Source organism: Kineothrix sp. MSJ-39 (assembly GCF_018917935.1).
Lineage (GTDB): Bacteria > Bacillota > Clostridia > Lachnospirales > Lachnospiraceae > CAG-194.
In genome coordinates, this window is record NZ_JAHLPN010000006.1 from 57,672 (window position 1) to 115,342 (window position 57,671).

Here is a 57,671-nt window from a genome sequence, read left to right on the forward strand (position 1 = left end):
ATCAGATCCTCAACACCGATTCCCGTATTGTCAAATTTTTTTGCAATATATACTACCAGTCTGAGATTATGCTCGATCAGCACCTGTTTTGCGTCTTTTTCCATATCCGTTGCAAGCTGGCTGATCCTTTCATTTTCTTCCTCCTGCGAAAGTGGCGGTGGCAGCACATCTGTCCCACCGATATAATGCACCTCTCCCTGTCTGGAGAACCAGAAGCTGCTTTCTCTCTGCAAAAGTCTGAACTGTAATCCCGGTACTACCACTTTTAAAATCATGTTTTCCTCCTGTCTCATGCTCTTATTCCAGAAATGCCGGATGCAAAATCACCTGGTATTCCGCCTTTGGACTTAGTTTTCCGTGATATATGCCAAGCATGACCTTTCTGTATCTTTTTTTCTGTTCTGCCTGCCCGATCCAGCATTCCTCCGCCAATATGCCACGCAGCATTCCATTGGTTTTTCCGATCGACCGAAACGGGATCAAAAAGCATCTGTCATTTGGAAGTGATATTTCATGTTCTGTAAAAAGCGTCTGCTCCACGATCATGACCGGTTTCCCGGTCGTTGGCTCCCTGAGCGCATTGCCTGTATCCAATAGTCCCATGCATTTTATCTGCTTTCCGTCCCAAAGGATCGTAACAGGCAAAAGCAGCTCCTCTTTCTGCTTCTGTCTTTGGATCTGCTTCCATAAAGAACGAAAAAACAACCAGCCAAAAAGACCTGTTCCAAAAAGGAAATACAACCTGTGTTGTCCCCGGCTTCCCAAAAATCTCCCCAGAAAGCGTAGCATGCCTTCCAGCACAAATGCGCTTGCGTACAAAAACAAAAGTGCCGTCAGATATTCCAGCCGTTTTAACGGATAACTCAGAAGCAGCATGCACCAACCGGCAAGCAGATTGCACACCTGCAACGGAAATACCGATGGATGCCATACACACAAAATCGCTGCCGAGATACCTCCCACAAAAGCCGCAGTGAGCAGACGCAGCGGGCGAACAGATTTATGTAACAGCTTCCCGGTCATGAGCAGCAGAATGAAATCCATCAGAAAATTTTCCATAAACACGAGGTCCAGATAAATTTCCAATGTTTTCACCTCCCAGAAAACAGTATAAAAAAAACGACGTGATTTTTTTGTCAAAATCACGTCGCATTATTTAAAAATTCATCGACAAGAACAGTCTATTTATTTCGCTGTAAGAAATCCGGGATCTTTAAGGAGGTTGCTTCTACATGACTCTTTACCGGCTCCGGTCTCTGAATACCGGCAAGTGGGGATTTAATTGCAGAAGACGGGATCGCACCTGTTCCAACCATTGCACTGTTGTCAAACTTCGGCGTAGAAATTGGTCTGACAGTCTGTGCGGCATTATGTACACGCTCTGCACTCTTCTTGCCAAGTGCTGCATTCTTTTCATCAATGCCTGTTGCAATGACTGTGATCATACACAGATCGTTCATTTCAGGATCATATTTTGCACCAAAGATGATGTTGACATCTTCTCCGACAAGATCCTGTACATAATCTGCTGCTTCCTGTGCTTCGATCAGGGAAATATCTCCTGTGATATTTAAGATGATATCTGTCGCACCGGAAATTGTTGTCTCTAACAGTGGTGATGCAACTGCCGCCTTTACAGCATCCATTGCCTTATCATCACCTGTACCTGTACCGATACCTACATGGGCAATGCCCTTATCCCTCATAACTGTCTGTACATCAGCGAAATCAAGATTGATATCAGATGGTGTATTGATCAGATCTGTCACACCCTGTACGGACTGCTGCAGCACTTCGTCGGCTTTCTTCAATGCATCCGGGAGGGTTGTCCGACGGTCAACGATCTCTAATAATTTATCATTCGGGATCACGATCAGCGTATCCACATTTTCTTTGAGACGTTCCAGACCGCTCAATGCGTTGTTCATACGTGTCTTTGCTTCAAAACGGAAAGGCTTCGTTACGACACCGACCGTTAAAATTCCCATTTCCTTTGCTACCTTGGCTACTACCGGAGCTGCACCTGTACCGGTTCCGCCACCCATACCACAGGTAACAAATACCATATCAGAACCCTTTAATGAGGAAGTGATCTCCTCGATGCTCTCCTCGGCTGCTTTCTCACCGATCTCCGGCTTTGCACCTGCACCGAGTCCTTTTGTAAGCTTTTCACCGATCTGTAACTGCTTCGGTGCCTTACATAACTGAAGTGCCTGCTTATCGGTATTGACTCCGATAAACTCCACTCCTTTGATTTGTTCATCTACCATTCTATTTACAGCGTTATTACCAGCTCCGCCAACACCTACTACAATAATACGTGCGGCAAGATCTGTTTCATTCGACTTAATTTCTAGCAAGACAGTTCCTCCTTCACAATCCCTTTCAATTCCATATAACCTATCATATAATTTTTTAGGGAATTTATCAACCAGTTTTTCAATTATTTTTTGCAATCAGACTGCCATTTTTCACCTTTTATTCGGGTTGAAAAGTAATCTTTGTTGTGGATGCATCATAATTTTCCATATGGAGCACACCACTCTTTCCGTCAAGCTCCGGCAGAATGCTTGCAAGCTGCATTACTTTTTCATCAATATTATCATCTGTACCCAGACTGACTCTGGCTTTATCAAAGTAAGCCGTCACTTCCCCGGACGGACTGAAATATATCTTATCGGCTGAGATCTCATATTTCCCAAACAGCTGTGTTACCTTCAGTATTTCCTTAAAGATTTCCGGATTATCCACAGGCAACTGTTCATGCATCACAATATGATCAAAGTGCAGCCCTTTTATCTCTGGTACTCCCTCTGTCAGCTTTGTGTCACTTTCCACGACAATACCGTCTTTATCAAAAAACAGATAACTGCCCAGATAATTGACACAGCCTGCCAGCGTTTTCTCATAAACATCAATATGGATCGTGTTCCTGTTCACAATAGAAACGTCCATAGCTTCCACAAATGGGATATCCTTGATCTCTTTCTTCCGATACAGCAGGGAAAGGTAGAGCGAATTATTGCGGATACCGCCCGGCAGAACCATTTCCTTGATCTGTTCATCTGTATAATGTTCATTTCCGTCCACTGTCACATCAGTTACAACAAACTGTGTTGTGATCACACCATATGCCACTGCCGCCAGCAGAATCAATATGATTACCAAAATCAGCAAAAACCGTTTTCTGCTGAAACCGTGTTCTTTCATTCCCTTTTTTCCTCCACATCTGCCCCCAGCAGACGTAAATCTCTGCAAATATCTTCATAGCCGCGTCTGATATAGTCGCAGCCTCTGATCTCACTTTCTCCTTCTGCCATCAGTGCAGCAATGACAAGTGCTGCGCCGCCCCGCAGCTCACACGCTGTCAGTCTGGCAGGATACAGCTTCGACACACCGTAGATCCGAAGTTTTCTGTTATTCTCCACTTTCAGATCCGCACCCATTTTCTGCAGTTCCCGTACGATTTTAAAGCGGTCTTCAAAGATCGTTTCCTCAATCGCACTGCTTCCTTCCGCCCGCGTCAGCACTGCTGTCAGCATCGACTGCAGATCTGTCGGAAAGCCCGGATACACTGCTGTACGCAGATATGGCACCGGCTTTCCCGCACGCACCGCATCCAGTACGATCGCATTTTCTTCATATCTTACCATAGCCCCCATCTTCCGCAGTACATCCAGAAGACTGGTAAGCTGTCTGACCGGTGCATTTTTGACAGTCACAATGCCTCTTGTTGCCGCACCTGCCAACAGATACGTTCCTGCCACGATACGATCCGGCATTACCGTAAAAGTGACCGGATGGAGTTTCCCGACACCTCTGACCATCAGGCAGTTCGTACCGATCCCCGTGATCTTTGCACCTGCCTCGTTCAGGAAATGGCAGAGCTGCGTGATCTCCGGCTCCTGTGCCGCATTGTACAAAGTCGTGGTACCTTCGGCTAACACCGCTGCCATGAGCACATTTTCCGTCGCGCCAACACTTGGAAACGGCAGACAGATCTCAGCCCCCTTCAATCCTTCCGTTTCTGCCCGGATCCGTTTCTCGTCCTTCTGAAAACGAACACCCATACAGGTAAGTGCAGTCTCATGGATATCAACAGGACGCTTTCCGATCATACAGCCGCCCGGCCGCTCCATACTGACACTGCCGCATCTGCCGAGCAGCGGTCCAAGCAGCATCACGGAAGAACGCATGGCTCTTACCTGTTTTGCCGGACAATCTGATGTATGTAAGGAAGAGGCATCTATGATCACCGTAGAAGCTTCTCTTTTTACCTGACATCCCAGCGCTTTTAACAGTCCAAACATTTCATCCATATCCGTTATCTGCGGACAATTATGAAGAACCGTCTGTCCTTTTATCAGTACTGTTGCTGTCACAAGCACAAGTGCTCCGTTTTTAGAACCCTGTACTGCTGCTTCTCCCTCCAGTGGCTTACCACCATGTATGTGAATGCAGTCCATGTGGCACCTGCTTTCTATCTGCATACTTATATACAGCATATGCTGATCTGCCACAATCGTGCCTGTCAGCCTACATCTCTTAAACGGATACTTTTCGAAACATTCAGCACGAGCCCGACCTCACTCATCAGAAACAAGATCGAAGTACCTCCGTAACTGATGAAAGGAAGGGTAATACCGGTATTGGGGATCGAGTTCGTTACAACCGCGATATTCAGCACTACCTGAATTGCAAAATGCCCCATAACGCCAACAACCAAAAGTGCGCCAAACAGATCCGGTGCGTTGTTGGCGATCACCATCATACGCCATAACAGCATGACAAAGAGCAGGATCACACAAAATGCACCGAACAGACCAAGTTCTTCACAGATAATGGAAAATACCATATCATTCTGCGCCTCAGGCAGAAAACCAAGCTTCTGCATACTCTGTCCGAGTCCTTTGCCCCACAGCCCACCGGAACCGATCGCATATAATGCCTGCAGCGTCTGAAAGCCTTTATCATCTGAATAAGCCTCTGGATTCAGCCATGCCAGGATTCGTGTACCTCGGAAACCACCGGTTGATGTATCGCCACCCTTCGCCGCATTGACGATCACCAGAACTGCCAGTGCCGCAACGCCTACAACAGCCAGAGCAATCAAAATATATCTCTTATAATGCGGATCTGCCACAAAAAGCATGACAGCCGCAATACCTGCAATGATGATAGCGGAACTCATGTTTTTCGTAATAAGAAGGATCATTGCCGCAGGGATCATCGCCGCTCCCATAACAATAGCTATCCCCTTCAGGGTTCTGACCTGTTTTCCCATAATGCAGATCACACTGGCAAGTAACAGGATCAGCGTGATCTTTACAACCTCTGCAGGCTGCAGGGAAATACCCGCGATCTTGATCCAGCGTCTTGCACCGTTTGCTTCATATCCGAGCGGTGTCTTAACCAGTACAACCAGTACAAGCGATACCAGATATGCAGGCAATGCAAAACGCCGCCACACATGATAGTCAACGACGCTGATAAACAGCATCATGACAAGTCCCAGAACAGTTGCCATTGCCTGTTTTCTCAGATAATACGCACCATTGCCAAAATCCAGCGTTGCCTCATAGGAACTGGTGGAATATAACATGATCAGTCCAAAGAAAACCAGAAACAATACGACAAACAAAAGCGTATAATCATAAAAATATTCTCTTTTTTCTCTCCGTCTGCGTCTTTTCTGCAAAAACGACTCCCTCCCGGATCAGGCAGCCCTACAGGGCATTTACCATATCCTTAAACATTTTTCCGCGTACTTCGTAATTCGGGAACATGCCCCAGCTCGCACACGCCGGAGATAACAGCACTGCTTCTCCTTCTTTTGCATGCTCTGCGCAATAGTCAACTGCCTGCTGCAGATCATCCACAAAAATATAATCCGTAAAACCATGCTTTTTCGCACAGTCCGCAATCTTTTCTCTTGTCTGTCCCAATAAAACGAGTTTTCTGACTTTTCCGTTAAAACATTCAATCCATTCATCATACTCGCTCTGCTTATCATAACCGCCACCGATCAGATAAGTCGGTTTTACCATCGCACCGATACCTTTGATCGCCGCATCGGGATTGGTACCTTTTGAATCGTTATAATAATCGACACCGCGCACTGTTTTGACATATTCGATACGATGCTCTACTGCTTTGAAATCCCTGACAACACCAAGGATCACTTCCATATCTACACCGTATGCATCTGCCATTGCAATGGCCGCCATGACATTTTCCACGTTATGCATGCCAAGGAGACGCATTTCATGAATATTCATCAGCTTCTGCTTCTTGCCCTGCACTGCCTTGTAGATGCATTCATCTGCATAGAAATAGCCGTCCGCCAGCTCTCTCTGGGAAGAAAACAGAATAACTGTCGCCGGACATGTTTTCAGAAAAGCATCTGTGTACGGATCCTCTGCATTTAACACGCAGTAGTCTTCCTTTGTCTGGTTCTTTGTAATATCCTGCTTTGCCTTCACATAGTTTTCCATCGTATGATGTCTGTTCAGATGATCCGGTGTGATATTTAAGATCGCACTGACTCGTGGACGGAAGGTATGTATCGTTTCCAGCTGAAAAGATGAAATTTCTGCAACAGTAACAGAATCTGCATCCGCCTTTTCTGCTTCCAGTGTATATGGATTTCCGATATTGCCGACCACGAATGTTTTCCTGCCGGTTGCTTTCATAATCTCACCAAGCAGTGTTGTTGTCGTTGTCTTACCGTTCGTACCGGTGATGGCAAGCACTGCGCCCTTTTCCTGTTCAAAGGCAAGCTCGATCTCTCCTGAAATCGGAAGTCCTCTGTCTCTTAGATCATTTACAAATTCTGTATCTGTCGGAACGCCCGGGCTTAATACAACACCGGAAAGTGCCTTTTTTTCTTCCTCTGTCAGATCGCCGAGTACGATCTCGACCTGCTTTTTTTCATCCTCGGAAAGAGAAAGCTTTCCAAGTATCTCATCCTTATCAAGTTCCGCATTGCTGTCAAACAGTACCGACCGTTTTCCTGTCTTTACCAGAAGTTGCGTTGCAGCAATCCCGCTCTTTCCTGTACCTACTACAAGTACTTTTTCTTTTTCCATGTTATCTCATTCCTTTCAGTAGATGATGTTACATTGCCAATAAACCGACCAGACACAGGATGGCAGTAATAATGGAGAACACTGCTACAACCTTCGTTTCCCGCCAGCCACACATTTCAAAATGGTGATGGATCGGTGCCATTTTAAAAATACGTTTTCCATGTGTCAATTTAAAGTAAGATACCTGAAGCATAACAGATACCACTTCTGCCAGATAAATAAAACCTACGATCAGGATAAACAGCGGCATCTGCATCATATATGCGCAGGCTGCCACAAAGCCGCCGAGTGCCAGAGAGCCTGTATCTCCCATAAATACACTTGCCGGATAACCGTTAAACAACAAAAATCCCAAAAGTGCGCCAAGTGTTGCACAGGTGATCGGTTCGATCCCGCAGCCAAGTCCCAGTGCTACAACGGTAAAGAAGGTCGCAACCAGACTTGTCACACTTGTTGCCAGACCGTCCAGTCCGTCTGTAAAATTCGTACCGTTGACGGTTCCGATCACAACGATAAACAACAGAATCACATTGCCTACGGTACCAAAATCGAGATATTTACCCGGTGCAAACGGAATCCGCATAGCAAGGCTGATAGAAGATTTTGTTGTGATATAGTAGGCAAAGATTGCTGTTACGACGATCTGCAATGCCATTTTCTGCCATGCACGGAGTCCCATGGAACGCTTCAGTACAACTTTAATGTAATCGTCCGCTAACCCGATCAGTCCAAAGCCGAGTGTCAGAAACAGGATCGGAATGATCTGCGGATTGCTTTTGACATAAAACATGGAAGTTACCGTGATCGAGATCAATATGATAATACCGCCCATTGTCGGTGTTCCGTTTTTCTGCAGATGTGTCTTCGGGCCTTCATCCCGGACTGTCTGCCCCACCTTCAGTTTTCTTAAAAACGGGATCACAACTGGTCCCAGTAAAGCACTGATGCAAAATGCGATAATAGCCGGTATTACAATAGTATAGTTCATGATGATTCCCTTTCTGTATTTTCCCTGCCTTTCTCTATATTCAGGTAAGGCAGTATATTTTCATAAAGCTTTCTGCAGACTGGTGCTGCAATGGTTCCGCCATAGTATACACCCTTTGGGGCCTGTATGACAACCAGAGTTATGATCTGCGGATCAGATGCCGGTGCAAACCCGATAAAAGAAGAAATATAACGTCCGGTTCCACGTGGCAGTGTCTGGCTTGTCGCGGTTTTGCCGCCTATCTCATAGCCTTCCACCTGGCCATTTCTGCCGCCACCTTCCGATACGACTTTTTCCAGTATTTCCCGCATTGTCTGCGAAGTTTCCTGCGAAACAATCCCTTTCTGCACGGGATATTGCAGTTCTTCTTTCTTTCCGTTTTCATCAATGATCGTTTTTCCAAAATGTGGTGTGATCCTGTTTCCGCCATTGATAATAGAAGAAAAAGTTGTCAGAAGCTGCATCGGTGTAATCTGGAATGACTGCCCGAAGGACATCGTTGCCAGCTCTACCAGACCGATATCTTCTTTTTTATGCATGATCGTTCCCGCCTCACCGGGCAGGTCAACACCGGTCTTTTGCAGCAGTCCGAATTTTTTAAAATAATCATAATATTTCTCAGGACCAAGCCGCAGGCCAACCGCCACAAAAACAGGGTTACAGGAATTCATGGTCGCCTGCACAAAATTTTCGCTTCCATGTCCTGTTACCTTATGGCAACGGATCCTGCGATCCTCTACAACACAAAAACCGGGGCAGTGAAACGTATCTGCCGGCGTGACCACGCCTTCCTCCAGTCCTGCCGCAGCAGTGATGACCTTAAAAGTCGATCCCGGTTCATACGTATCATTGATACAGTTATTACGCCACATCCGGTTTCTCTCATCCTGCAGATTGTCTGTCAGCTTTTCGCCCCGCAGGCTGATAAATTCATCTGTCAGATCATAGGGCGCATTGAGGTCAAATTCCGGTACATTGACACAGGCATAGATTTCTCCGTTCTGTGGATTCATACAGAGAATGGAAACGCCCTCCGCCTCTTTTGCAAGCATTGCCTGCGTTGCCAGCATTGTGGCATATGTCTGGATATTGCGATCCAGTGTCAGCTGCAAAGTATGCCCTTTCACAGGCTCCTTCCTGCTTTCTCCCTGTGCATCTATTTCCACGCCTCTGGCATCCGTGATCGTATAGATGGTCCCATCCTGCCCACGCAGTGCATCATCATACTTCACTTCCAGACCGATGATTCCCTGATTATCAGCACCGGTAAATCCCAGTACCTTGCTGGCTAATGTTTCATACGGATAATACCGTTTATAATCTTCATCCACCTTTACCCCGCCAAGATCCGCTTTTCGGATCCGGTCTCCGGTTTCTTTTTCCACATTACTTTTGATCCTTTCGATGGAGGAAACCTTCTCTACTCTTTTTCGGACTGTTTCTTCATCTAAGGACAATTCTCTGCAAAGCAGCTCGATCACAGCCTCCGGATCTTTGATCTGTGAATGGATCACCGATACGGTACAGACTGTTTTGTTAGCAGCAAGCACTGTTCCGTTCCTGTCCCAGATCTCACCTCTTGCCGCTTTGATACTGCGTTCTCTCTCATGCAGCGTCAGCGCCTTCTGTGTATAGTAAGCAGACTGAAACACCATCAGATAAACCAGTCTGCCCGCCAGAAGCAGCATACAAAAGCATACTCCCAGAAATAAAATGAGCACCTTTTTTCTGTGAAAAGTTTTATATCCGCGCATACAGGCTCCAAAGCTGTCTCTTACCATAGCTTATTAGCCGCATCTGTCAGATATGCATAACGACTTAAAATCCTGCGCCTGCGCTGATTTCCGTTGTATCGTCACCTGTTTCATCCTGTGGTTTGTTTTCCACACCGGTCAGGCCATCCAAATCGGAACTCTTTGGATCCACCGGTTCAAACGTATTCGGATCAAGCTGTTGGCCCGAATTCGGATCGATGACATTTCCCGTCTGCGGATCTACCTGATAGGTTACCTCTGGATCTCCACCTTCTGCACTTTCTCCATCCGTCTGTCCATCCGTATTCTCACCATCCCCGTTATTTTCGCCATCAGTACTTTCTTCTGCATCAGTACTCGGTAAGATATGCAGTTTCTGAAGCTGTTCTATATCTTCCTCGGAAAGTTCCTCTGTACGAAATACATTCAAATACGGTAAGATCTCTGTAAAAATGTTTTTAGCAACTTCCTGTGCATAAGTCGAATGTGGCTGTGATTCCACATTCGGTTCGTCAATGACAACATATACGACAACCTGCGGATCATCCACCGGTGCAAATCCCATGAAGGAAACAACATAGTTTCCGTCACCACGCGGCTGTTTTTCCGCAGTTCCTGTTTTGCCACCGATCAGATACCCTGCAGGTACAGCTGTTTTACCTGTACCAAAAGTGCATACATTTGCCAGATAAGTTTTCATTGTGTCGGATGTTGTAGAAGAAATAACCTGCTTCAGCATACGCGGTTCCACTTTTTCTACCGTTGTACCATCTGCGCTCTTGATCTCCGTCACAACATGTGGCTGATAATATTTACCACCATTGATAACAGCAGAAAAGGCTGCCGCCATCTGGATCATCGTAACATTATAGCCCTGTCCGAAGGTTGAAATCGCAAGGTCGGAAGCCACCATATCATCTACATTATAAACAAGTGTGTTGGTTCTTGCCTCACCGGACAGATCTATGTTGGTTTTCAGCCCGATATTAAAATTATACAGATACTTCATCAGTGTTTCTTTGCCCATCTGCTCGCCGATGTGCATTAAGGCTACGTTACAGGACTGCTCGAGCGCCTGGGAGACAGTGACAACACCATGTCCGATGTGCTTATGACATTTGATCGGATGACCGCTGACCTCCAGCACACCGTTACATACATACGTCTCGTTTCCGGTCAGCTTTCCGGAATCAAGTCCCGCTGCGATCGTCATTGCCTTTGCAACTGATCCCGGTTCATACGTATCGGAAATACAATAATTTCTCCAAAGTCTGTTCAGCGCATCATACATGGCTTCATCATCCATCTGCGCGATCTCTTCTTCTGAATAAAACGGAGTCAGATCTTTTGGATTGTTCAGATCAAAATTCGGGTAATCGGACATTGCCAGAATTTCTCCGGTCTGCGGGTTCATAACAATGACGCCCATATTGGAACAGCCGTCATCATCCGGTCTGTACTCTCCTTTATGTTCTTCATTGAACTGCTTCATGTACTTTTCGACAATATTCTGGATATTCGTATCCAAAGAAGTAACCAGCGTGCAGCCATCCTGTGCAGCGATCGTTGTACGTTCCAGTGTGGAATCTTCTGTCAGATACCCATACTCTCTGCCGTTTGTTCCATTCAGCGTTGTATTGTAATATTCTTCCAGTCCGTATGTTCCGTTATTATCGGAGCCTGTAAAACCGATCACGGAAGATGCCAGTGTATTATATGGATATTTTCGTTTGTACTCTTCCTCAAACCAGACACCGACAATGGCACTGTTTTCCTGCTTTGCTTCCTGGAACGGTGCTACTGTTTCATATTCCAGTTGTTTTGCAGCAACATAATACTGGCTGTTTGCATTCTGGGAAATATAATTGCTGATCGCATTGATATCCAGATCAAAATACTGATCCAGTGCCTGTAAGGTTTCAGTCAATGCATTTTCCTTTTTACTGTTGTTGATCGCTTTGGCATCAATGATCAGATTGTAGACTTTCTCACTGTATGCCAGCTTTGTCCCGTTTGCATCCACGATCTCTCCACGTTTGTAAGGAAGTGTTTTGGAATCATATTCCTGCTGGGAAAGGATCTGTTTCTTATATCTTTCCCCATCCACCTTATTAATATAAATCAGTTTTACGCTTAAACCTATGAAAGCCAGTAATATTATCAGGAATAATACTACCAGCTTTTTCTGCATCCTTATTTGAAATCGATTTGCGTTTGCTTTTCTTCTTCTGTTTCTGCGCACTTTTCTATTCTGATAAGATCTCTGTTCCAACTCCTGCACCTCTCCACTGTTTATGGCATTGTCTTGTACTGGCGTACATAATCATCCGCAACACCCGGAACTTCTACAACCTGTCCCTTCTCTGCATACTGCATACCCAGATCTTCGATCGCTCTTGTTTTGATCTCTTCCATATCTACACTGCTCATGATGCGGCTGTATTCTTCATCATTATCCAGCTTCATGGTATTCAGCTCGCTTTCCAGTGCGGAAATAGCGGTAACAGCTGATGTATTTGCTGTCTGCAATGCCAGATAATTATACAGGATAATGGCAGCTACGCACATGGAAACACATAAAAATGCCACGTATCCCAGACTCATATGCGTTGCACGTTCTCTGTTTTTACGTGTCTGCTCACTCAGTCTCTTTGCCGGTTTCTTTTCAATTTCTCTAACGACATCATATTTTCTGACCACATTGCCATCTACGTAGTAATCGCCGTGTGATCTTCTTTCGTATGATGCATATCTTCTTCTATTATAATTTGTAGCCATGTTACTACCCCTCGCTTCTTTCAAATATTCTAAGTTTTGCGCTTTTTGATCTGCTGTTCTCTGCAAGTTCCTTTTCGCCCGGTAAGATCGGTTTTCTTGTGATCACCCTGCCAAGCGGTTTTCTGCCACAGGTACATACAGGGAAAGATGGCGGACAAATGCAGGGATTTTCATTCTTGCGAAATGCCAGCTTTACGATCCGATCCTCTAAAGAGTGGAACGTAATGATGCAGATCCTGCCTCCCGGATTTAAAATTTTGATCATATCGTCCAGGCTGTCTCTGAGTACATCCAGTTCTCTGTTTAAGGCAATGCGGATCGCCTGATAAGTACGTTTGGAAGGATGTCCTCCCGTCTCGCGCATTTTTGCCGGTATTGCAGCCTTTATGATCTCATTCAGTTCATAAGTTGTTTCTATCGGTTTCTCTTCTCTTGCCAGAACGATATGTTTGGCAATATTCTTAGCAAATTTATCTTCTCCATAATCCCGGATAATGTGAAACAGCTCCGTTTCCGAATAGCCGTTTACAATATCCCTTGCTGTCAACGTCTGTCTTTCATCCATACGCATGTCCAGCTTTGTATCGTATTTATAAGAGAATCCTCGTTCTACGGTATCGAGCTGATAAGATGACACACCCAGATCCAGTAAGATCCCGTCTACACCTGTGTAGCCGTTATCCTTTATGATCTGGCACATATTTTCGTAATTGCTTCTGACGATCGTGACATGCTCCGCAAAAGGCTGCAGACGTTCTGTCGCAGCCGCAATGGCTGCAGCATCCTGATCGATCCCGATCAGATGTCCCTGTCCGCTCAGCCGGCTGGCGATCACACTGGAGTGACCGGCTCCGCCGAGCGTCCCATCCACATAAATACCTTCCGGTTTTATGGCAAGTCCTTCAATTGTCTCCTCTAATAATACCGATTTATGTGAAAATTCCATTCTGCCTCTTACCAATCCTAAATACTCAGTCCCAGATCCGCCATCCGCTCTGCGATATCATCCATATCATCAAAGTTTCCTTCGCCATCCCATGCCTGCTTGCTCCAGATTTCAATTCTGCTGCCGACGCCGAGGAACACCACATCCTTTTCCAGTCCTGCAAATTCACGCAGTACATTCGGGATCAGGATCCTGCCCTGCTTGTCTACTTCTACCTGCGTCGCTCCGGCAAGGAAGAAACGGGCGAATTTACGAGTATCTCTGTGGCTCATTGGGAGTTCTTTCAGCTTTTCTTCAAAAGATTTCCATTCTGTCATATCGTACACAAAAAGACATCCATCCAGTCCCTTGGTCACCACAAAGCTGTCGCCAAGTGATTCCCTGAACTTAGAAGGAACAATCAGACGGCCTTTTGTATCGATTGTATGACTGTACTCTCCCATGAACATAATCGTTACCCTTTTTGGTCTCGGTTTTGGGTTATTCCCTCCACTTCATACCACTTCACTCCACTTTCTACCACTTATGCTCTAATTTTAGACTACTTTTTCTCATTTGACAAGTGTGTATCTTAAGATTTTCTTTTCTATTTGTTAAAAATTTATACAAAAAAAATCCATAACATTCAGTAAATATTACCGAATGCTATGGATTTCCATTTTATTCCAGTTTTCTATTTTTCGTCTTGTTTTTCGTCGTTTTCGACTTTATTTTGCACATTTTCTGCCTTTTGCGGAAATTCCTGCAGTCCTTTTTTCCTGCGGTAGATCCTTACGATCACATCCGTCAGGATCGCTGCAATGAACAGCACCATACCCAGAAGCTGAGATACCGCAATCCCGGTGGAGCCGATCTTGAGCTGGTCGATACGGATGCCCTCCACAAAGAACCGGATAATGCCATATCCGCCCAGATAGCCAAGCGCAACCTCTCCGTTAAACTTCTTATGCTTCGTATAAAGAAGCAGCACGATCAGAAGAAGGAGATTCAGCACACTTTCATATAAAAATGTCGGATGTACCTGAATGTAATTGATCCCGTCTGTAATATGCGCCGCAATATCCGGTGTGATATCCGCGCTTCTGACCGCTTCGATCGGAAGCTGCATCGCAAACAGAGAATCCGTATAATGTCCGAATACTTCTCTGTTCGTGAAATTGCCCCAGCGTCCCATGATCTGTCCGACCAGAAGTCCCAGCACTGCAATATCCGAAATCTGGAAGAAATTCTGTTTTCGGATCTTACAGAAAATGAAAAGCGTCAGAAAGCCGCCGATCACTGCACCGTAAATGGCGATACCGCCCTGTCTGATGTTCAGAAGCTCATTCAGATGATTCTTATAATAATCCCAACTGAATACCACATAATAGATCCTCGCACCTAAAACCGAGAAAATAATCGCCGGAACCGCGAAGTCCCACAAAAGATCTTTGGGAAGCCCCTGCTTATTTGCCACATGGTTTGCCAGTGTAAACCCGAGCAGCACACCAAGCGCAATGATCACGCCATAGAGCGCGATCGTAAAGCCAAAGACCGTAAAGCTTTTCGGGAAGTGTTCCAGATAGATACCCAGATGCGGAAACGCAATGTCCCATTTATCCATCATAGCCTGCACCTCTTATCTTATACATTGAAGCGGAACAGAATAACATCGCCGTCCTGCACCACGTATTCTTTTCCTTCCATACCAACAAGCCCCTTTTCTCTGGCTGCTGCAAGAGAACCGTGTTCCATCAGATCCTTGTAGTTGACAACTTCTGCCTTGATAAAGCCTCTCTCAAAATCTGTATGGATCTTACCTGCTGCCTGCGGTGCTTTTGTACCTTTCTTGATCGTCCAAGCACGACATTCATCCTCTCCTGCTGTCAGGAAACTGATCAGACCGAGTAAGCTGTAGCTTGCTGCGACCAGCTTATCCAGACCACTGGAGGAAACGCCGAGATCGTCAAGATATTCCTGCTTTTCTTCGTCGGAAAGCTCTGATAATTCCTGCTCGATCTGTGCACAGATCACGAATACCTCTGCGCCTTCTTCTTTTGCCATCTCACGTACCTTTGCCACGTGTGGATTAGAAGCACCGTCATCTGCCAGATCATCCTCTGCCACATTAGCCGCATAAATGGTAGGCTTTGCAGTCAGCAGATTGTAGCCCTTGAACCAGAGCTGTGCATCGTCATCATCCGGTACTTCAAACGATCTTGCCATCTTACCTGCTTCCAGATGTGCCTTGATGCTTTCTACAAGTTCCAGTTCCTTGGCAAGTGTCTTGTCCATTCTTGCCTGTTTTGAGATCTTGGCGATTCGTCTGTCAAGAATCTCAATATCAGAAAAGATCAGTTCTAAATTGATCGTCTCGATATCACGCGCCGGATCAATGTTTCCGTCTACGTGGATGATATTCGTATCTTCAAAGCAGCGTACCACATGTACGATCGCATCTACTTCACGGATATTGGCAAGGAACTGGTTGCCAAGACCTTCTCCCTTGCTGGCACCCTTTACAAGTCCTGCAATATCAACGAATTCGATCGTTGCAGGGGTTACCTTTTTTGTATGATAAAGCTCACCGAGCTTTACGATTCTTTCATCCGGAACAGATACAATACCGATATTCGGATCGATCGTTGCAAACGGATAGTTTGCGGATAATGCACCTGCTTTTGTCAATGAGTTAAATAATGTACTTTTTCCTACGTTCGGCAAACCGACTATGCCCAGCTTCATATTGTTTCTCTCCTTTTGGGGCATGCTACTGCCTGTCCCACTGTCTTATTTTCGTGCCGGCCGACTATTTTATTGTCCCATAGCGACCACTACATTCAGTAATACTACCATATAAACCGTAAAAACTCAACAAGGGAAGCATCGCTTCCCTTGTTCATTATCCCAGCAGAACCGTTCCGATCGATACGCCGACCTTCTGATAAGGGATCAGCATTGCCTGCAGGGCATGATAAATATCCGATTTGCCCGGCCATACCGTTTCTTTCAACTGATTGTGCTCATCAAGCTGGTGGAACCAGGAACCGCAGCTGTGATCCAGAACCGTTTCGTCCAGATACTGCATAAACATGGCATAATCATCTGCGTACTTTTTATTTCCCGTCACACGGTATAATGTAGCTGAAGTATTGATGGCTTCTGCCAGTGTCCAGTGCATTCTGTCATGCACGACCGGTTTTCCTTCCCAGTCCGTCGTATAAACGATGCCCGGCGCACCGTCTGCATTCCATGCATCTGCAATGGCACGGTTATATAAACCCTCTGCCGCTTCCATGTACGGCTTTGCAGCTGCGTCTTTTTCCCCATATGTGGAAACTGCCCACTGTGTGATAAGACGTGCCCACTCAATACCATGTCCGGGGGTTGCGCCGTATGGCTTGAACTGGTCATCCGGCTTTTCCTTATTCTTGTCAAGATCCGGTTTCCAGTCATCTGTAAAATGCTCCGGAATCCTGTCATGGTTATCTTTCGCCCAGCCAATGACATGATCAATGATCTTGCCTGCCCTGCTGCGGTAGTTTTCATCGTCCAGTGCATCCGCCACGGCTAAAAATGCCTCTACCGTATGCATATTGGCATTGATGCCCCTATATGGATCAAGCTCTGTAAATTCCGTATTCCAGGTGTCCACAGACAACCCTTCCTTCTCATTCCAGAACCGTTTATCATACAGCACAAGTGCTTCCTCCAGAAGCTGTTTTGCGCCCGGTCTTTTTGCCTGCATGGCACTGGATGCTGCCAGAAGTACAAATGCATGCGCATAGCACTGCTTGGAAGGAACGATCTCACCATCCTTTGTCAGTCCAGCATACCAGCCTCCGTTTTTATCATCATGCAGCTCGCCTTTCAGCCCTTTGAGCGCTGCATCTACAAGCTGTTCACTGCCGGTATGACCCAGCATGACACCAAGGCTGTACACATGCGCCATACGACAGGTGATCCATGTTTCTCTGTTTCTGTCCTTCCACGGCGTTCCATCATCGCCCAGATAATAAGATCCACCGCCCGGTGACGGAAATCTATGCCCGAATGCAAGAAGTGTCTCGGCATTTTCCCGCAGAAACTGTTTGTTTTCTTCTGTATCGATCTGATATTTTTTATTTACTTCATTTGCCATATGCATCTTCCTTTTCCTGTATTACCGGATATCGTATACACTTCTTACCTGCACACCATCCGCTTTTCCTTTTAAGATCTTCACGCGCTTCTCGCCGCCGTTCAGATCAAAGAAATTATCTGATAAAATAAGATCATCATTTTCATTCCGGATCTCAATACTCTTTGCATAAGCACTTGCCGAAACAACGATCTCATCTCCTTCTATTCTAGCACGCAGCTGTGGATCTGCAAAGCGGAAATGCTTTGGTGGGCAGAACAGAACCGTACCTTCTGAGATAGCTCCGGCCTGCTTTTGATCTGCTTCTCCAAGGTTATCTTCAAACAACTGATAGCTTACATAATTTGCATACAGCTCTGCCTGTTCAAGATCCACACGGTCAAGCCACACAGCCGACAACGGTGGAACCGTCACTTTGCATTCCTGTTCAAAGAGAACTTTTGCATCCGGATTTCTGAGCTGCCATTTCACAACTACCTGTTTTTCCTGCATGGTTTCATTTGTCACATTTAACCGGATCGATTTTCTCACCGGGAACGGCTCAGCATTCACATTCATCGTCTGATTCAACAGACCTTCTTCTTCACGGGAAAGAAGCACCGGTGCAAAAAAACGTTTTGCATAATAATGAAGAGCCTTCCATCTGCCGTAATAATCGATGGATGACCAGGATGCCACCGGCCAGCAGTCGTTCAGCTGCCAGTACACAGTACCCATACAGCGTCCTCTGTTGCGTCTGAAGTGCTCCACGCCATAACGAATTGCTTCTGCCTGCAACAACTGGGAGGCATAGATCAGTGTATCAAGACTGTTCGGATACAGGAATGTCTGCTCCATGTAATTCATGATCTTTCCGTTAGCTGCTGCATTTCTCTGGTGCTTCTCCATCACATAAGAAAATACATTTCGATCCTGTGGCAGTGTAAAGGTTTCAACTGTCTTCATAGATGGGAATGACTGGAAACCAAATTCTGAAAGATAGCGGAAATAGAATTTTCTGTATTCCGTGAATGGTTTGTTTCCATGCCATACTTCCCAGTAATGCACATCGCCGCGGTCCGGATCATTCGGGAAATCAAATCCGCCGCCTGTCGACGGACTCGCCGGCCAGTAAAAGCGATCCGGATCTTCTTTTTTCAAAAGCTTCGGGAACAGATATTCATAGATCTTTACATAGTCGCTCTTGATCTCATTTTCAGCTCCCCATTCTCCCTGATCTACGAACATTTCCATTTCATTATTGCCACACCAGAGTCCCAGACTTGCATGATGTGCCAGTCTGCGGATCTGATCTTTCAGTTCCGCCATGATATTTTCTTCAAAGTCCTCTGTCAGGCGGTAGTTAGCACAAGCAAACATGAAATCCTGCCAGACTACAAGTCCAAGTTCATCACAAATATCAAAGAAACTGTCATCCGGATATAAGCCGCCGCCCCAGACACGGATACAATTAAAGTTAGCTGCCTTACACTGCAGCAGCAGGTCTCTTGTACGTGCACTGTTCATACGGTGCAGGATATTATCCTCCGGGATATAATCAGCTCCCATCGCAAAGATGGGAACGCCGTTTACCACGTGGGCAAATGCATTTCCGTATGCATCCTTTTCCGTATTCATTGTCATGGTACGCAGACCGATCTTTTTTTCTGTCCGGTCATAAATCCGTTTTTCATCCGCGCTTGTGAGCTCCGTGATCACAGTATAAAGCGGCTGGCTTCCAAAGCCGTTCGGCCACCAGAGCTGTGGTTTTTCAATCACCAGCGGCATTGCAGCCTCTACCCTGTCATAGATTTTTTCTCCCTGTGGATCCATTACGGTAATACTTAATCTGTATGTTTTTTTGTCTTCTGCAGAAAACTCCCGCTCCTTGGCATAGTCTGTTTCGCTGATCACCTTCGCAGTCTTTGAAAATGAAGATGCCTCGGCTATTTTGGTTTCCAGACAGAGCTTCACTTCTGACAGGTCAGATTCCCAGTTTTGTCTGATATAAACTCTCGTCAGTCTTGCTTTTTCCACAAATAAGAGTTCTACCGGCTTCCAGATTCCGGCATCAGGTAATCTGGGGCCCCAGTCCCAGCCAAACATATAATGTCCTTTCCTGATCTTCGGGAATCCTCTCATCGCATCTTCTGTTCCCAGGATCGCCGGATCTTTTTCAAACTGATCTGCAATATACAAAACCGGAGAATGGAAATAGATAACAAGTTCATTATCTTTTTCCTTTAACAGCTGTTTCACAGAAAAATCCCATGTACGGTGCATATTATCCACCTGTTTTAAAAAGGTACCGTTTAATGTGATGTCTGCGATCGTATCCAGTCCGTGAAATCTGAGCAATGCCTCATCGGCCTCAGCAATCTGCGCTTTGTCAACATCAAAAAATTTGCGATACTCAAAATCCTGTTTCATGATCTCAAGTGCTCTGTCTTCATTGTCCCGGAAATAAGGATCTTCCATCCGTCCCTGATCCAGCAGATCCTGATAAACAGAACCAGGTACTGTTGCAGGGAAGAAGCTGTCCTCTCCTGCAATTCTCATTTTCCAGTTTTCATTGAGTTCTATCTTCTGCAATCTTTTCTCCTTCCGCTGTTCTGTCTATTTTGATTTATGCACGCAGAGTCGAGATACGCTCTGATTAGCGGTCGTCAAATGCACCGCATAAATGCGTGCATTTTCCTCATCGCGATAACAAAAAGGAAACCACCATAAAATCAGCTTCCGCATTCTCACAGTCTTGCAGTATCAGGGTAATAGTATGCTCCATCTTCTGCCCGTGTGTAAGAACCGGTGTCAGTGCCAGCTGATCTCCCCAGGTTTCGTCAAAAGTACCGTCCAGAACAAGCTCTGTTTCCACACCATCCAGAATCACTTTTGCTTTTGGCGCTTTTTTCAACGACCTGCGATACTGGACCGCCAGCTCTGTACATTCTGCCGAAAAGGTGATCCGTGCATCATTTTCTTTTGCCGTCCATCCCTTTGCAAAACAGTCCGTGATGCCCAATGGGATACGCTGATCTTTTTCAAACTTTTCCATCTGTGGCTGGCAGTTCTGATTATTATATCTGCCTGCGTGCTCATACCGGTTTTCGGTCAGCGGTGCTGTGATTTTTTCGGATGCGGCGGTCATATTCTCCCCACACACATCTTTCTTCCTATTTTCTTCCGCTTCCGCCATATAAACTTCCAGCTTTTCTATAATGAGATCTGCCACCAGCTTATGCCCATAATCATTTGGATGCAGCCCGTCGGTCGTGATCTCATTCATCTCCAGTTCTCCGTCCAGAAGTTTCTGATAAATCGGACGCATGCTGACTACCGGCAGCTCGTAGTGTCTGCAGATTTTCGCATGGACTCTCTCCGCATTCATACCGTTTTGATAATAGATATGATAAACAGGGACAAGTGCAGCTGCCTTTTCGGAAAGCAGGATCTGTCTGACAACACCTTCATACGTTTCTGCAAAGAAATCCGTTGCATCATCATTGACAGAAAAATCAAGAAAAACGAGATCCGGTTCATAGGTAAGCAGATCTTCTTTCACTCTTGCTGCGCCAAAATGAGATGTTGTGCCACCGATCCCGGCATTTACATATGTAAGATCCGCATCCGGAAATTTTTGTTGCAGCCACTCATATACTCTGTATGCATAGGAGTATTCCGGTTTGGAAGAATGACAACCCTGTGTAATGGATCCACCGATAAAACCGACCGTCAGCGGCTCTCCCCTTTTGGCTTTTTCAAATACTGCCTGTAATCTTGTCAGATCCCGCTCCATATTTTTCTCCTTTTCTATGCCAGTCTCTGCATCATCTCTATACACATTCTGCCATTGTGATACGGGCATTTCCATGGATGAACCAGTGCCTGTCCTGCCTTAACTGTATTATCCGGTTCAATATTCTCTATCCATTCGCCGGTCTTCTTATCTATTACATAACTTCTTATATAATCCCAGATTTTCTCAGACATACTGAGATAGTCCGTCTTTTCCGGCTGAAGCTGATATGCATTATAGAAACCTGTAACAGCTTCTGCCTGCACCCACCATATCTTCTTTGCGCTCACTACTCCATTTTCGCATTCATTATTCATAGCAAAATTAACGGTATCTACTCCATTACGATATGCACCATCTGCAAGTCCTTTGATAACCGGAAGCATTTCTTCATAATATGCCTTATCTCCAAGCACATCACATGCTCTTTCGATCAGCCATGATGCTTCTATATCATGACCATAGGATTCCAGCGAAATAAGAGAATTGTAATCTTTGTCAAAAAATACCCTGCAGATTTCCTTATCAGCATCATATACCTTGCTCTTAAATATTCTGAGGATCTCCCGGATAGAATCTCCCACTTCAAAAAAGCCATCTGCTCTGTAAAGCACCGTATATGCTTCCATAATATGTAACAATGTATTCATTGTTCTCTCAGCCATAACACCATTCTCTGACAGCTTCTCATTTGATACAGGTGCAAATTCACGGTCAAATGCCTCAAAGTATCCCGCAGCATCCCGGCATTTTTCCTCAATTGTACGGTACAGGCTATAAGCAAGATGCAACGCTTCTTTCTTACCGCTCGCAATATAGTATTCAGACAATGCATAGATTGCAAATGCCTGATTATATGTGTGCTTTGTTGTATCTTCCGGCGTTCCGTCTGCCTGAACTGACCAGTATACACCGCCATACCGGCTGTCAAAGAAGGCATCCTGAAGGAATAAAAATGCATGTTCCGCTTTTTCAAGAAGTTCCTGCTTTTTCAGAAGCTGATATGCAGCTGAATAAAACCATAAGATACGGCTGTTCAGAATGCATCCCTTCACAGCGTCCTTCTCCGGATTTCCGTCTGCATCCGCATACCCGTAAAATCCACCGTTTTCTTTATCAACCATCTTATTCCAGAAAGGAATAATATTCTTTACCAAATGTTCCTCAAAAGTTTTTCTTTCCATTTTAATACGTATCCTCCTCGTTTTTCTTTCATTTTACGTTCCACATCCAGTACATTCTATTATAATGCAAATCAAAAATTGTACAAACCTATTATCAATCTGTTGACACGACAGCACAAGCTGATAAAATATCACTAAAATAAAGCTTTATCACCTGTATGGGGAGGTAACATCCTATGGAAATGTTTGAATATATTGATTTTATGAATCAGCCCTATGATATTTTTTATACAGATAATGTGAATTCACCTCTGCACTGGCATTATTACAGTGAAATTCTCTTTATAATCAGCGGTTCTGTCCGGATCATATGCAACAACCGGGAAGCCACTCTCCAGACAGGCGATCTGTGTTATTTCTATCCGCTACAGCTGCACAGCGTGCTTCCGGACATGACATGCACTTCCCCTGTAAACTATGCAGTTATCAAATTTAATATCCAGACGCTGAATATCCCCCAGTCTTATCTCCAGACAATGTATTATTTATTTGTTCACCGTACCTCAGAGGAAGACTTCTGTATCATTGCACATGATAACAATACTTTTTCTTCTATCGTGAATTCGATTGTTGCTGAATATGAAAGTTCTGCCCAGATGCATATGCTTGCCGTTCAGGCTGATATCTGTCGTCTTCTGATCGCTTTGGCACGCAAAACAGAAACAAAAAAACGGCAATCATGCCAGGGATCTGAACATAATATGTCGTTTTATCATATTTTAGAGTATATAGATTCACATTCTGCCGAGCCTCTGGAAGTACAGGATCTTGCCCGGCTCTGTCATATGAGCTATTCTCATTTTGCAAAGCTTTTCCGTGAAAATTACGGGAGATCCTGTAAGGAGTATATCAAGTATATCCGGCTCAACAAGGCTCTGGATCTGCTGGTCAATTCAGATCTTGACATCGATTATATTGCCCAGGAGACCGGGTTCTATGACAGTAGTCATTTTATACGCCAGTACAAGAACTGGCGTGGTATCACACCGAAGCAGGAGCGGAAATTCATTGTCTCCTGATCACTTTCAAAACAGCTGTCACAGCTCCGTATAAAACACCTGCGATCGCCCAGATCACCCAGTAATATCTGGGCTGTGCATTTCCATACGGTCCAAAGCAGGCAAATAGGAAAACCGCTGTGACAAGCAGCCAGTAACAGGTACTGACTGCACTAAAAAAAACACTTCTTTTCTTATTTTCTCTTGTATATTCTTCTTCCTCCAGCAGCTTCTGCATGGAATCATTGATCGTTCCGGCATACACGAAAAGCAGACATGCGATTGCTATCACAAACAGCATAAAACAAACTGCCGCACAATAAACGATATCTCCGGCATCCAGTCCCATTGCCACAAAGAGTGGCATGACCGAAAAAATACATAAGACCGTTCCGATGATCTTATTTTTTGTATAAACCGGCTGAAATTCCTTTTTGCGTTCCCTTACAAGACCGGATACACCATATTCCGTTTCGATTGGTTCTTTTTCCAAAAATGCATACTCTTTTTCTTTGTCACTACATGACGTATAAATCGCAACGCCAATCGTAACAAATAAAATGAGAACACACAGCCCGATCGCAGCAGCGACATTTTCAGTGATTCCAAAGATTGCATATTCACTGATGGATGACAGCAAAATCAGTGCAATAGGCGAACTCACCCATAAAAAAGTTGCCAGCGCCTTCTTTGGGGCATTTTCTTTTTCCAGCTTCATATATGTGGAAGCATCTTCCATAGTTACCTGTCTGTATGCCATTTCCAGATCAGCCTGCCTGACCGCATCTGTCATTGCCACCGGCTCCGGCTCTTCCAGTTCATCCTTTAATAAATAATCGGTCGTGACTGAAAACAGTCTGCTGATCTGCACGATCTTTTCGATATCAGGCACAGACTGCGCCCCTTCCCATTTGGATACGGATTGTCTGGTTACCCCCAGCCTACTGGCAAGCTCCTCCTGCGACCAGCCTGCTTTCTTTCTCATATTTATGATTTTGTCTGCCAGAATCATGTTGCACTCTCCTTTTGTTGTCAGTTATTTGATGCACTTATCCTATCGTTTTTACCGGTTGCGCGCAAGAAAGCGGCGCAGGCAATGTGTCAACCACCGGTTGCGAAGTGCTGATTTCCTGCATTTTCTACTGTTTTTCTTTGCGAAACAGCCAGAGGAAACATCCATGCAACAGCCCGAATACATACCACAAATTAATGTGTCCTCTTTCTCCTGTCAGTCCAAACTGTATCATCCGCAAATAAAGATCCGGCAGACCACGCAGCTTACCGGAAAACAAATGTCTGATCATTGTTCCGTCAAAGGATTCTACCGGCGGATGATTTGCCCATTGCCATGCTTCATAGCCCCACTCTGCAATCTGCAAAGCAGCAAGCATAACAAAAACGATCAGTATCAGCAAAAGAATTCTGTGTATCCAGCCACAGGCTTTTCCCCGTAACGGTTGAAAAGCCGGATATAACAGATGCACAAGCTGCAGAAACAGGCTGCCGCCCCAGAAAAAACACAGAGGATACAACATATATTTACAGATAAACACCGGCCAGAGCAGAAATGTATCCTGCACATAGCGGTATATCGCCGGCTCAGCCAGCCTGATCGCAAGCAGTACTAAAATAAGTCCTGCGATCTGCACAATCCATAACCACATACTCCTTTTCCCGTCTTTTGGATCCTGCTTCCCTTTTTCTTTCGGCTCTTTCCCCTCGATCAAAAAGGATACCTCCGTTTCAAGAGTCTCAGACAACTTATGGAGCATGGCAATATCCGGCTCACTCTTTCCATTCTCATAACTGCTGACAGTCTGACGCGTCACCTGCAGATGGGAAGCCAGTTCTTCCTGTGTCATACCTTTTTCCCGCCGCAATTTCAATATCCGTTCTCCAAGTTCACTCATACGCATCCTCCTCTCATAAAAGTCCCTGCATACGGTTCCTTGTTATAAAATATTATATTCAGTATACCGTATGGGCGGAAAAAAGGCACGCAAAGATTCTTTGCATGCCTCAGCGTTTTCTCCTCTTTTATTAGAATAAGATTTCCTTTAACTGTATTTTTTCGGAACCATGGTACACAAAAAATAATGCATGAATCCCATTTATAACAGGGATATCTGCCCGGTATTCTCTCCATTCAAAAGAATTTCCGATAGTAATTTCTCCAATTGCCGGTCCATTTTCCTCTAAACGAATCTCCAAAAAAGGCTTCCTGCGTTCTACAGCATTATTATCCTTTGCGATTGGCTGATCATCCATACAGCGTATATCAACACGCAATGGCCCATTATATACAACTTTGTTCTCCGGCGTTTCAATTCTTGCTGTAACACCAATGGAATTGATCCGGTCAAAAGAAAAATATTTATAACCAATGACCGTTCCGTCCTCGATTTCGGCAATAAACCGATCATCTCCCTTATTTGTTATATTAGGAAATGATATCTGGTAAATGCTGTTAGAACCGTGAGGCATATTTCCATTCGTTAAATTACAGGCAATAACAGAAGGATAGTGTAACCCGGCTTCTGCTTCAAGGGAACCGTTATTAAGGCCACAGCTTGTGATTTCTACCTGTGCAATATTACCATTTTCGTCAATATTGATCTTCTCGGCACAGGACTGTCTGGAATAATCGGATTTATGCGTCAGTCTGTGGTAGAAAACATACCATTCACCATTGATGAACTCAATGCTTCCGTGAGTTGTTCCTGTCATAGCGACTTTCTTTTTGTTTGTTCTTCCTTGAAATCCTATATCGCCATTAGATACTATAGTTCCACGAAATGTAAAATCGCGATCCGGACAGGCACTTGTTGCATAACACAATTCGTGATTTTGCCAGGAAGAATAAATGAAGTAGTAGGTATCCTTGATTTTGCGCATGGAAGCCCCCTCAAAAAAGGGATGCTCTTCAAAACTGGTGCCTTTCACCTTATATGGAATAATGTGATGAGGTTCTTCTTTGATGGTTACCATATCATCACAAAGTACTGCCATAACCGGTCCCATAACACTGTCAGGATCGTTTGGATTGCCGCTTTTACAACTTTCCGGATGACTTCTGTAGCTTAAGATATCTTCCCTGGTTTTTCCAAACATTTCCATTTCCTGTTTGATATATTCCTCATTGGAATCAAAATCTTCACATTCTTCAAAACCATATCTTGTACCGTAAAATAAACGAATGGTACCATTGTCATTCATAACAGCAGGGTCAAAGCAGACATATTTTTTCATTATACTGCCATCTGCGAAGTGGACATGATTCAGATATGCAAATGGTCCCTGCGGATATTTACTCACGGCAACACTGATTGGACGGCTGTAGCCACCAATGCCATACTCGCCGGCCATGCAGTAATATAAATAATAGTTTCCATCATTGCCTTTTACGACATCCGGCGCATACATGTACGGAAATTCCTCATAGTCGGGATCCTGACTTGCGCAGTAAGAAACACCTTCGCATTTCCAGGCGGTAAGATCATCGACCGGTGCAGAATAAACGACATAATCGTTCATGCAATAGGTATGCCCACCTTCCCGGTCATGGGAGCCGTAATGATAGACTCTGTCACCAAATACGTGTGGTTCTCCGTCTGCAATATATTCAGATAACGGTAAAAATGGATTGTAAACTTGTTTTTTCATGTTCGTAAACTCCTATAAATATATAATGTGGTTATTGTTTTTAATCGTTACAGGCATTTTATGATTTCATCTCGTCTGGAATTGTAATGTTCATCAGTTAATCCGAAATCCATTGCTTTATAAGTCCAGACAGCACGCCCTATCCCATACTTGTCAAAAACCTTGGATATATCCTGATACCAGCTTAAGGTGCCATCTATATTAGCCTTATCAATGACGCCGTATTCTCCGCAATAGACTGGTACATCTGCCTTGGCGGCAGCGTCAACTGCCTCAGTAATCAATGCATCCATAAATTTTTCGCCCATCTCATCTGTGTTATTTAATCCGGAGCCAAAACATCCAAGCTCTTTTGCGTGGGCACGGTAATCATTTATATCACCAGGATATTTCATAGAAATATTTGAAATAACGGGCTGCCAGTAAGCACCTTGATGCGTGAATAAAAATGGTTCATAAAAATGAAAATTGTAAACAATGTTTTCGTCCAGAGGAATATCCAACTGTGAGAGAGAATGGACACTATTCCAAAAGACTCCGCCGATAATGATTTTCTTATCAGGCACAATTTTACGGAGTTCTTTTATGCCTTCTGCAGCTAATGAATTCCATATACCTGCATCAATATTTGTAATTTCATTTAATAATTCAAAGGCTATGATATCTACTTTGCCATATCGTAAGGCTATGGTTTTCCAAAGAGACAAAAATCTGTTTCTCAAATTTTCATCTTCAAACATAATGTTGTCATCTGGCTGGTTGTCAAAGGAAAAACCTTTCGTTCTGTGCAAATCCAGGATCAGATTGAGTCCGTATTTCCGACACCATGTAACACAATTGTCAATGTACAAATATCCTGTTTCAAGAACATTTCCATTTTCATCTTCGATCACATTATAGTCAATAGGAATCCGGACATGATCCAGTCCCCAGTCGGCAATGATCTTGATATCATTTTCTTTTATAAAAGATTTGTAATGATCTTCTGTATATTCAGAACATTGTGAGAGCCAGCCGCCCAGATTAATTCCATGCATAAATCCTTTTAATTGTTTCATTGTGATCCACCTTTCCTTTAATAGACTTTTGTGTTGTTTCTTTTTAATAAGTATCCGTTACAGCGTATATAAAATCAATGATTTATTGCGTAAAAACAATGACATATTCTGCTTTTTTGAAAAGGATTGCTGTTGAACTGAAAAAAGTAATATTGTATAATCTGAAAACAAGGAGAGAATGTTATGCAGATCAATAATATTGGATATCACCATTTTCATGATGCAGATTTTAAAATAGAACGTCCGAACGGGTCAGGGGATTATCTTCTTTTGCTTTTTGAAACCCCTGCTATTTTTATATTAAAGGGAAAAGAGGTCGCTGCGGCACCTAATTCTTTTATTCTATATAAGAAAGGAACACCGCAGTTTTATCATGCTGACGGTGCAAAATTTTCTAATGACTGGATTCATTTTGATATGACATATGAGGATTTATCATATTTGGAAAGGCTGGAAATCCCTTTTGATAAAGTAATTTCTCTCGGAGACATGAATGAGCTGTCATTATTTGTAAAGAATATGTGTTTTGAGAGATATTCAGATAATAAATATAAAGAAGATACCATTCAATTATATATGCGGTTATTTTTTATTAAACTTAGTGAAAAAATACATGTTGACAGAAAGAACAGTCCAAATTCATATTATGAAAAGCTGTCAGTTATTCGGACAAACATTTATAACATGCCATACTTTGATTGGAATGTGGAAGGAGTTGCCCACCAGCTTACTATGAGCAAATCTTATTTTCAACATTTATATAAAGAACAGTTTGGAACGAGTATTATGAATGATGTCATTCAAAGCCGGATCGATCATGCCAGGTATCTGCTGTCATCAACAGATCTTTCTGTTATCAAGATAGGTGAAATGTGCGGGTATACATGTACCTCCCATTTTTTCAGACAGTTTAAACTTCGAATGAAATTGACGCCATCTGAATATCGTGAGAATTTAAAAACAGAATCATAAGAGAATAAAATATTATCGCGCAAGAAAATATATCAAAAATGATTATCATGCGGTCACAGAGTCAAAAAAGGCACGCAAAGATTCTTTGCATGCCTTTTCAGAAATATATAAGGGAAAATATAAAGGGGAACAAATTTATTCGATGTTACGGTGTCTCTTTTCCATATCGGCGTGAGATACCTGCATCTTCTCTTCGAGCATCATAACGATCATATCAAAGAGCATATACAAATGCTGTTCAAACAGATTTCCCATCGGCTGAATGGATGGTACGGCTCTGTCATCCGTTCCGTTAAATACCGCTGCCGGAACAAATAAGGTAAAATCAGCCAGCTGCGGACAGGTCTGTTTTGGCGAGCCTGTCACAACTGCCACTGTGGCACCTGCTTTCTTTGCCTGCTCTACCACATAGGTGATATGACCGATCGCACCGGAACCGTTTGTGGCAATGAACAGATCGCCCGGATGCATGCCCGGTGTTGTATCATCCCAGATCCAGTGTGTTTCTTTTCCGAGATGCATCAGACGCATGGCAAATCCTCTTGTGGAAATACCTTCTCTTCCGACACCCATAAGAAAGATCCTGTCAGCTTTGCAGATCAGATCCATAAACCGGGAAAGTTCCTCTACATCCTGTTTTTCAAATACTTCTTTATGTTCTTTCAAAAGTGTCTGGTAAAGTTCTGTATATTTTTCTTCTACGTTCATAACAAACCTTCCTTTCTACTTTGCAGCACTTGCAAGTGCTTTCATACTCTTCTTTAAGGTACTCTTCTTTGACTGGATCGCAATGATATGGTTCAGACCGAGTACCAGGATCAGCATGATGCCCCAGATCAGCTTCTTTGTATAAGGGGACAGTGACATGATCGTAAAGGCACTGGACATTACCTGCATCAGAATGATCGCGATCACAACACCGCCGACCTTTCCTTTTCCACCGTTCGGATCAATACCACCGATCACACAGACGATCATCGTCTGCAGCAGATAAGAATCACCGTAACCAACCTTTGCCGAATTGACACGGCTTAAAATGATCAGTCCTGCGATACCGGATAATACAGCTGTCAGCATGAATACAAGCACGCTCATCTTTTCATTATGGAAGCCACTGAATCTTGCTGCTACCGGATTGCCACCGTATAAGTACAGCTTCCGTCCAAATCCTGTCAGGGATAAGATGAGTCCCAGTACAAGCGCTACGATCAGAAACAGCCAGAAGATCACCGGAAGTCCTAAAAAGATTGCTTTTCCAAAGGAAGAAAACAACGGATCGATGTCTCCCACGCTTGTACCGCCTGTGATCGCCATACCGACGCCCTGGATGAGTGTCATGGTACCAAGTGTGGCAACAAGTGAAGGCGCAGATGTTTTTGCAATGATCAGGCCGTTTAACAGACCGAATACAAGGCTTGTGCAAAGTGCAACCAGAACGGCAAGTGCAACTCTGGCACCACCCTGCGTTCCGAACGCCCATGTACCGTTTAATACATAAGCCGTAAAAATAGCTACCGTATTGGCGTTGGCAATGATTGAAAGATCAATGCCGCCTACCATGTTGGATAACATCATTGCCAGTGCCAGAAAGCCGAACTCCGGAATCTGGAATGCCATAGACTGAATATTTCTGGCTGAGTACATGGATGAGCCGAATACAAATGCCGCGATCAGAAGAACTGCTGCAGTAAGGCCAACCAGAATACTCAGATCGATATCTTTTTCCAAAAAGCTTTTCACTTTTTTCATTCTCGTTTCCTCCTATTCCGTAAATATCAAATGCTTTCTGTTCTTTACCCGTTCCTGATATGATGTGATCGCTACCGCAATTACCAGGATCGCACCTACGAACAGGTTGTTCCAGGAAGAAGAAAGACCGATCATGATCAGTGTGGAATTTAACAGGTATGTAATCAGTACACCAAGCACAGCACCAAAGATCTTGCCCTGACCGCCTGTGATCTTTGTACCACCGATAACAACTGCCGCAACAACCATCAGTTCATCACCGACCATCTTATTCGGATACAGTGCATTTACCTGTGCTGCGTACACAATACCCATCATACCGGCAAGTGCTCCTGAGTAAGCATATACAAACAACCGGATCTTAAAAGGATTAAAGCCTGCTCTTCTTGCAGATTCCTCATCATTACCGATCGCTACGATGCCACGTCCGATCATAGTCTTCCGCAGGATAAAATAAGTGGCAAGTCCTGCGATCAACACCGGGATCAGAGAAACGGTAAGTCCTGTAGAACCGTTAGCCGTTGCTACCTTAAATAAGGTTCCCTGTCCAAACTTATGCAGGCACTCCGGTAATACACCGGAACCAAACGATTTATCGCTGATAAAAGTTGTCATGATACCATGGAACAGATTCTGTGTACCGAGTGTGATGATAAAAGGCGGAAGCTTCAGCCAGCTGATCAGTACCGCATTGATAAGTCCGAGTACAATACCGATCGCCATGGAAACGACAAATGCAAATGCCAGATTATTGATGCCCGTCTGGATCATGATATACAGTGAAGTATAGCTGCCAAACAAAGCGATCGCCATAAAGGATACATCAATACCGCCCGATATCATAACGACCAGAAGTCCCATTGCCACGATCATTGTCGTCGAAGATGTTTTGATGATATCAAATACTGTCTGGATCTGGAAAAATCCCGGATTCTTGATCGTTACGAATACACTGTATACCACAATGATGATCAGCAGCATTCTCTGAAACGGATCTATTTTTTTAGTCATTGTGCCACCTCCTGGGATAACGCTTTTTCCTTCTGGTTTCCGATGATCTCTGCCAGATGCTTATCAGCGCCCTCCTGCATTAAATCTTCTTCCGAAAGTTCCACAACACATTTGCCATGTGCCATAACAAGAACTCTGTTACAGTTTGCCATGACTTCCTGTATTTCATCGGAGATCAGGATGATCGCCATTCCTTCATCGGCAAATTTGTGGATCTGTTCGTAAATCTCTGCTTTGGAGCCGATATCGATACCGACCGTCGGTGTATCCATGATAAATACCTTCGGACTGTTTGCGATCCACTTACTGATAACAACCTTCTGCTGGTTACCACCTGATAATGTACCGACAACCGTGTCGATCGATGGTGTCCGCACCTTTAATTCCTCCACATATTTTTCTGCGATCTCATTTTCCTTTTTCCGGTTTACGATACCCTTTTTGCAGATCGTATCGATGATCGGTGCGGAAATATTTTCCTTGATCTTACGCTCAATAAACAGACCTTCTCTGGATCTGTCTTCCGGCAGAAGTGCGATACCGTATTTTTTAGCCACCATCGGCGATTTGATATCTACCTCTTTACCGTTTACTTTGATCACACCTGCCTGTGTTTTGTTCAGACCGAACAAAGACATTGCCAGTTCCGTACGGCCTGACCCCAGAAGACCTGTCAGTCCGATGATATCACCCGGTCTGATGGTCAGGCTCATATCCTCGTACTGCCCCTTTCTGGTCAGATGTTCTACGGAAAGGATTGGTGTATTGTCCTTATAAGTTCTGTGATAACGCGGATATTCGATCTCTCTTCCCGTCATATAATAGGAAAGACTCTTTTCATCCAGATCACTGCTGTTGAAATCACCGATCTTGTTACCGTTACGGAAAATGGTGATCTTATCCGCCACTTCAAATACTTCGTCCAATTTATGACTGATAAAGACGATCGCCAGCCCTTTTTTCTTCAGTTCCAGCATGACCTTCATCAGATGACTTACCTCTGTTTTCGTCAGTGCTGTCGTCGGCTCATCCATAAACAGGATCTTGGCATTCTGGGCAAGCGCCCTGCAGATTGCTACCATCTGCTTGTTTGCCATGGAGATTTCTCCGACTGTCTCGTCCAGATCCATGGTCACGCCAATCTTGTCAAGCTGCTCCTTTGCGATCGCTTTGATTGTTTTCCAGTTGATTAATTTTGTATTTTCAAATTTCAGCTTGCTGATCGCAATATTTTCCGCAACCGTCATGTGCTGAAACAATGACAGATCCTGATAAATAACCTGGATACCATGATTCATGGCTTCGATTGGTGTCATCGATCTGCAGGTCTGTCCTTCTATCTGGATCGTTCCTTCATCCGGTGTATATACGCCTGAAATGCATTTTACAAGTGTTGATTTTCCACAACCGTTTTCTCCCGCAAGGCAATGAATTTCCCCTGCATTGATCGTAATATCAATATTGTTTAGCGCACGAACGCCAATAAAGGATTTACTTATATTACTGGCACTAAGAATAGGTTCCATCGTCCTGCCTCCCAAATGTATTTTTCGTTTTCCCTATGAATAAGAAAAACTGCTGCTTGCGCGAACAGTCTTTCTTATTCTCAGGGATTCTGGATTCGTTATTTCTTTATTTTAGAAATTGTAATCGTCAATATTATCTGCTGTAAATTCAAGTGGTGCATTACCATATCCAACATTGCCATCAAGTGAAATGCTTTCATAGCCTGTTGCCTTTAAGTCTGTTCCGTCAGATACACCCTGTCCTGATGCGATCAGATAAGCTGCGTAGCATGCTGCATAACCTGCATCAGCCGGTCTCCAGCAAAGTCCGTTTGCCATAGAACCATCTTTTAAGTAGGTTGCTGACATAGAAGGAAGTGCAAGGGAAACAACTTTTACAGTTCCGCCCAGATCATTTTCCTGTAATGCTTCACAGATACCGCCACCCTGTGCGGAGCAGTCAAAGAAGCCTGCGATGTCAGGATATGCTTTTAATACTTCAAGGGCCTTATCATGTGCGCCTTCTACGCTGTTGCCATCTTCATATGGCTCTTCTGCCACATTTTCCATATCCGGATAGTTTGCTTTCAGGTAAGAAACTGCTGCATCGTACCATGCCATATGTGTTTCCATTGTAAGACCGCCTACAAAGCCTGCATATTTACCTTTTCCACCCATAGCTGTTGCTAACTTCTCAGCGAATAATTCGCCAAATGTTTCATTTACAAATGCTTCTACATCCAGATCAACGCTGTCTGCAATACCAGGTGCTTCATGTGTTACAACTACGATGCCTGCTTCTCTTGCTTTTTCAATCGTTGGTACCAGTGCATTAGGATCATTCGGTACAACACAGATCGCATCTACATCCTGTGCGATCAAATCTTCCATAATAGAGATCTGGCTTGCTGCATCTCCTGTTTCCGGAACCTGTACGGATACATTTAAGCCTGTGTCCTTCTTCAGCTGTTCAATACCTGTTGCCATATCATCGAACCAGGAATCGGACTGCTTTACTACCATGACTACTTTGTAGTCTGCCGGGTCAGCACCTTTATTGTCTGCTGCCGCATCTGTACTGTCCGCTGCCGCATCTGTGCTCTCCTCTGCTGCCGGTGTCTGTGTGTCACTGCTGCTGTTATCGCTTGTACTGCCACAGCCTACTAATAAAGTAGCTGCCATTGCGACGGATAATACTACGCTTAAAAACTTTTTCTTCATATCTGTTACCTCCTTAGTGATAAATCCTCTGCAACATTCTTTGTATCTCCTGCAATGTTGCTTTTGCTTTACAAGTGTTATTATAGTGTAGATATTTTCAAAAACATATACACAAATCCGAGGTCAACCTTTAAAAATCCGACTTCCGATTTTGCCAAAAAAGAAGAATTGTATTTCCTGTCATTTTCCGCTATACTGCTAGTGAATCCAAAAGAAAAGAGGTCAGAATGTGCGTAAAACAAAGCATCCGCTGCGAATGTGGTTTCGCAATGCACCCTTAAAAATAAAGATAGCACTCATTACCGCTTTTGCCATTTCACTGACAAGTATGGCTTCTCTGATCGGCAGTTTTATCTTCATGCATTCCTATAATAATCTGCTCTATCAGGCTCTGGCTGGCTCTTTAAGTTCCAGTGCAGAGGATATTTCATCCAAGCTTGCCAATATCGAATCCATGACGAATTCGATCATCTCCAGTCAGGCGATCCGGAAAAATCTGATCTCCCTGCTGGATGAGACGCCTTCCGATATTCTGGATCAGAATGTAGATAATATGATAACGTCCTCCCTGATCGATTACTATCAGAACTATAAGAATAACGATATCAATTACATCAGCCTGTATAATCCGCGGTTTACTTCCTCCAGTTATAAGGCTGCCATCAGCGAACTGCCCGACACCATCCGGGACACTGTCATACAGGCCGCGGGAGAAAACTCCGGTTATGCCTGCTGGATCACGGACTACTGCAATACATACGGCCTGTTTCTCGGCAGAGACTCCCGCCGGGTACAAAATCTGAACTTCGAAACACTCGGTACCGTCATTGTCAGCGTGGATCTGGAAAAACTGATCAGTTCCTCAACCCAGTCCATCTTAAACAACGGCTCCGCACAGTATATTTTATATGAAAACGGGCAGGAGATCTTCCACTCCCGTTCTCTGGATGCCACACAGATCCGGGTTGTTCATGAGGACCTGCAGGGAAATTATGAAATCCTGATGCTGGGCGGCTCACCATACTTCTGTACAAAAGGAAAGATTGCCAATAACAACTGGGATTATATCTGTCTGATCCCTTACACGTATATCGCACATACACTCAGGCTTACCAGATATCTTTCGTTTGGAATATTGCTCTTTTCCATTCTGGTCGTGTTTATTCTTTCCAGATTCATGATCCGCTCCATTACCGCAGACTTTGCCTCTCTCGTCGATAAAATGAAGCAGTTCGGACAGGACGAATCCACACTTCCGGTTTCAGAGGAAGCCTACGCTAACCGTGTGGATGAAGCAGGGATCCTGCACCAGCAGTTTGACCAGATGACCGTGGAAATCCAGAGTCTGATCCAGCAGAACTATGTGAATGAGATCCTGACAAAGGATGCACGCTTAAAAGCACTGGAAAGTCAGATCAACCCACATTTTCTATACAATGCACTGGAATCCGTCAACTGGCGTGCCAAAGCGATCGGCGCGACCGATATTTCCGAAATGGTGCAGGCTCTCGGGGATCTGCTGCGCGCCACACTCAGTCATAAAGACGGGAATTTCACAGTCAGACACGAGCTGCATATCGTAAACGACTATATTACGATCCAGAAGATCCGCTTTGACGAGGAGCGTCTGGACTATCAGGAAGAGATCTCTCCCGATATCCTTGATGCGGAACTGCCGCAGATGACCATACAGCCCCTCATCGACAATGCCATCAATTATGCCATGGAGGTTATTACAGAAACCTGCCATATTATCCTGACAGGATATGCGGTAGACAATGTCATCCATATCAAAGTGACCAACAACGGTTCACAGTTTGAAGATCACTTACTGGAAAAACTGGAAAGCGGTTCTGTGAAATCACATGGTATCGGTATCGGACTTTTAAATATCCATCAGCGTATCCAGCTGATCTATGGCAGCGACTACGGCCTGACCCTTTATAATACGGATGAAGATCATGCAGTCGCAGAAATTATCATTCCACAAAGTAAGGTGTAATACATGTTAAAATTACTAATAGCAGACGATGAAAAAACAATCAGAGAAACCATACGTTCCTTTATTGACTGGGAATCCCTTGACATTGAAGTTGTCGGAACTGCAAAAAACGGCATTGAAGCCTACAATATGATCCTGGATCTGTATCCGGATATTGTTCTGACCGATATCCGGATGCCCGGTCTTTCCGGGCTGGAGCTGATCGAGAAGATGTATGAGATCAACAAGAATATGCAGTTTATCATCTTATCCGGCTATAATGAATTTGAATATGCCAAAACTGCCATGCAGTACGGTGTCCGCCACTATCTGCTCAAGCCGTGCAGCGAGCAGCAGATCATCGACAGTATCCAAGAGATCAGACAGGACTATCAGACCCGTATGATCCAGAAAAATATCCTTGCGGAGCACGACCAGCTGAAAAGCCAGCTTTACACCAGTATGCTGATCAACATCATCAACCATTACCTGGCACAGGGTTCGGATCTGACACCGGAGCTGGAAGATACCTTTTACACAGAATACCGCAGGCATTTCGGCAATGTCGAGCAGTCTTATGAAGTCTGCTATCTATACTATCTGGAACCGCATAACCATATGGAAGCATTTGAAAAGATCTCTGCGTTCTGGGAACAGACTTATCCGGGTGTCCGTCTCCATCTTTTATATGTTCGAAATACCATGGTGCTGTTTTTCCGTTCCTTTGCAGATTCTTATGCGGAATTGTCCGCCTATTTATCAGCGCTGTCCTTTGCAGAGCAGGCAACAACGCCGCTTGCCAGACTGTGCGGTTTTCCGGATCTGAAAGCAGCCATGCATAAGCTTACCTCGCAGATCCGGCGCTATGAAGAGATCCTTTATTACAATGGGCAGACCAGCCTTTTGATCAACAACTATGATAATATTCTGCGGGATATCCAGGCATGTGCGGACCGGATATTCCACAGCACAGAAAATACCGAGGCTGATCTGTCCCTTCTGCTTTCACAGATTGAAAACATACAGCAGCTCAGCTTTTTAAAACAGATCGCGCCTTCCCTGATCATGAACGCCGCTTCCGTTCTGCCATCCTTTGGCATTGTCGATGCTGTGGATTTTCTGATCGCACTCGACCGGGAAACAGATACTGCTGTCTACCGTGAAAAGCTGATACAGCAGCTTACCAGACTGCAGCAGATGAAAACGCCGGTCTCCTCCACAGGCGAGATCAGTGACAAGATCAAAAACTATGTCCGGGATCATATCGAAAACCCGGAGCTTTCTTTAAAATGGATCGCAGAGCACGAGCTCTATATGAATGTAGATTATATCAGCAAGAAATTTGTCAAAGAAACCGGGCAGAAATTTTCTGCCTATCTGACGGAAATGCGTATTAAAAAAGCCAAGGAACTGCTGTCCGGCCCTGATCCCGTTCCGATCGCAGATGTTGCGGAGCTTGTCGGATGCGGTAACAATCCGATGTATTTTTCCCAGATTTTCAAAAAAGGAACCGGAATGAGTCCGAGCAGTTATGTGAAAATGATACAAAAACCGCAGTCGTAACGACTGCGGTTTTTTGCAACTATTCAGAACAGTTATTCATATTCCTTCAAAATGTTCAGGAAATATTCTACATTTTCCATTGGTTCACCGCGGAATACCGCAGAACCAGAAACTAAAATATTGGCACCGGCTTCGATGATGTGTCTGGCATTTTCCTTGTTGACACCGCCATCCACCTCTACATCGACATTTAAGTTCCGCTCTGTGATTGCCTTGCGGATCGCTACGATCTTCTGCGTACAGCCTTCGATATATTTCTGTCCGCCGAATCCGGTATTGACTGTCATGATCAGCACCTTATCTACCTTATCCAGATACGGTAAGATGGCGGAAACCGGCGTCTGCGGATGCAGGGAAATGCCTGCCTTACAGCCAAGGCTTCTGATCGTTTCCAGTGTTTCTACCATGCACTTGCAGGCTTCCACATGGATCGTGATCCCATCTGCGCCAGCCTCGGCAAATTCCTCGACATAACGCTCCGGCTCTGTGATCATCAGATGGACATCAAAAAACTTATCCGTCAGCTTACGGATAGAGCGGATGATTGGAAATCCGAATGAAATAGACGGTACAAACACACCATCCATAACATCAATGTGGATCTGCTGTGCACCTGCCTTATCGATCTGTACAACCTGTGCACCCAGCTTGGCAAAATCTGCCGCTAATATAGAAGGGGCTAACATCATCATTTGCTAATATCTCCTTTTTTCCTTGCATTCTTCATACATTTTTACATAGCTGTCATAACGTGACTTACTGATCTTCCCCTTAAGAAGTGCTTCCCTGACGCCGCAATCCGGCTCATGAATATGGGAGCAGCCGGCAAAACGGCAGTTTTTATACTGCAGTATTTCCCGAAATCCCTCTTCTATTTCTTCTTTTTCAAAATCATCCATACGAAGTGACGTAAATCCCGGCGTATCCAGAATATACGTATCTTTCTCGACCTCGATCAGCTCGCTGTGGCGTGTTGTATGCCTGCCACGCTCTGTCTTTTCGCTGATCCCGCCTGTCTCCATCTGCGTACGCTCCTGCAGCATATTGATGAGGGACGATTTGCCTACGCCGCTCGGGCCTGCTACCGTGGAACACTTCTTATGCAGATATCCCTTCAGCACATCGACACCTTCTCCTGTCTTTGTGCTTGTAAAAATGACCGGATACAACGGTTCATAAATCTCCCTGATCTGTTTCTGCAGACTGCCGTCCGCATCCAGATCCATCTTGTTAAAACAGATGATACTGTCAATGCCTGCAAGCTCCATTCTGGCAAGAAAGGTATCCAGCAGCATGAAGTTTGGCGCAGGGCTTTTTACCGCAAAGATCACGATCGCCTGATCGATATTGGCAACAAGCGGCCGGATCAGTTCATTTTTCCGGTCCATGATCTGATCAAGACTGCCCGTTTTTTTGTCTTCGTCAAGGATGCTGATCGTCACATAATCCCCGACAAGCGGCTTTCTCTTTTCATTCCGAAAGCTTCCTCTTGCCTTACATTCATATAAAGAGTCATCTTCTGTCCGGACATAGTAAAAACCCGCGATCCCCTTTATGATTCTTCCGTGCTTTTCCATTCCTTACTCCTGCTCAAACTGAACAGTGACCGGTGATGTCGTAACATCTTCTGTGATCGGTTCCTCAGACTCTTCTCCGGTTTCGGAGTCGATCACGGTCTGCATGGTTGTTGCTGTATAAGAATAAGTCAGTGTACCACTGCTTACGTTAAATCCTGTCTCATTGACTGCACAAGGGAAAGAAGAGGTTGTAAAGCTTCTTGTTGTACCGTCACTTGCTGTGATCGTTACCGTTACATTACCGCTTGTATAACCGCTCGGTGCATTTAAAGTCGTTACATATTTATAAGTGTGCTTTTCCGGTCCGACACTCAACTGGATGTTGACACTTGTGCCTTCATCCACTTCACTGTCCGGGCTGTAGCTCTGGGAAACAACACAGCCTTCCGTTACGGTATCACTGTAGGTCTCTGATACGGTACCACAGACTAAACCTTTTTCAGCCAGCTTACTCTTGGCTGCGGACTCTGTCATGCCTCTCAGATCCGGTACCGGTACTTTCTTTACTTCCGGACCCGTGCTGACAGTCAGTGTGATCGTTGCACCGCTCTCTGCCTTGGAATCCGCTGTCGGATCCTGTGAGATAACAAGACCTTCCTGTACGCTGTCGGAAGAGGACTGTGTCACATTTACCTTAAAGCCTGCTGCCTCGAGTGTACTCTTTGCCGCAGCTTCTTCCTGTCCGGTTACATTTGGTACTGCCACGCCGTTACTGCCGCTGGATACGACAAGAGCGATCGTAGAATACATATCTACTTCTTCTCCCTCTTCCACATCCTGGCTGATCACCTGATCTACTTCATAGGTATCGGACTCTTCCTTTGTGACTCTGGTACCAAGTCCGATGTCATTCAGTGCTTTCTTGGCATCTTCTACATTCATGCCCACCACACTGATCATCTTTACCTTACTTTCATCTGTTGTTTCATCCTGTGTGATGTTACTGTCTGCCTTTGGTGAACTCTTGAATACACCAAGTGCATTTGCAACAAGCACCAGTGCCAGAATACCGATGATGACTGCTGCCACGATCGCCAGGATCGTTGTGATCCGTTCCATTTTCGGATCCATATCGTCATCCTCGTATTCTTCTGTATCTTCCTCGTCTAATTCTTCCGGTTCTTCTTCCTCTTCCTCGATCGGTTTGTATTTGCTATTGATCCGCTCCTGTCTGACCGGTTTTTCAGGCTTCTCTTCTTCCGCTTCCTCTTCTTTCTGGGAATAAGAGCTTCTCTGTACCTCACGGTCTTTCAGACGCATCGGTGCATCCAGATCGATCCGGTCTGTCCGCTGTTTGATCTCTGCAATATCCTCTTCGGAAATTGTCCGTGTCTCACCGCCCGCATCAAACGGAACCATTTTGACAAAATCTTCATCCGGTGTGATCAGTGCCTTTTTCAGATCGACAATGAGCTCACCCATAGACTGGTATCTGCGATCCGGGCTCTTCTGCGTACATTTGAAGATGATCTGCTCCACACAGACAGGAATTTCGGAAACGTACTCTCTAGGGGATGGCATATCCTCCTGAATGTGCTTGATCGCGATCGCAACCGTCGTTTCCCCGTCAAACGGTACACGGCCTGTCAGCATTTCAAACATCGTGCAGCCGAGGGAATAGATATCACTTCTTTCATCGGAAAAGCCGCCACGCGCCTGCTCCGGTGATGTATAGTGGACAGAACCCATGACGTTGGAAGTGATCGTATTGGAAGTGGCTGCCTTTGCAATACCGAAATCCGCGATCTTTACCTTACCCTCTTTGGAGATCATGATATTCTGTGGTTTGATGTCCCTGTGAATGATGTGATTGTTATGTGCTGCCTCAATACCCATAGATACCTGAATGGCGATACTGAGTGCCTCCTTCACGGAAAGACGTGCTTTCTTTTCAATATAATTCTTTAATGTGATGCCTTCGACAAGCTCCATAACGATATAGTAAATACCGTCCTCTTCGCCGACATCATAAACATTTACGATATTCGGGTGCATCAGACCTGCTGCAGCCTGCGCTTCCACACGGAATTTGGAAACAAAGTTTGTATTTTCCGAAAACTCCTGCTTTAAGACTTTGATCGCTACATAACGGTTCAGCTTATGACACTTCGCCTTATAGACGTCACTCATCCCGCCTGTCCCGATCTTCTCCAGAATCTCATATCTATCACCAATAATCATACCAATTTTTATCATTTCTTCACCTCATCTGCAAAGGGTTTTATAAGCACTACTGCAATATTATCCTTACCGCCGTTTTGATTTGCCGTATCGATCAGCGCACGCGCCGTCTCTACTAATGTTTTGTCATCCTGATGCTCGTTCAGAACCTTCAGGATCTCCTGATCCTCTACCATGTTGGTCAGTCCGTCAGAACACATAAGTATCCTGTCTGAGGGGCGAAGCTCCACAGTAAAGAAGTCGATGTCCACATCATCCTTTGCCCCGATGGCTCTCGTAATGATGTTTTTATCCGGATGCAGCCTTGCTTCTTCCCGCTTGATACCGCCAAGTCTGACCATTTCCTCTACCAGAGAATGATCTCTTGTGATCTGGCGTATCTCCTGCCCGTTTGCAATGTATAACCGGGAGTCTCCCACATTGGCGACCTGCAGATATCTGCCGATCACCGTCGCGACAACTACCGTTGTTCCCATACCGTAAAGATTCTCGTCTTCACTGGCTCTCTGCCGTATCTCTTTGTTGGCAGTCCGTATCGCCTTCTGTATTATAATAGAAGGATTCTTTTCAAAGGATGCTTTGATCTCGCGTTCAATCGTCTCTACCGTATAACGTGATGCATAATCTCCTGCCTTGTGTCCTCCCATTCCATCTGCTACGATGAACAGATTGGGCATATTTCCAATCGGTTTTCCGGATGAAAATACATAGTCCTGATTCAGTTGTCTTTTCCTGCCGATGTTAGTCTCGGAATACGATTTTAACACGAAGAGTCCTCCTCGCCCATTTCATCTAAATGTCTTTTCCTAAGTTGTCCGCATGCGCCGTCAATATCCCGGCCCATTTCCCTTCTAATTGTAACATTGATTCTGTTTTTTTCAAGCTTGTTTTTAAACACCTGCACGTAATGCGTATCAGGCGCCACAAAATCACGTTCCTTGATCGGATTGACTGGGATCAGATTGATATGACTGCCTACACGTTTTGCCAGTGCGGTCAGCTGCTGCGCATCCTCCGCAGAGTCGTTGACCCCCTTTACCATGCTGTACTCAAATGTGACACGTCTTCCGGTCTTCTGGTGATAGTATGCACAGGCTTCCATCAGTTCATCAATCGAATATTTGTTAGCGATGGGCATCAGCTTTCTGCGCTTCTCATCTGTTGTCGCATGCAGACTCAGCGCAAGCGTGATCTGCAGATTTTCCTCTGCCAGCTCATAGATCCGCGGTACAAGGCCACACGTGGAGACCGTTACATTCCGCTGGCTGATATGCAGTCCGTTTTCATCGGTCAGAAGGCGGATGAATTTCTTTAAATTATCAAAATTGTCAAACGGTTCTCCCGTTCCCATCACGACCACATTGGAAACACGTTCCCCCGTCAGAAGTGTGATGGCGTAGATCTGGTCAAGCATTTCCGACGGCAGCAGATTTCTGGTCAGTCCGTCCAGTGTGGAAGCACAGAACCTGCAGCCCATTCTGCAGCCGACCTGTGAGCTGATGCAGACACTGTTTCCGTGCTTATACTGCATCCAGACAGATTCCACCACATTGCCGTCCGCAAGCTGGAATAAAAACTTCTGTGTACCATCGATCCTGGAGATCTGCCGCTCTAGCAGCTTTACAGCCGTAAAGGCATAGTTTTCCTTTAACTGATCCCTCAGCTTCTGTGATATATTTGTCATCTCATCGATGCTGCGCACAAGGTGCACATGCATCCAGCCATAGATCTGTCCGGCGCGGAATTTTTTCTCGCCCATGGCAAGCAGCTCCTGCGTCAGTTCTTCCAGATCCATTGATTTGATATCTTTCTTCTCCATTGTATTATGCCTTGTTTCTCCTGCATTTTATCATGTAAAAGCCATCTGTTTCTGCCGATGGCAGCAATTCTTTTTCCTCCAGTAAGGTAAATGGGCAGTTTTCCAGAAACCAGTCTCTGTTATCCTGATTTTCCGCTTTTGTCAGCGTGCAGGTACTGTACATCAAAATACCGCCCGGCTTTACATACTGCCATACCACGGAAAGGATCTCCCGCTGCAGCGCAGCAATATCCGCCACCTGCTCCGGTGTCATCCGGTATTTGATATCGCTCTTTCTGCCGATCACACCAAGCCCGGAGCATGGCAGATCCGCGATGACCACATCTGCTTTTTCTACAGCCTGTGGATCTAAAACGCGTGCATCCCATACAAGTGCCTCGATGGCATCTGCCGCCCCGGCACATCTTGCGATATTTTCCTCAATCAAGCTGACCTTATTTTCCGTCAGGTCACGCGCCTGCACACTGCCTTTCCCGTGCAGCTTAGCCAGTGCGTGCATGGCTTTTCCGCCCGGTGCCGCACAGACATCGATCACGGTATCACCCGGCTTTATCCCGGAAAGCTCCACAACCTGCATGGAACCGATATCCTGCATGAAAAAGCCGCCTTGTGCATATCCCGGCAAAGCGTCGATATGATCGACCTGCTCCAAATAGTAAGCATAAGGTAACTGATTTGACTGTGTTACCTTTACGCCCGCCTCTGCGATCTGTGAAAGCATCTTGCTTTGCGCTTCCTTGGACATTGCTTCGTTGACACGGATCGTCAGCGGTCTTTTTTCAAGCTGCGCCTTAAGCATATCTTCTGCTTTGCTGCCATACTGCGCCTGCCACAGCTCTACGATCCATAAGGGCATAGAATACCGGACAGACAAATACCTAAGCGGTTCTTTTTCCCGGTCGGGCAGGGCAATCTGCTCCTTATTCCGGGATATCGTCCGCAGAATACCGTTGACAAAGCCTTTCAGCGGGCCAAAGCCGCGCTTTGTGGCAAGTTTTACACATTCATTGCATACTGCCGCATCCGGTACTGCGTCCAGAAACAGGATCTGGTATGTTCCCATGCGCAGGAGCGTACGGATGAGCGGTTTCATCTTCGGTGTTTTTGTCTTGGCAAAGCTGTCTATCACATAATCAATATAAATCTTGTTTTCTATCGTTCCCTCGCAGGTGCGCTTGATAAAGCTGCGCTGCTGCTTAGGCAGATAATCGTACTTTTGTAAAACACTGCGCAGCACAAGATGGCTGTACTGTCCTTTTTCCAGTATTTCCATCAGGCTGTCCAGTATGATCTCACGGTCAGTCATCTCTTCTGCGTCCTCCACCGAAAATCAGGATCAGACGAAGCAGCTGTATGATCGCAGATGCTGCAGCGGCCACATACGTCATGGCAGCGGCGGTCAGTACTTTCCTGCACATGCCGACTTCTTCTCCCTGCAGGATATGCTGCTCGTCCAGAAGCCTTACCGCACGTCTGGAGGCATCAAACTCAACCGGCAAGGTAACAAGCTGGAACAGTACCGCAAGGGAAAATACCCAGATACCGATCTGTACCAGTGTCATGTTATAACCAAGGATGCAGCCCAGAATGATGATCGGGATTCCCGCCTTGGAGCCTAAGTTAGCTGCAGGCACCAGTGAAGAGCGTATCCGCAGCGGTGCGTAATTTTTGTTATCCTGTATGGCATGTCCGCATTCATGCGCCGCAACACCGACTGCTGCCACGGAAGAAGATCCGTAGGTGGCATCGGAAAGACGCAGCACTTTTGCAGACGGATCATAATGATCGGTCAGCGAGCCGCTCACATGCTCTACGGTCACATCATAAATGCCCGCACTGTATAACAGTGTCTGTGCTGCCTGCGCGCCCGTCATACCGGTCATGCTGCGCACTCTGTCATATTTCCGGAAGGTGGCATTTACCTTTGCGGATGCGATGATCGATGCGATCGCACATAAAATGACTAAAATATAAGTCGGATCATAATAATAGCTGTAATATGGATAATAACCCATTATCTTTGCTCCTTTCCGTTATCCCAGAACAGTACCTGCCTGTGGTCTGTGTCCGCGCAAAAAGTCCTTGACCGGCATACGTTTCTTGCCTTCCAGCTGTACTTCCAGAAGCTCTAACACGCCATCTCCTGTCTGTACATAAATGCTGTCATCCGTCACACGGACGATCGTACCGGGCTTTTGCTGCTCATTTTCACTGTTTTTGGCAACACGGCTCTTCCAGATCTTTAAGGTCTTTCCCTCATACTTTGTGTAAGCACTCGGCCAGGAATTGAGCCCTCTTACAAGACGCTCGATCTCCACGGCAGATCCCGAAAAGTCAATATGTCCCAGCTCTTTTGTCAGCATTTTTGCATAGCTGCTCTTGCTTTCATCCTGTTTTACCGGTGTGATACTGCCATTTTCCAGCTTTGGCAGTGTTTCAAGCAGAAGCTGTCCGCCCGCCTCGCAAAGCTTGTCAAACAGGCTCTCGCCCGTATCCTCTGCTGTGATCGGTACGATCTTCTGCGTCAGGATATCGCCGGTATCCAGTCCCTCATTCATCTGCATGATCGTCACGCCGGTTTCTTTTTCCCCGTCGATGATCGACCACTGGATCGGTGCTGCCCCTCTGTACTTCGGCAAAAGGGAAGCATGGATATTGATACAGCCAAGGCGCGGCATTTCCAGTATCTCTTTGGACAGGATCTGTCCGAAAGCCGCTACCACAAACAGATCTGCATCATACTGCTTCAGCTCCTCTACCGCTTCCGGGCGTTTGATCCGCTCCGGCTGCAGGACCGGGATCTGATGCTGCATGGCGCATACCTTGACCGGGGATGGCACCAGTTCCTTGCTCCTGCCCTTTGGTCTGTCCGGCTGTGTCACGACTGCCAGCACCTCTACACCGCCGGCTAGCATTGCCTGCAATGGCCCTACCGCAAAATCCGGCGTTCCCATATAAACTACTTTCATTCTTCTTCCTCCATCTCGTCCTCATCGTCCGGCACAACGTTCATCAGCTCGCCCTCTACCTTTTCGACATAGAGGTGTCCGTCCAGATGATCGATCTCATGCAGAAGTGCTCTCGCCAGAAGTTCTTCTCCTTCCACGATGAACTCTTCCATATCTTCATTATAGGCTTTTACCTTCGCATAATTCGGTCTTGTCACAATACCTGCCTTGCCCGGTACGGAAAGACAGCCTTCCTGTCCGGTCTGCTCACCGGATGTTTCAAGCACCTCCGGGTTGATCAGAAGTAACGGATCATCCCCGCAGTCAATGACAACGATCCGCTTCAAAATGCCGACCTGCGGTGCTGCCAGTCCGACGCCCTGCGCCTCATACATCGTATCAAACATATCGTCGATCAGATCTCTAGTCCGGTCTGTGACTTCCTTTACTTCCTTACATGTCTTATTCAGGATCGGATCTCCGATCTCTCTGATTTTTCTCAGTGCCATTTCTTTTTCCTCACAATCTTTGTACTTATCTGTCGTTAATATCCATGTACCGGATCCATATCGTAATATACCAGTATGGATTTCATTCTGTCTTCGTTTTTCTGGCAAAACAGCTCCATCCAGCCGCGAAGCCGCATAAGCAGTGCTTCATCCGGTGATTTGAAATAAGCGATCTGGCGGAACATATCGTTGATCCTGCCGATAGAAGCCGGTGCAGGCCCGATGACCACAAGATCCTTCCGCTCCTTTGTCTGCCTGCGCAGCATGGAAAGCATCTGTTCTGCCCAGAATAACGTTTCTTTTTCGCTTTTTCCCGTAAACAAAACTGCCAGCATATGTGCTGCCGGCGGATAACCAAGAAGCTTGCGATAGGTCATTTCCTCCCGGTAGAAGCCGTCATAATCCTGCTTTGCCGCATAGACCACGCTGTAATGATCCGGCTGATACGTCTGGATCACAGCCTCGCCCGCCATACTGCCTCTGCCTGCTCTTCCGACTGCCTGTACCAGAAGCTGGAACGTGCGCTCGCCGCTTCTGTAATCTGCCGCCAGAAATGACAGATCCGCAGCCAGAACGCCCATCAGCGTTACCCCAGGGAAATCATGTCCTTTCACGATCATCTGCGTACCGATCAGGATATCCGCTTCCCGGTTTGCAAAGGCTGCCAGTATCTTCTCATAATCATCCTTTTTTTTCGTTGTATCCGCGTCCATCCGCAGGATACGTGCATCCGGAAACCGCATCCGCAGGCTGTCCTCCACCTGTTGTGTTCCCGCCTTAAAGCCGAACAGATATCTGCTCTGACATTTGGGGCAGACAGTAGGCTTCGGCTGTTCATAGCCGCAATAATGGCAGACCATTTTCTGCCTGTGCTCGGAAAGCGAGACATCACAGTGCGGACATTTCATGACATAGCCGCATGCCCTGCAGGATACAAAGCCCGAAACGCCTCTTCGGTTCAAAAACAGCATGACCTGCTGCTTCTTTTCCAGCCGGTCAGCGATCGCTGTTTCCAGATGTCTGCTGAAGATCGAGCTGTTACCACTGGCTAACTCCTGCCGCATATCTACGATCTGCACCTCCGGCAGGACTGCATCTCCGATCCGGTCCGTTAGTACATATTTTTTATAAATCCCCTGCTGCGCCCTGTAATTGGCTTCCAGAGAAGGGGTCGCAGATCCCATGACCACACAGGCATCCGTCATTTCCGCCAGATGGACTGCCACCTCTCTGGCATGATATTTGGGCATGGAATCGCTTTTGTAGCTTGTCTCATGCTCCTCATCTATGATGATCAGCCCCAGCCTTTGAAACGGGGTAAACAGTGCACTTCGCGGTCCGATCATCACCTGTACTTCGCCACGCTGGGCCCGCTTCATCTGATCGTAACGCTCTCCCGCGCTCAGCCGGGAATGCATCACAGAAACCGCATCGCCGAACCTTTTGTAAAACCGCAAAAGTGTCTGGTATGTCAGGGCGATCTCCGGGATCAGCACAATACACTGCTTTCCTCTTTGCAGCATGGCATCGATCATTTCCATATACACTTCTGTCTTGCCGCTTCCCGTAATACCGTGCAATAGCACCGGTTTCCGGTCTCCTGCGTCATACGAACGGATAAAATCATCCGCAATTTCCTGCTGCGCCTCTGTCAGCTTCTTCTTCTCTCCGGGCAGTTTATCAAAATGTACCGGATTGCGGTATGTTTCATAGCTTTCCACCCGCAAAATGCCCTGTGCCGCCATACTCGTTACCGTCTGCGGCGAAACTGCCAGCTTACCGGTTACCACTGTATAGCTGAGCGCCGCTCCCTCCAGCAGTGCTTCGAGGAGCCGTACTTTTGCTGCCTGATGTTTTTTCTGTGCCTGACACAGATATTCTCTTGCTTCGTTTTCCGTTACTGCCAGCGTTACCTCCCGGTAAACCACCGCTTTTTTCTCCTGCTTGACGGGAAGTACCGTTTTCAATGCGGCGATCATCGTACAGCCATAATAGCTTCTGATCCATGCAGCTAACTGGATGCTGCGCTCTGTAGCTTTCACAGAAGCCGGAACAATCTCCTCGATCTCCTTCAGCTTATCATCCGGAAGCTCCGCCTGCTCTGAAAATCCGATCACATACCCTTCCTGTATATGATTACCTCTGCCAAACGGAATATGCACACACATACCAATCTCCAGTTCTGTCTGCAGCCGCTGTGGCACGATATACTGAAACGCGCGGTCAATCTTTTCGTGGGAGATCCCCACGATCACATCCGCATATTTCTTTTCCATGTTTAAATCCTTCCAGCAAGTACATCCGCAATGATATCTCTTTCATCCATCGGATATTTCTTCCCTTTGATCTCCTGATAATCCTCATGTCCCTTACCGGCAAGTACAATAACATCCCCCGGCTGTCCATGGCGGATCACATAGGCGATCGCTTCTTTTCTGTCGATGATCTCCACGTATTTTCCGTCTGTCTTGGAAATCCCCACCTTAATATCATCTATGATCGCCTGCGGCTCTTCGTTACGCGGATTGTCGGAGGTGATCACTGTCAGATCCGCCAGCTTTCCGCTGACCTCACCCATCTCATAACGTCTGAGCTTGGAGCGGTTTCCGCCGCAGCCAAACAGACAGACAAGTCGTTTTGGCCTATATTCCCGCAGTGTCGTAAGCAGGCTTTCCAGCGCCATGGCATTGTGTGCATAATCGATCATCAGTGTGAAATCATCCGATACTTTGACAAGCTCGATCCTGCCTTTGACATGTGCCTGGAGAAGTGCTTCCTTCACTTCATCTGCCGTGACACCGAAGTGATTGCAGATCGCGATCGCGCAAAGTGCATTGTAAACACTGAATCTGCCCGGTGCATGCAGCTCGATATCCAGATTTACCTTTCCTCTTGCCTTAAAATCAATGCCGAGGAAACCTGCGCCGCTGATCAGCTTCAGATCCTGTGCCCGGTAATCCGCATTCTCTGCAAAGCCGAATGTTTCGATCTGGCATGTATGATCCTTGATCACATCCTGATAATGGGCATCGTCACAGTTGACGATACCAACCCTGCACTGCTTGAACAACAAGCCCTTACAATGCATATAATTATCAAAATCCTTATGCTCCAGCGGGCCGATATGATCCGGCTCGATATTGGTGAAGATACCGTAATCAAAGAGGAAGCCCTGCGTTCTGTGCAGCATCAGTCCCTGGGAAGAAACCTCCATAACAACTGTGTCACAGCCTGCCTCGACCATCTTTGCAAAATATTCCTGCAGGATATACGACTCCGGTGTTGTATTGTTTGCCGGGATATGTTCCTGTCCGATGATCGCTTCGATCGTACCGACAAGCCCTACCTTGTGTCCTGCGTGCTCTAAAATCGATTTTACCAGATACGTGGTGGTCGTCTTTCCTTTTGTACCGGTAATACCGATCACCTTCAGCTTTTCTGCCGGATGTCCGAAATAAGCGGCAGATACAAATGCCAGTGCATAACGGCTGTCCTTTACCCTGATCACCGTCACGTCTGCGCCCGCCGGCAGCAGATCCGATACATCTTTTGTCACGATCAGTGCTTTTGCGCCCTTCTTTACCACATCCGGTATGAAAGTATGCCCATCTACCGTTCCGCCTTCAATACAGATAAATAAAGAACCTTCTGTTACCTTACGCGAATCATATACTACATCCTTAATCTGCATATCTGCTGATCCGCTGACCAGTTCATATTCCAGTTTTTCCAGTAATGCTGCCAGTACCATATCCATTCCCCGCTTTCTGTTATGATGTCAAAACTTACTGTTTATCATATCACACTTTGACACACTTTACAATTTCCGCCCCTGCTTTGTGGCTGTTTCTAATTCTTTTCTATTCTTTTTCGTTTCTTTTTATACTTTCTACACACTTTATTCACATTTTATTTTTATCCTTATAAGCAGTGATAGAGAGATTTATCACTCCCCCCTCATAAGAATTCAAAACCGGCGCAGAGTAGTCTGCGCCGGTTTTGTGTTGTAAAGCCTGTCTGCTCAATGCTTATTTATAATTTGTCACAACGATCTGCAGGCTACGGTTTCCGCGGAATTCGTTGATATCCGGGTAATACACGATCTGTATGCTCTGTCTGCCCTGCATTTCTTCAAAAAACCGTTCTGCTTCCCCGAAATAAATACCGTTCAGCTTTCTCCCTGTCTCGTCTGTCAAAAGGAAGCTTGCCACATTTTTATTTTTCCCTCTCAGCTGCACATGTGAGATCGGTACATTCTTGCAGGCAAACACCGGCTTTTTATTGCCGTTGCCAAACGGCTCCAGCAAAGACAGGCTTTCCACAAACTGCATATTCACATAAGAAAGCGGCATTGGCACATCGATCAGTATTTTATGGATAAAATCCTCCTCTGTCAGATGACAGTCCGCATTCAGCCGCCTCCGCAGCTCTTCCAGATTTTTTTCTTCTAAAGAAAGTCCCGCCGCCAGCTTGTGTCCGCCGTATTTTGTCAGAAGATCTTCTACCCCATGCAGGCCTTCATACATATGATATGCCTCAATGGATCTGCCGGAGCCCTTCAGACCTTCTTCCGCTTTTGTCAGCACAAAAAACGGATGGGCGTATTTCTCCCGCAGTCTGCCCGCTATGATCCCTGCAATGCTCTCATGACAATCCGGGAGATAAACCACCATGACTTTATCCGTCCCATGCTCTCCCGCTTCTATCTGTCTGACCGCCTCTTTCACGCCCTGTTCCGTCAGTTCCTTGCGGCTCTCATTTAACGCTTTCAGATCTGTAGCGATCACAACCGCTTCACGCAGCTCGGTACACAAAAACAGCTCCATCGCACGTGCTGCACTGTCCAGTCGTCCGGTCGCATTCAGACAGGGACCTAAAATAAATCCGGCATGATAATTGCTAAGCGGCTGTCCCTTCAGCCCGCAGACCTCGATCAGTGTCCGCAGTCCGAGATTTTTGGACTGTTCCATCTGCTTCAGCCCGTATTTCACGATGATCCTGTTTTCATCCAAAAGATCCATGACATCACAGATCGTTGCCATGGCTGCAAATTCCAGCAGCTCCGCAAGACACGCCTTTCGATCTGCCCCGGTAATAAGCTGCTCCTTTTCCGCCTGCTCTAAGAGCACCTGTACCAGCTTGTAGGCAACAACCGCCCCACAGATACCTTTATACGGATATGGGCAGTCCTTCTGCTTCGGATCGATGACAAGGGACGGCGGCAGGATCTCTTCCCGCTCTGTCGAACCATCCGTTCCGATGATTTCCCGGTAAGGCACTTCATGATGGTCTGTGACAAGCACCTCCATGCCAAGCTCCTTTGCCAGTGCGATCTCCTTTGCCGCTGCAATCCCATTATCACAGGTGACGATCACTTCCACCTGCTCTGTGCTGCACTCCCGGATGATGTCTTCATTCAGTCCGTATCCATCCTTGATCCGGTGCGGGATCCGGTAGCTGACCGCTGCTCCTAAAAGCTGCAGGGCATGATACAGGACATAGGTAGAACAAATCCCGTCCACATCATAATCTCCAATGATGCGGATCCGCTTTTTCTCCCGGATCGCCGCATATAAAAATGCGCTGCCCTCTTTCATTCCCTTCATAAGATACGGATCATGCAGATCTTCCAGTGTTCCGTGCAGGAAATAACGCACTTCGTCCTCTGTCACAATATCTCTGTTCCGTATGATTCTTGCCAGTACCGGGCTGATCCCAAATTCCGCCGCTATATGATTAAAATCTGCTTTCTTTGTTGTGACAAACCATTTCTCTTCCGGCATATGTCTACTCCTCTGCCTCTGTATTTTCGCTTTCCTCCACGTTGCCTGCTGCAGGCGCTTTATACGTACCGTTTTCAACAATATAGTCCTCGATATCCTGCTTCAGCTTCTGCCATGCATCTTCATGCTCCACATAGTACTTCGGACAGTTTTTGCCCCCCTCATCATAATGCCGCAGCACATCGTCTATGGACAGATCATACTTGCCCATCAGCCAGGATACAAGCTGTAAAAGCGACTGATACGTCGCATCCGTAAACTTTCCATCCTCTTCCAGATAACAGCATTCAATGGACACAGAATCGTAATTCCGTCCCTTCACCGCATAACCGATCTCCTCAAGCGGCAGACACTGCACGATCTCACCTTCATAGCCAATGATGAAATGCGCACTGGCTGAGGTTTCTCCCGTAATACCCAGATTTTCAAAATAACTTCTGTTCTGCATGGCGGAAGTGCCTGCGTTTGCCGTATAATGCACAAATACGCTTTTGACGGTGGGAAGTGGCTCTCCCGGTCTGGAATAAGGATTTACCGTCAGATATTCTTCCGTCATTTCCGGCTTTGTATAGACCTTCTTTTTCCGCCTGAAAAGCCGGTTCTCAATTTCCTGAAAGGTTGTGACACCGCTCTTTTCCCCTGTCAGTGCCATAACGCCGCGCACTGCAAAAAAGATACCAAAAAGCAGCCCTGCCACGATCAGAAATGCTACGATCCTGGCATAAAATACCTGTTTTCTTCTCTTTCTTCTGTTTCTTTCCCGTATGCGGGCACGCTGTTGCTGATCCATGTTATCTTCTGTCCGTAATAAGGGCTGAAGAACATTCCGTTCCTCAGCCCTTCACCCTTCTTATGTATTTTATCAGTTACTCTTCTGATCCAGATAATCTTTGATCTCTTCTACAACCTTACTGTATTCCTGAATCATTTCATCATGATGGCTCTTGATATAATCGATATCGCCGTCCTTGCCTGCCTGCTCCAGCAGTCTTGCCTTCTCAGACAGATCATTTGCACCGATCATCTTCGCCGTACTCTTGAGTGCGTGTACGAAGATCGTGTAATTCGGGTAATCTTCTTTTTCGAAAGAAGATACAATATCATTTCTGTTCTTTCCCTCATTGTCACGGAAGGACTCTAAGAGGAAGATCACACAGTCCTTATCGCCTTCTGCGGATTCAACTGCCGTCGGGATATCCAATGTGTGGAACTGATATTCTTTCATGATATCATCCGCAACTGTCTTCCACAGATTCTGATAGAGCTTTTTCTCCATCTCATCATATTCGATCATGACATATTTATCTTCCGGTAAGTATTCCACGATCTTTTCTTCCAGACGCTTGCCCTGGATCGGTTTTGACATGTAATCCACAAATCCCTCTTCCAGATACATTTCCTTTGCACCGGATACCGCATTGGCTGTCAGTACGATGACCGGTGTATCCACATTCGGAGAATCCTTTGTGGCTTTGATGTTCTTGAGTGTTTCAATACCATCCATGTAAGGCATCATATGATCCATGAAGATGATATCATATTTCACATCCTTACAGTATTCCAGTGCAGCCTCGCCGCCGTTTGCACAGTCAACCTGGATCTTTGTATTTTTCAGAAGCCCCTCTACAACAGAAAGGTTCATCGCATTATCATCAACAACCAGGATCTTTGCATTCGGTGCTACGAAGGTCGTTCTGTATTTCTTGATCTTTTCATTGCTGTACGCATATTTTTCACGGAATCTGCCGATCGGCTTACGATCTCTGATGCCCTGCTTCAGTGTGAAGGAGAAGGTAGAACCAACGCCGTACTCACTGCGGACATTCAGACTGGAGTTCATCAGCTCAAGCAGCTCCTTTGTAATACTGATGCCAAGACCGGTACCTTCGATATTCCGATTTCTCTTTTCTTCGATTCGCTCAAAGGATACGAACAGCTTGTCGATATCCTCTTCCTTGATACCGATACCGGTATCTGTCACGGAAACGATCAGCTGGATCGCAGAATCGCCTGCTTCCTTCCAGTCTACCTTTAAGATAACGCTTCCTTCTTCCGTATACTTGACTGCATTTGTCAGCAGATTGATCATGACCTGTTTCAGACGGATCTCATCACCGAATAACAGATATGGGATATCCTCTGCCACGATTGCCTTGAATTCCAGACGCTTGTTGACTGCCTTGATCTCGATCATGTTGATGACTTCTGTCAGTACATTTGCCACTTCATATTCTACCGGCAGGATCTCCATCTTGCCGCATTCGATCTTGGAGAAATCCAGAAGATCATTGACCAGTGACAGAAGTGTTGTGCCTGCTTCACGGATATTTTCCGCATAGCCCTTGATCGGTACTTCCGTTGCTTCTCTCAAGATGATCTCATCCATACCGAGCACTGTATTGATCGGTGTTCTGATCTCATGGCTCATATTGGCAAGGAAATTGGATTTTGCCTTATTGGCCGCATCCGCCATTTCCTTCAGTTCTTTCAGTTTCTTATTGGTTTTGTAATGCTCTGTGATATCTACGAGCCATACAAATTTCCCCTGTACGTTTTCCTGCTCCAGTGTCTCATATCTGATCTCATAAATACGGGACAAAACCTCTGAAACATATTCCTCATCCTTAAACAGACGCATCATTTCCGGATAGGCAGATATTGATTCCGCCGTTGCGATCTCCGGGAAGAGCTGTACAAAGTCTTTGTTGAAAAACAGGACTTTATTGTCGTTCGTCACGGCAAGTACAGGACCTACACCGCCTCTGTCAAGAATCCCCTTCGGTACCAGCTTCGCCGGATCCTGTTTTTCTGTTGCTGCCCCCTGTTTTTCACGCATCAGCAGAAACACCAGCACGCCAATCACCACTACCAGTAAAATGACCAATACTATCATGTTTTGTTTCCTCCATTCACCCTTTTGAAGAAATCTGTCGGGAAGACCCCACATATGTATTTATTATACCAAACTCCGATAGGCACCACAATGGTGTTTACCAAATTGCAGCATGAAATATTATACAAATTTTTCTGTTTTTTTCATACAAAAATGCCCCCTGCCAATGCAGGGAGCATTTCACATGTTTTTATTCAGAATCTGATCAGTTCTTTTTAGCAGCCTTCTTAGCCGGTGCTTTTGCAGGTGCTTTTTTCTTTCCTGCAAATTTTGTTCTGAGCACATACCACAGAGCACCTGTGATACATACGGAAGAATATGCGCCGCAAAGGATACCTACCATAAGAGGCATCGCGAAAGAACGGATGCTGGAGACACCGAGCAGGAATACCATAAAGATCGTAATGAAGGTTGTGATATTCGTGTAAATACTTCTTGTCAGTGTCTTTGTGATACAATCGTTTACGATCGTCTTCAGTTCTTCGTTGTCTCTTACCTTTGTTGTCTTGAGCTGTTCACGGATACGGTCAAAGATAACGATCGTTGAGTTGACGGAGTATCCGACGATGGTCAGCATACATGCAATGAATGTATTGCCGACGGATGTTTTGGAAACCGCATAGAATGCCAGTACTACGAGTACGTCATGTAACAGTGCCAGAACCGCACTTGCCGCAAAACGGACATCTGTAAAACGGAACCAGATATATATAAGCATGCAGAGCGTTGCAATGATCACGGATACGATCGCGTCAGACTTCATTTCGTTGCTGACCGTCGCACTGATCGTCTCTGTTGTGATCGCATCTTCCTCTACACCGAAATCTTCTTTCATAGCAGTTGTGAAAGCTTCTCTTTCATCCACTGTCAGAGATCTTGTCTTGATGACAACCTGTGTGGAATCATTTACCTTCTGTGTCTGTACATTGCTGTCGCCTGTGATCTTTTCCACAACCGGAACCACCTGCGCATCGATATCTGCGATAGACAGATCTTCATTGAATGTAACAGTAGAAGAAGTACCACCCATAAAGTCAAGGCTGTAATTTAAAGAATAGCCTGTCTGTGACTTATTCACACCCATGAATACAAATCCAGCTACGATCACGATCAGTGAAATTGCAAAGAAGATTGCTTTCTTTGACAGGAAATCAACTGTATTGAGATCTTTTGCCTTACCGTACAGCTTCTCATTCTTGCAGCCCAGTGCATAAAATGCATTTAAGAGCTGTCTTGTTACAAATAATGCCGTGAACATGGAAAGAATAATACCAAGTCCCAATGTAATGGCAAAACCTTTTACTGTACCGGAACCTTTTAAGCCAAGCACCAGTGCTGCGATCAGTGTTGTGATATTACCGTCCACGATAGCGGAAAGTGCTTTTTCAAAACCGATCTTAATGGCTGACTGTACTGTCTTGCCGGCTGCGATCTCTTCTCGGATACGGGAGAAGATGATGACATTCGCATCAACCGCCATACCGATGGAAAGGATGATACCTGCAATACCGGGCAGTGTTAATGTAATATTTAATGCATTCAGTGCAAGTAATGTCAGAAGGACATAAATGGTAAGGGCGATCGCTGAAACAAAACCAGGTAACAGG

General features: G+C 45.5%; 47 protein-coding genes (2 of these 47 cut by a window edge). 4 read left to right on the forward strand and 43 right to left on the reverse strand.

The genetic code is table 11. The features are described 5' to 3' along the window. From sigE to KQI22_RS05730, 19 genes are all read right to left on the reverse strand, one after another. Positions 1-275, reverse strand: partial view of an RNA polymerase sporulation sigma factor SigE gene (gene sigE, locus KQI22_RS05640; protein WP_216551121.1) — the beginning only. Its footprint begins 454 nt before the window's first position; the window shows 275 of its 729 coding nt (coding positions 1-275); it begins with the start codon at positions 273-275; its stop codon lies off the left edge, out of view. A gap of 22 nt (positions 276-297) precedes the next feature. Next, the gene (locus KQI22_RS05645; protein WP_330623271.1) at positions 298-1,146 is read right to left on the reverse strand and encodes a sigma-E processing peptidase SpoIIGA; all 849 of its coding nucleotides are present in this window, start codon (positions 1,144-1,146) and stop codon (positions 298-300) included. Positions 1,147-1,181: 35 nt separating this feature from the next. Continuing rightward, on the reverse strand, positions 1,182-2,360 hold the full coding sequence (ftsZ, locus tag KQI22_RS05650; protein ID WP_216551124.1) for a cell division protein FtsZ: 1,179 nt from the start codon (positions 2,358-2,360) through the stop codon (positions 1,182-1,184). A gap of 118 nt (positions 2,361-2,478) precedes the next feature. Then, positions 2,479-3,210: a cell division protein FtsQ/DivIB gene (locus tag KQI22_RS05655; RefSeq protein ID WP_216551127.1), complete on the reverse strand. Its 732-nt coding sequence runs from the start codon at positions 3,208-3,210 to the stop codon at positions 2,479-2,481. Next, positions 3,207-4,466, reverse strand: coding sequence for a UDP-N-acetylglucosamine 1-carboxyvinyltransferase (murA, locus tag KQI22_RS05660; protein WP_216551129.1), 1,260 nt, complete (start codon positions 4,464-4,466; stop codon positions 3,207-3,209). The genes KQI22_RS05655 and murA overlap by 4 nt, the downstream gene beginning before the upstream one ends. A gap of 65 nt (positions 4,467-4,531) precedes the next feature. Then, positions 4,532-5,698 carry an FtsW/RodA/SpoVE family cell cycle protein gene (locus KQI22_RS05665; protein ID WP_253293525.1) on the reverse strand — a complete coding sequence of 389 codons (1,167 nt, stop codon included), beginning with the start codon at positions 5,696-5,698 and terminating at the stop codon, positions 4,532-4,534. A 28-nt stretch (positions 5,699-5,726) separates the two neighbouring features. Then, positions 5,727-7,088, reverse strand: coding sequence for a UDP-N-acetylmuramoyl-L-alanine--D-glutamate ligase (gene murD / locus KQI22_RS05670; RefSeq protein ID WP_216551131.1), 1,362 nt, complete (start codon positions 7,086-7,088; stop codon positions 5,727-5,729). A gap of 28 nt (positions 7,089-7,116) precedes the next feature. Further along, positions 7,117-8,076: a phospho-N-acetylmuramoyl-pentapeptide-transferase gene (gene mraY / locus KQI22_RS05675; protein ID WP_216551132.1), complete on the reverse strand. Its 960-nt coding sequence runs from the start codon at positions 8,074-8,076 to the stop codon at positions 7,117-7,119. Next, complete coding sequence (locus KQI22_RS05680) at positions 8,073-9,830, reverse strand: peptidoglycan D,D-transpeptidase FtsI family protein (RefSeq protein WP_216551133.1); 1,758 nt, start codon at positions 9,828-9,830, stop codon at positions 8,073-8,075. Before KQI22_RS05680 ends, mraY begins: the two co-directional genes overlap by 4 nt. A gap of 64 nt (positions 9,831-9,894) precedes the next feature. Further along, on the reverse strand, positions 9,895-12,021 hold the full coding sequence (locus KQI22_RS05685; RefSeq protein WP_216551134.1) for a penicillin-binding transpeptidase domain-containing protein: 2,127 nt from the start codon (positions 12,019-12,021) through the stop codon (positions 9,895-9,897). 101 nt (positions 12,022-12,122) lie between these two features. Continuing rightward, positions 12,123-12,608 carry a cell division protein FtsL gene (locus tag KQI22_RS05690; protein WP_216551136.1) on the reverse strand — a complete coding sequence of 162 codons (486 nt, stop codon included), beginning with the start codon at positions 12,606-12,608 and terminating at the stop codon, positions 12,123-12,125. A gap of 4 nt (positions 12,609-12,612) precedes the next feature. After that, positions 12,613-13,554, reverse strand: coding sequence for a 16S rRNA (cytosine(1402)-N(4))-methyltransferase RsmH (gene rsmH, locus KQI22_RS05695; protein WP_216551137.1), 942 nt, complete (start codon positions 13,552-13,554; stop codon positions 12,613-12,615). A 17-nt stretch (positions 13,555-13,571) separates the two neighbouring features. Further along, the gene (mraZ, locus tag KQI22_RS05700; RefSeq protein WP_216551139.1) at positions 13,572-14,003 is read right to left on the reverse strand and encodes a division/cell wall cluster transcriptional repressor MraZ; all 432 of its coding nucleotides are present in this window, start codon (positions 14,001-14,003) and stop codon (positions 13,572-13,574) included. A 224-nt stretch (positions 14,004-14,227) separates the two neighbouring features. Further along, on the reverse strand, positions 14,228-15,160 hold the full coding sequence (gene lgt, locus KQI22_RS05705; protein ID WP_330623273.1) for a prolipoprotein diacylglyceryl transferase: 933 nt from the start codon (positions 15,158-15,160) through the stop codon (positions 14,228-14,230). Between the two features lie 17 nt (positions 15,161-15,177). Continuing rightward, complete coding sequence (gene ychF / locus KQI22_RS05710; protein WP_022004588.1) at positions 15,178-16,278, reverse strand: redox-regulated ATPase YchF; 1,101 nt, start codon at positions 16,276-16,278, stop codon at positions 15,178-15,180. A gap of 157 nt (positions 16,279-16,435) precedes the next feature. Beyond that, the gene (locus tag KQI22_RS05715; RefSeq protein WP_216551141.1) at positions 16,436-17,674 is read right to left on the reverse strand and encodes an AGE family epimerase/isomerase; all 1,239 of its coding nucleotides are present in this window, start codon (positions 17,672-17,674) and stop codon (positions 16,436-16,438) included. A gap of 21 nt (positions 17,675-17,695) precedes the next feature. Beyond that, positions 17,696-20,245 (reverse strand): beta-mannosidase, encoded by a 2,550-nt coding sequence (locus KQI22_RS05720; RefSeq protein WP_330623274.1) that lies wholly within the window; start codon positions 20,243-20,245, stop codon positions 17,696-17,698. 106 nt (positions 20,246-20,351) lie between these two features. Next, on the reverse strand, positions 20,352-21,449 hold the full coding sequence (locus KQI22_RS05725; RefSeq protein ID WP_216551143.1) for an SGNH/GDSL hydrolase family protein: 1,098 nt from the start codon (positions 21,447-21,449) through the stop codon (positions 20,352-20,354). A gap of 14 nt (positions 21,450-21,463) precedes the next feature. After that, complete coding sequence (locus KQI22_RS05730) at positions 21,464-22,633, reverse strand: AGE family epimerase/isomerase (RefSeq protein WP_216551144.1); 1,170 nt, start codon at positions 22,631-22,633, stop codon at positions 21,464-21,466. Between the two features lie 176 nt (positions 22,634-22,809). Between KQI22_RS05730 and KQI22_RS05735 the strand changes: the two genes are divergently transcribed. Beyond that, positions 22,810-23,652 carry an AraC family transcriptional regulator gene (locus KQI22_RS05735; RefSeq protein WP_216551145.1) on the forward strand — a complete coding sequence of 281 codons (843 nt, stop codon included), beginning with the start codon at positions 22,810-22,812 and terminating at the stop codon, positions 23,650-23,652. Here KQI22_RS05735 and KQI22_RS05740 read toward each other — a convergent pair. The 4 genes from KQI22_RS05740 to KQI22_RS05755 form a co-directional block, all read right to left on the reverse strand. Beyond that, positions 23,639-24,616: a helix-turn-helix domain-containing protein gene (locus tag KQI22_RS05740; protein WP_253293526.1), complete on the reverse strand. Its 978-nt coding sequence runs from the start codon at positions 24,614-24,616 to the stop codon at positions 23,639-23,641. The genes KQI22_RS05735 and KQI22_RS05740 overlap by 14 nt on opposite strands. Positions 24,617-24,770: 154 nt before the next feature. Beyond that, a complete protein-coding gene (locus tag KQI22_RS05745) occupies positions 24,771-25,541 on the reverse strand; it encodes a helix-turn-helix domain-containing protein (protein ID WP_216551147.1) in 771 nt (256 codons plus the stop codon). 130 nt (positions 25,542-25,671) lie between these two features. After that, positions 25,672-27,294: a family 43 glycosylhydrolase gene (locus KQI22_RS05750; protein ID WP_216551148.1), complete on the reverse strand. Its 1,623-nt coding sequence runs from the start codon at positions 27,292-27,294 to the stop codon at positions 25,672-25,674. A 47-nt stretch (positions 27,295-27,341) separates the two neighbouring features. Then, the gene (locus tag KQI22_RS05755; protein WP_216551149.1) at positions 27,342-28,352 is read right to left on the reverse strand and encodes a glycoside hydrolase family 5 protein; all 1,011 of its coding nucleotides are present in this window, start codon (positions 28,350-28,352) and stop codon (positions 27,342-27,344) included. A 183-nt stretch (positions 28,353-28,535) separates the two neighbouring features. Between KQI22_RS05755 and KQI22_RS05760 the strand changes: the two genes are divergently transcribed. After that, positions 28,536-29,324 carry a helix-turn-helix transcriptional regulator gene (locus KQI22_RS05760; RefSeq protein ID WP_216551150.1) on the forward strand — a complete coding sequence of 263 codons (789 nt, stop codon included), beginning with the start codon at positions 28,536-28,538 and terminating at the stop codon, positions 29,322-29,324. 135 nt (positions 29,325-29,459) lie between these two features. On the opposite strand, the gene hxlB is transcribed toward KQI22_RS05760, so the two are convergent. From hxlB to KQI22_RS05785, 5 genes are all read right to left on the reverse strand, one after another. Beyond that, positions 29,460-30,032, reverse strand: a complete 573-nt coding sequence (gene hxlB, locus KQI22_RS05765) for a 6-phospho-3-hexuloisomerase (RefSeq protein ID WP_216551151.1) — start codon at positions 30,030-30,032, stop codon at positions 29,460-29,462. A 15-nt stretch (positions 30,033-30,047) separates the two neighbouring features. Then, the gene (locus tag KQI22_RS05770) at positions 30,048-31,073 is read right to left on the reverse strand and encodes an ABC transporter permease (RefSeq protein ID WP_216551152.1); all 1,026 of its coding nucleotides are present in this window, start codon (positions 31,071-31,073) and stop codon (positions 30,048-30,050) included. Positions 31,074-31,085: 12 nt separating this feature from the next. Then, positions 31,086-32,084: an ABC transporter permease gene (locus KQI22_RS05775; protein ID WP_216551154.1), complete on the reverse strand. Its 999-nt coding sequence runs from the start codon at positions 32,082-32,084 to the stop codon at positions 31,086-31,088. Continuing rightward, positions 32,081-33,610 (reverse strand): sugar ABC transporter ATP-binding protein, encoded by a 1,530-nt coding sequence (locus KQI22_RS05780; RefSeq protein WP_216551155.1) that lies wholly within the window; start codon positions 33,608-33,610, stop codon positions 32,081-32,083. Before KQI22_RS05780 ends, KQI22_RS05775 begins: the two co-directional genes overlap by 4 nt. Positions 33,611-33,721: 111 nt before the next feature. Then, a complete protein-coding gene (locus KQI22_RS05785; protein WP_216551156.1) occupies positions 33,722-34,810 on the reverse strand; it encodes a substrate-binding domain-containing protein in 1,089 nt (362 codons plus the stop codon). 229 nt (positions 34,811-35,039) lie between these two features. On the opposite strand from KQI22_RS05785, the gene KQI22_RS14025 reads away from it, so the two are divergent. Together KQI22_RS14025 and KQI22_RS05795 are read left to right on the forward strand one after the other, a co-directional pair. Continuing rightward, positions 35,040-36,812 (forward strand): sensor histidine kinase, encoded by a 1,773-nt coding sequence (locus KQI22_RS14025; protein ID WP_216551157.1) that lies wholly within the window; start codon positions 35,040-35,042, stop codon positions 36,810-36,812. Between the two features lie 3 nt (positions 36,813-36,815). Beyond that, positions 36,816-38,354 carry a response regulator transcription factor gene (locus KQI22_RS05795; protein WP_216551159.1) on the forward strand — a complete coding sequence of 513 codons (1,539 nt, stop codon included), beginning with the start codon at positions 36,816-36,818 and terminating at the stop codon, positions 38,352-38,354. A gap of 32 nt (positions 38,355-38,386) precedes the next feature. Here KQI22_RS05795 and rpe read toward each other — a convergent pair whose 3' ends face one another. From rpe to secD, 15 genes are all read right to left on the reverse strand, one after another. Continuing rightward, on the reverse strand, positions 38,387-39,046 hold the full coding sequence (rpe, locus tag KQI22_RS05800; RefSeq protein WP_216551160.1) for a ribulose-phosphate 3-epimerase: 660 nt from the start codon (positions 39,044-39,046) through the stop codon (positions 38,387-38,389). 3 nt (positions 39,047-39,049) lie between these two features. Then, the gene (gene rsgA / locus KQI22_RS05805; protein WP_216551162.1) at positions 39,050-39,931 is read right to left on the reverse strand and encodes a ribosome small subunit-dependent GTPase A; all 882 of its coding nucleotides are present in this window, start codon (positions 39,929-39,931) and stop codon (positions 39,050-39,052) included. A gap of 3 nt (positions 39,932-39,934) precedes the next feature. Then, positions 39,935-42,127 (reverse strand): Stk1 family PASTA domain-containing Ser/Thr kinase, encoded by a 2,193-nt coding sequence (gene pknB, locus KQI22_RS05810; protein ID WP_216551164.1) that lies wholly within the window; start codon positions 42,125-42,127, stop codon positions 39,935-39,937. Continuing rightward, the gene (locus KQI22_RS05815) at positions 42,124-42,879 is read right to left on the reverse strand and encodes a Stp1/IreP family PP2C-type Ser/Thr phosphatase (protein ID WP_216551166.1); all 756 of its coding nucleotides are present in this window, start codon (positions 42,877-42,879) and stop codon (positions 42,124-42,126) included. The genes pknB and KQI22_RS05815 overlap by 4 nt, the downstream gene beginning before the upstream one ends. Then, on the reverse strand, positions 42,873-43,931 hold the full coding sequence (gene rlmN / locus KQI22_RS05820) for a 23S rRNA (adenine(2503)-C(2))-methyltransferase RlmN (protein ID WP_216551168.1): 1,059 nt from the start codon (positions 43,929-43,931) through the stop codon (positions 42,873-42,875). Before rlmN ends, KQI22_RS05815 begins: the two co-directional genes overlap by 7 nt. 4 nt (positions 43,932-43,935) lie before the next feature. Next, positions 43,936-45,237: a 16S rRNA (cytosine(967)-C(5))-methyltransferase RsmB gene (rsmB, locus tag KQI22_RS05825; protein ID WP_216551169.1), complete on the reverse strand. Its 1,302-nt coding sequence runs from the start codon at positions 45,235-45,237 to the stop codon at positions 43,936-43,938. Further along, the gene (locus tag KQI22_RS05830; protein ID WP_216551170.1) at positions 45,230-45,946 is read right to left on the reverse strand and encodes a zinc metallopeptidase; all 717 of its coding nucleotides are present in this window, start codon (positions 45,944-45,946) and stop codon (positions 45,230-45,232) included. The genes rsmB and KQI22_RS05830 overlap by 8 nt, the downstream gene beginning before the upstream one ends. An 18-nt stretch (positions 45,947-45,964) precedes the next feature. Continuing rightward, entirely contained in the window at positions 45,965-46,900 is a 936-nt protein-coding gene (gene fmt / locus KQI22_RS05835) for a methionyl-tRNA formyltransferase (protein WP_216551172.1), read from the reverse strand. After that, positions 46,897-47,388 carry a peptide deformylase gene (gene def / locus KQI22_RS05840; protein WP_216551173.1) on the reverse strand — a complete coding sequence of 164 codons (492 nt, stop codon included), beginning with the start codon at positions 47,386-47,388 and terminating at the stop codon, positions 46,897-46,899. The genes fmt and def overlap by 4 nt, the downstream gene beginning before the upstream one ends. A gap of 35 nt (positions 47,389-47,423) precedes the next feature. Next, positions 47,424-49,664, reverse strand: a complete 2,241-nt coding sequence (gene priA, locus KQI22_RS05845) for a replication restart helicase PriA (RefSeq protein WP_216551175.1) — start codon at positions 49,662-49,664, stop codon at positions 47,424-47,426. Between the two features lie 2 nt (positions 49,665-49,666). Further along, complete coding sequence (locus tag KQI22_RS05850; protein WP_216551217.1) at positions 49,667-51,139, reverse strand: UDP-N-acetylmuramoyl-L-alanyl-D-glutamate--2,6-diaminopimelate ligase; 1,473 nt, start codon at positions 51,137-51,139, stop codon at positions 49,667-49,669. Between the two features lie 277 nt (positions 51,140-51,416). Further along, positions 51,417-53,171 (reverse strand): single-stranded-DNA-specific exonuclease RecJ, encoded by a 1,755-nt coding sequence (gene recJ / locus KQI22_RS05855; RefSeq protein WP_216551177.1) that lies wholly within the window; start codon positions 53,169-53,171, stop codon positions 51,417-51,419. 4 nt (positions 53,172-53,175) lie between these two features. Continuing rightward, the gene (locus tag KQI22_RS05860) at positions 53,176-53,961 is read right to left on the reverse strand and encodes a peptidoglycan recognition protein family protein (RefSeq protein ID WP_216551179.1); all 786 of its coding nucleotides are present in this window, start codon (positions 53,959-53,961) and stop codon (positions 53,176-53,178) included. Between the two features lie 72 nt (positions 53,962-54,033). Then, complete coding sequence (locus KQI22_RS05865; RefSeq protein WP_216551180.1) at positions 54,034-56,064, reverse strand: ATP-binding protein; 2,031 nt, start codon at positions 56,062-56,064, stop codon at positions 54,034-54,036. A 205-nt stretch (positions 56,065-56,269) separates the two neighbouring features. Then, positions 56,270-57,671, reverse strand: partial view of a protein translocase subunit SecD gene (gene secD / locus KQI22_RS05870; RefSeq protein ID WP_216551182.1) — the 3' portion only. It continues 902 nt past the right edge of the window; the window shows 1,402 of its 2,304 coding nt (coding positions 903-2,304); the start codon falls outside the window, past its right edge; its stop codon occupies positions 56,270-56,272.

Bases quoted from the DNA above. Each gene is read 5' to 3' on its own strand.
- KQI22_RS05655 (WP_216551127.1), bottom strand. From the start codon at position 3,210: ATGAAAGAACACGGTTTCAGCAGAAAACGGTTTTTGCTGATTTTGGTA.
- murA (WP_216551129.1), bottom strand. From the start codon at position 4,466: ATGGACTGCATTCACATACATGGTGGTAAGCCACTGGAGGGAGAAGCA.
- murD (WP_216551131.1), bottom strand. From the start codon at position 7,088: ATGGAAAAAGAAAAAGTACTTGTAGTAGGTACAGGAAAGAGCGGGATT.
- mraY (WP_216551132.1), bottom strand. From the start codon at position 8,076: ATGAACTATACTATTGTAATACCGGCTATTATCGCATTTTGCATCAGT.
- KQI22_RS05680 (WP_216551133.1), bottom strand. From the start codon at position 9,830: ATGCGCGGATATAAAACTTTTCACAGAAAAAAGGTGCTCATTTTATTT.
- KQI22_RS05685 (WP_216551134.1), bottom strand. From the start codon at position 12,021: ATGCAGAAAAAGCTGGTAGTATTATTCCTGATAATATTACTGGCTTTC.
- KQI22_RS05690 (WP_216551136.1), bottom strand. From the start codon at position 12,608: ATGGCTACAAATTATAATAGAAGAAGATATGCATCATACGAAAGAAGA.
- rsmH (WP_216551137.1), bottom strand. From the start codon at position 13,554: ATGGAATTTTCACATAAATCGGTATTATTAGAGGAGACAATTGAAGGA.
- mraZ (WP_216551139.1), bottom strand. From the start codon at position 14,003: ATGTTCATGGGAGAGTACAGTCATACAATCGATACAAAAGGCCGTCTG.
- lgt (WP_330623273.1), bottom strand. From the start codon at position 15,160: ATGATGGATAAATGGGACATTGCGTTTCCGCATCTGGGTATCTATCTG.
- ychF (WP_022004588.1), bottom strand. From the start codon at position 16,278: ATGAAGCTGGGCATAGTCGGTTTGCCGAACGTAGGAAAAAGTACATTA.
- KQI22_RS05715 (WP_216551141.1), bottom strand. From the start codon at position 17,674: ATGGCAAATGAAGTAAATAAAAAATATCAGATCGATACAGAAGAAAAC.
- KQI22_RS05725 (WP_216551143.1), bottom strand. From the start codon at position 21,449: ATGGAGCGGGATCTGACAAGATTACAGGCAGTATTTGAAAAAGCCAAA.
- KQI22_RS05730 (WP_216551144.1), bottom strand. From the start codon at position 22,633: ATGGAAAGAAAAACTTTTGAGGAACATTTGGTAAAGAATATTATTCCT.
- KQI22_RS05735 (WP_216551145.1), top strand. From the start codon at position 22,810: ATGGAAATGTTTGAATATATTGATTTTATGAATCAGCCCTATGATATT.
- KQI22_RS05740 (WP_253293526.1), bottom strand. From the start codon at position 24,616: ATGAGAAAGAAAGCAGGCTGGTCGCAGGAGGAGCTTGCCAGTAGGCTG.
- KQI22_RS05745 (WP_216551147.1), bottom strand. From the start codon at position 25,541: ATGAGTGAACTTGGAGAACGGATATTGAAATTGCGGCGGGAAAAAGGT.
- KQI22_RS05750 (WP_216551148.1), bottom strand. From the start codon at position 27,294: ATGAAAAAACAAGTTTACAATCCATTTTTACCGTTATCTGAATATATT.
- KQI22_RS05755 (WP_216551149.1), bottom strand. From the start codon at position 28,352: ATGAAACAATTAAAAGGATTTATGCATGGAATTAATCTGGGCGGCTGG.
- KQI22_RS05760 (WP_216551150.1), top strand. From the start codon at position 28,536: ATGCAGATCAATAATATTGGATATCACCATTTTCATGATGCAGATTTT.
- hxlB (WP_216551151.1), bottom strand. From the start codon at position 30,032: ATGAACGTAGAAGAAAAATATACAGAACTTTACCAGACACTTTTGAAA.
- KQI22_RS05770 (WP_216551152.1), bottom strand. From the start codon at position 31,073: ATGAAAAAAGTGAAAAGCTTTTTGGAAAAAGATATCGATCTGAGTATT.
- KQI22_RS05775 (WP_216551154.1), bottom strand. From the start codon at position 32,084: ATGACTAAAAAAATAGATCCGTTTCAGAGAATGCTGCTGATCATCATT.
- KQI22_RS05780 (WP_216551155.1), bottom strand. From the start codon at position 33,610: ATGGAACCTATTCTTAGTGCCAGTAATATAAGTAAATCCTTTATTGGC.
- KQI22_RS05785 (WP_216551156.1), bottom strand. From the start codon at position 34,810: ATGAAGAAAAAGTTTTTAAGCGTAGTATTATCCGTCGCAATGGCAGCT.
- KQI22_RS05795 (WP_216551159.1), top strand. From the start codon at position 36,816: ATGTTAAAATTACTAATAGCAGACGATGAAAAAACAATCAGAGAAACC.
- rpe (WP_216551160.1), bottom strand. From the start codon at position 39,046: ATGATGATGTTAGCCCCTTCTATATTAGCGGCAGATTTTGCCAAGCTG.
- rsgA (WP_216551162.1), bottom strand. From the start codon at position 39,931: ATGGAAAAGCACGGAAGAATCATAAAGGGGATCGCGGGTTTTTACTAT.
- pknB (WP_216551164.1), bottom strand. From the start codon at position 42,127: ATGATAAAAATTGGTATGATTATTGGTGATAGATATGAGATTCTGGAG.
- rlmN (WP_216551168.1), bottom strand. From the start codon at position 43,931: ATGGAGAAGAAAGATATCAAATCAATGGATCTGGAAGAACTGACGCAG.
- rsmB (WP_216551169.1), bottom strand. From the start codon at position 45,237: ATGACTGACCGTGAGATCATACTGGACAGCCTGATGGAAATACTGGAA.
- KQI22_RS05830 (WP_216551170.1), bottom strand. From the start codon at position 45,946: ATGGGTTATTATCCATATTACAGCTATTATTATGATCCGACTTATATT.
- fmt (WP_216551172.1), bottom strand. From the start codon at position 46,900: ATGAAAGTAGTTTATATGGGAACGCCGGATTTTGCGGTAGGGCCATTG.
- def (WP_216551173.1), bottom strand. From the start codon at position 47,388: ATGGCACTGAGAAAAATCAGAGAGATCGGAGATCCGATCCTGAATAAG.
- priA (WP_216551175.1), bottom strand. From the start codon at position 49,664: ATGGAAAAGAAATATGCGGATGTGATCGTGGGGATCTCCCACGAAAAG.
- KQI22_RS05850 (WP_216551217.1), bottom strand. From the start codon at position 51,139: ATGGTACTGGCAGCATTACTGGAAAAACTGGAATATGAACTGGTCAGC.
- recJ (WP_216551177.1), bottom strand. From the start codon at position 53,171: ATGCCGGAAGAGAAATGGTTTGTCACAACAAAGAAAGCAGATTTTAAT.
- KQI22_RS05860 (WP_216551179.1), bottom strand. From the start codon at position 53,961: ATGGATCAGCAACAGCGTGCCCGCATACGGGAAAGAAACAGAAGAAAG.
- KQI22_RS05865 (WP_216551180.1), bottom strand. From the start codon at position 56,064: ATGATAGTATTGGTCATTTTACTGGTAGTGGTGATTGGCGTGCTGGTG.